Origin of the sequence: Lentzea albidocapillata subsp. violacea (assembly GCF_900100275.1) — a bacterium.
In the GTDB taxonomy this organism is placed as follows: domain Bacteria; phylum Actinomycetota; class Actinomycetes; order Mycobacteriales; family Pseudonocardiaceae; genus Lentzea; species Lentzea violacea.
Genome location: NZ_FNET01000002.1, coordinates 576,598 through 632,460 on the forward strand (window position 1 = coordinate 576,598; position 55,863 = coordinate 632,460).

Consider the following 55,863-nt stretch of genomic DNA (forward strand, 5'->3'; position numbering starts at 1 on the left):
CAACGCCTCCAGGAACTCGCGCAGCACGGTCTCCGGCGGCGTCGGCTCGGCGGACGGGTCGAAGCCGCGCAGGTTCACGTAGAGCTGGCCGTCCGGGAACTCGTCGAGGTGCCGATGCGCCCAGTGCAGAGCCAGCGCCGTCTTGCCGATGCCGCCTGTCCCGCCGATCGCGGTGATCACGACCGTGCCGGACGGCCCCAGCGCGGCGAGTTCGCCGGTGCGGCCGGTGAACCACGGGTGCGGCGCGGGCAGCTGACGTGGACCGGCGGCGCGTTCCTCCACGCTGCCGGCGAGGATCCGCTGGTGCACGTCCTGCAACGGCCTGCTCGGGTCGGCGCCGAGCTCGTCGGCCAGGCGGCGGCGCACGATCTCGTAGTGCCGCAACGCCTCCGCGTCGTTGCCCGACCGGTGCAGCGCCAGCATCAGTTGCGCGGCAAGGCGTTCGTCGTGCGGCAGCTCGTCGGCCCGCTGCCTCAACGAGGGCAGCAGCGCGGCGTGCCGGCCGTCCGCGAGCGCCACGTCGTTGCGGTCCAGTTCGGCGGCGACGCGTTCGGCGTGCAGGCTCTCGCGGACCGCGTCGAACCACGGCGAGTCGAGCCCGTCGAGCGCCTGCCCGCGCCATAGTCCAAGTGCGGCGTCGAGAGCGCCCTGCCGCACGAGTGCGCGGAAGCGGAACAGATCGACCTGCGACGGGTCCACCACGAGCCGATATCCGGCCGGCGAGCGTTCGATGTCCAGTCCGAGCAGTTTGCGGAGCTTCGACACGTACCCGTAGAGCGTCTCGCGCGCCCGCAGCGGCGCCCGCTCGCCCCAGACACGGTCGAGCAGCCGATCGACCGGAACCGGCCGTCCCTCCTCCACCAGCAGCGCGACCAGCACGGACCGTTGCCGGACGTGGCCGATCTCGACCAGCGCGCCCGCGTCCCGCACCTCCACGGCGCCGAGCAGCCCGAACTCCAAGATCACCCCTCAGCCAGTGGATTCAAGGTTCATCCTAGGTTCACCCTTGATCGAACGGGCAACGTCGGCACCGCAGGAAGGCCCCGGTCCGACCGGATCCGGCAGCCCAGCCACGGGGCCTTCCCCACCTTCGGCGCAACGAAAGATCACCCAAGCGGACCAGGGCGGACACGTTCCTCCACATGCGACCCTGGAGTGTGTGAGCACCACGCGAATCGGTTCGTTCAACGTGGAGAACATGTTCGAGCGCCCGAAAGTCATGGGCCGCAACGCGACCAGACACGCGGCCCCGATCCTGGCCGCCCACGCCCGTTTCAACGAACTCATCGCCGCCGAGACCTACCTGCCGGAAGTCAAGGAAGAGCTCAAGGAACACCTGGCGACGCTGGAGTTGCTCAGGAGCGACCGCAGCAAGTACGCGATCCTGCGGCGCATCCGCGGCCGTTTCCTCGCACGCCACCGCACCGGCGAAACCTCAGTCGTGGCAGGCGGTCGCGAGTCCTGGGTCGGCTGGGTCGAGCTCACCACCGAACCCATCAGCGAACTCGCCACCCGCCACACCGCACAGGTGATGCGCGACGTCGGCGCCCACGTCCTCGGCGTGGTCGAGGCCGAGTCGCGCGAACTGCTGCACATGTTCTCCACCAGCATGCTCAAGCACGTCGGCTGGACCCCCTACGAGGAGGTCCACCTCATCGACGGCAACGACGAGCGCGGCATCAACGTCGGACTGCTGACCCGGGACGAACATCAGGTCATCACGATCCGCACGCACGTGTACGCGAAGGACAGCTCGGGCGTCATCTTCTCCCGCGACTGCGCCGAATACCACGTCCGCACCCCGACCGGCCCCGAGGTCGTGCTCCTCGTGAACCACCTGAAGTCCAAGGGTTACGGCGCACCGGGCGACCCGATCGGCGCCCGCCGCCGGTTCCGCCAGTCGGTCCGCATCGCCCGCATCGTGAACCGGCTGCGCGACGAGGGCCACGAGTACATCGCGGTCGTCGGCGACCTCAACGACACCGCGGACAGTGAAGCGCTGCGCCCCCTGTTCCAGCGCACGGGCCTGCGGGACATCAGCGAGCACGAGAACTTCGACTGGGACCACCGCAGGGGCACGTACCGCGGCGTGAACGAGAAGGGCAAGATCGACTACGTCCTGCTCACCCCCGAACTGTTCGCGAAGGCCACCGGCGGCGGCATCTTCCGCAAGGGCGTGTGGCGCGGCCCGCGCACGAAGAACCGTTGGGACGTCTACGAAACCATGACGAACGAGGTGCACGCGGCCAGCGACCACGCCGCGATCTACGCCGACATCGACTGGACGCTCTAGACCAGCTCGACGGTCACCTCGACGACATCGCCCGGCTCGACCTCGTTCTTCCTGCGCACCGCCGCCTTGATCGGCAGCACGTAGCAGCCGGACTGCTTGTCCGGGAACACCGACGTCGACCAGGTGCTCACACCGACCCCGGCGCGCACCTTGACCGCGCCGAAGCCGGCGCCGGGCGTGGCGATGTCGCGGATCTGGTCCGAGACGTCCTCGGGCAGCGTCACGAAGGTCCACGTATCCGTGCGGCGGGCGTCCCAGATCCAGAGTTCCGCGTCGAAGACGAACATCGGCCCATTCTCACAGAGGCGCGCTGACGAAGTGCCTGTCGAACGACGTCACCGCCGGTCACCTCGCCTGCATCTCGATCACTCACCCATTGTGGTGACGAAGGCCACCGACCATTTCGGTCGGTAAACCTACCGAATCGGTCGGTGAACGCCGTAAAGTCGACCGCATGCCACGACAGCCCAGGACCGGGGTCGACGAGACCATCCTCGACGCCGCCGCCGCGCTCTTCGCGCGGCACGGGTTCGAGCAGACCTCGTTGAAGTCGCTCGCGGACGCTGTCGGCCTGTCCAAGGCCGGTCTCCTGCACCACTTCCCGAGCAAGGACGCTCTCTTCGAAGCTGCGTGGGAGCAGAGCCGCGTGCTCACGATGCACGTTCTCGACCTGGTCTCGCCGTTGCCCGCCGGGCCTGAGCGGGATCGGCGGGCGCTGGAGCTGCTGACCGACCACGCGCTGGACCGGCCGGGACTGGTCTCACTGCTGTTCCGGACGATGACGGCACCGGGTGAGGACCCGCAGCAGGCGCAGGACGAGCTGCTCCTCAACGAGATGTTCGTGATCGACCCCGAGAACGAACTGCCCCGCGCGATCCGGATCGTCGGCGCGCTGAGCGCCATGGCCGTGCTCACCCTTCTGGCCAACCAGGAGGGTGACAAGACGACCTGGCGTCCCTTGATCCTCGCTACCTGCTACGACGCACTCGGGCACCAGGAGGCCTGACCATCATGGCGAAACTGCTCTACAAACTGGGAATGGGCACCTACCGGCGCCGTCTCCCCGTCGTCCTGATCTGGCTGCTCGTGCTGATCGGCACCGGCGTCGGCGCGTTCACCCTCGGCGGTGAGACGTCCAACTCGATGTCCATCCCCGGCCAGGAGTCGACCACCGCCCTGGAGCGCATCCAGGAGAAGTTCGGCTCCGGTGAGACCGCGTCGGCCAGGGTCGTCGTGCAGGCTCCGGACGGTCAGAAGCTGCCGCAGCACATCAAGGCGATCACCGACCTGGTGGCCGACGAGTCCGCGCTGAAGGGGGTGCGGTCGGCGACGAACCCGCTCGACCCGGCGGCGCCGAGCGTCAACGCCGACGTCAACGTCGGGTACAGCACCGTCACCTACGACGTGAAGCCGGGTGAGGTCACCGACGAGCAGCGCGCCGAGCTGACCAAGGCCGTCGACAAGGCACGCGCCGCCGGCCTGACCGTCGAGGTCACCGGCACCGCGATGCAGGAGACGCCGCACGTCGGCGGGCCTGCCGAGGCCATCGGTGTCGTGCTGGCGCTGGTCGTGCTCGCGCTGACCTACGGCTCGCTCGTGACCGCGGGCATGAACCTGCTCAGCGCCGGTATCGGCGTCGGCATCGGCACGCTTGGCATCACGATCGCCAGCGGGTTCATGGACCTGCAGTCGACCACGCCGATCCTCGCGTCGATGCTGGGGCTCGCGGTCGGCATCGACTACGCGTTGTTCATCATCAACCGCTTCCGTCAGGAACTGCGCCGCGGCTCCGACGTGGGCCACGCCGTCGCGACCGCGGTCGGCACCGCCGGTTCCGCCGTCGTCACCGCCGGGCTCACCGTGGTGATCGCGCTCGTGGGCCTCGCGATCGCGGGCATCCCGTTCCTCACGCAGATGGGCGTCTCCGCCGCCGCCACGATCGTCGTCTCGGTGCTGATCGCCATCACGCTGGTGCCCGCGGTGCTGAGTCTGCTCGGCCGCCGCGTGCTGACCCGCAAGGAACGCGCGGCCGACGCCTCGGAGCCCAAGGACCGCGGTGTCATCCGCGCCTGGGGTGGTGCGATCACCCGCAACCGCGTCCTCGCGCTGCTGCTCTCGGTCGTCGCGCTCGGCATCGTCGCGATCCCGGTGGCGTCCATGGACACCACGCTGATCCAGAAGCCGCCGGCCGGTTCCACGCAGGAGCGCGCCGACCAGATCCTCGCGAAGGGCTTCGGCGAGGGCTTCAACGGCCCGATCATCGTCCTGTTCGAGGGTGAAGGCGCCGCCGCGACGGCCACCGAGGCGTCCAAGCCGATCGCGCAGCTGTCCGACGTCGCCCTGGTGACGCCGGCCCAGCCGAGCCAGGACGGCAAGTCCGCGCTCGTCACCGTGATCCCGAAGTCCGGCCCGGACACGGTCGAGACCGAGAAGCTCGTCGCCGACCTGCGCGCCGAACTGTCCGGTGTGGAGGGTGGCAGGGCCTACGTCACCGGTGCCACCGCGGTCAGCGTCGACGTGGCCACGTCCCTGGACAAGGCCCTGCCGATCTACCTCGCGGTCGTCGTCGGCCTCGCGCTCGTGCTGCTGATTCTGGTGTTCCGCTCGCTGCTCGTGCCGCTGGTCGGCGTGCTCGGCTTCCTGCTGACCATCGGCGCGTCGCTCGGTGCCACGGTGGCGGTGTTCCAGTGGGGCTGGCTCGCCGGCGCGGTCAACCTCGACAGCACCGGCCCGCTGATCAGCCTCACGCCGATCCTGGTGATCGGCATCCTGTTCGGCCTCGCCATGGACTACCAGATCTTCCTGGTGTCCCGGATGCACGAGGCGCACCACCGCGGCGCCAAGCCCATCGAGGCCATCACCACGGGCTTCCGCCAGGCCGCCCCGGTCGTCGTGGCCGCCGCGCTGATCATGTTCTCGGTGTTCGCGGGCTTCGTCCCCGCCGGCGAGGCGACCGTGAAGTCGATCGCCTTCGCCCTGGCCGTCGGCATCTTCGTGGACGCGTTCGTGGTCCGCATGGTGCTGGTGCCGGCCGCGCTCGCCCTGCTCGGTGAGCGCGCCTGGTGGCTGCCGAAGTTCCTGCGCTGGCTGCCGGAGCTCGACGTCGAGGGCACCGCGCTCGACGAGATCGAGAAGAAGGACAAGGTGGAGCCGGTCAGCGTCGGCTGATTCCGCTCGAAAAAGGTCCGTCACACCCGTGACGGACCTTTTTGCGTTTCAACGGTCAGGCCACCTGCCCGGCGCGCAACGATGAGTCGCTCTCGGTGAACTGGCGCCGCACCCAGCGGGCGACCGTGCGCGGCGGCGGGTCCACGGCTCCACCCAGGTGTGCCACCACGGTGAGTTCGGCACCGTCCTCGACGGCGATCGCCCACCCGTGGCACTCGGTCCACAGCAGTGCGACGTCGCGGTCGGGATGTCCGGGCAGCCGGCCGTCCACGGCGATGTACACCCGCAGCGGCTTGAGCTGGTCCACGCACGAGGACTCACCGCTCAAGCCCAGCTCCCGCGTGACCCTCAGCGCGTAGTCAAGCGCGATCACGTCGTCACCGCCCTCCATCCACCGGGGTAACAACGCCGACTGCTTGACGCAGGACGTGGTTACCCCGGTAGGAGGAACGCAAACGCGAACTCGGTTACTCGCCGCCGAAGTCGTCGAACGCGTCGTCCATCATCTCGCCGACCACCATGCCGCCGACGACACCGGCGGCACCGGCCGCGACGACCGTGCCCATGCCCATGCCGCCCCGGCCGTGGTGACCGCCGTGGTGACCGTGCTGGCCGTGGCCATGCATGCCGCCGCCACGCTGCGCCACCTGGGCCAGCCATCCGTTGATGGACGTCGCCCAGTCTGCGACCTGCGCCTCCTGGTGCGAGAGCCGGAAGTGACCGAACGCGTCACCGCCCGACGAGAACATCCCGCCGCGCCGGTCGGCCTCCAGGATCACGAACAGCTCGTGCGGCGACGCCACGAACGTCAGCTCGACCTGCTGGACGGCACCGGCGAACTGGGCCGGCGGGAAGAACTCGATCTCCTGGTAGAAACCGAGCTCCTGCGGAACGCCGTGCAGACGGCCGGCCTCGACGTCCGCGCTGCGGAACGAGAAACCGAGCTGCCCGAACGCGTTCAGCACCGCGTCCTGCGACGGCAGCGGGTGGACCAGCACGGGGTCGAGGTCGCCCTTGTCCGGCGCGCCCGCGATCACGAGCTCGGTCCGCACGCCCACGGTCATGCCGGGCAGCTGGCCGCCGCCGACCGCCGTGATGGGGGTCTCCCACGGGATCGGCAGCTGGAACGGGATCGCGACCAGCTGACCGGCCCCGACCCGCACGCCCTGCTGCACGACGACCCGCAGGAACTCCGAGACGCCGCCGTACTCGTGGTCACCGTGCTCGACCTCGACGCGGGTGACGAGCGACAGCACGACCTGGCCGATCTCGGCGTCCGCGCTGCCGCCCTGGATGCGCACCTGTCCGGTGACGAGCTGGCCGGGCGTGGCGTGCGGCGAGTCCAGCACGGTGTCGACCGACGGGCCGCCGACGCCGAAGGCGCTGAGCATCCGTTTGAACATGTGTGTTTCCTCCCTGGGAAACTCCGGTCAGCGGACGCCGGCCGGACGGGTGTCGGTTTCGTCCTCGAAGTCGCCGATCAGCTCTTCGAGGAGGTCTTCGAGTGCCGCGATGCCCAGAATCTCGCCATCGGCGACCAGGGCTAGCTGTGAGCGTTCCGCCCGCATCGCCGTCACGGCCTGGGCCACCGGCATCGACGCGGGCAGCGTCAGCACCGGACCCATCAGCTCGCGGGCCGACGGGTCCTCGCCGCGGGCCGTGGCGCGCATGGCCTCGCGGATGTGCACGAGTCCGACGTAGTCACCGCGCAGGCCGATGACCGGGAAGCGCGACCGTCCACACTGGAGGCTGCGCTGCTCGATCTCCCGCGCGGTGGTGCGCTCGGTGACCGTCGACGTCTCCGCGATCGGCACCATCACCTCGCTCACGGTCGTGCGCTGGACCTGCAGCATCCTCGTCAGCAACCGTTGCTGGGCCTCGGGGATCAGGCCGTGCTCGGCGGACTGGCGCAGCAGCATCCGCAGGTCGTCCGGCCGGTGCGCCTGCGCCAGCTCGTCCTGCGGCTCGACCTTCATCAGGCGCAGCAGCGAGTTCGTGACGCCGTTCAGTCCACTGAGGAGCCAGCGGACCGAGCGGGCGAACGCGCGGAACGGCAGCGCCAGGATCAGCGCGGACCGTTCGGGGTGCGAGATGGCCCACGACTTCGGGGCCATCTCGCCGACGACCATGTGCAGGAACACCACCAGCATCAGGCTGATCGCGAACGCGATGCCGTAGGCGAACGCCTCCGGCAGGCCGGTCAGGCGGAGCGCGGGTTCCAGCAGGTCCGCGACGGCCGGCTTGGCCAGCGCGCCGAGACCCAGGGTGCACAGCGTGATGCCGAGCTGGGCGCCCGCGAGCATCAGCGACAGCTCGCGGACACCCGCGACGGCGGCGCGCGCCGCGCGTGAGGTCTCGGCGGCCTGCTCCAGCCGGTGCCGCTTGGACGCGATCAACGCGAACTCGGCGGCCACGAAGAAGGCGTTCAACGCCAGCAGTACAACGGAAATGGCGATGCTCATCGGGACAACACCACCGAGTCGGGCACGTTGCGCGCCACCGTCGTGACCACCAGTCGCACGCCGTTCAGCTCGATCTCGTCGCCGGCCTCGGCGACCCGGCCCAGCTGGTGCAGCACCAGACCGGACACCGTGTCGTAGGCGTCGTCGGCCGGGAGTTCCACGCCGGTGGCGTCCTCGATCTCGTCCAGCCTCATGCGGCCGGGCACGCGCCAGGCGTCGCCGACCTTCTCGATCATCTCGGCCACCCGGTCGTCCTCGTCGTGGATCTCACCGACGAGCTCCTCGGCCAGGTCCTCCAGCGAGATCACGCCGGCGAACCCGCCGAACTCGTCGACCACGCAGGCGAGCTGCCGGCGTTCGGTGCGCAGCCTCTCCAGCACCGCGGGCAACGGCAGCGTCGCCGGGACGACGAGGGCGGGTGAGGCGATCTTCTTGATGGCCACGGACGCCCGCTGCTCGGGCGGCAGCGTCAGCACCTCGGCCAGGCCGACGACACCGCGCAGGTCGTCCAGGTCCTCGCCGACCACCGGGAAACGTGAGTTACCGGTCTCCAGCAAGGAGACCACGCGCGCGGCGGGTTCGTCGGACCGTACGGTGTGGACGTTCACGCGGGGCGTCATCGCCTGTTCCGCGACGAGTTCGCGGAATCCGATGCCGTGCTCCAGCAGGCGGGTCAGCTCGGGGTCGAGGTGTCCCTGTTCCCCGGCGTCCTCGACAATCTGCCGGAAGTCCTCGGGCGTCGCGCCCTGGGGCAGTTCCTCGACGGGCTCGATGCCGATCGCGCGCAGCAGCCGGTTCGCGGCCGCGTCGAACAACCGGATCACCGGGCCGGCGATCTTCAGGTAGACCAGGGTCGAGGAGCTCAGGGCCAGTGCCAGCGTCTCGGGCCGCGCGATCGCGAGGTTCTTCGGCAGGAGCTCACCGAGCACCATCTGCACGAAGGTCGCGAAGACCAGCGCGATCACCATCGAGCCCGGCACACCAAGGCCCGTGCCGAGCAACGGCTCGGCGACGTATCCCACGAGCAGCGCCGTCACCGTGATGCCGAACTGGGCACCGGACAGCATGAACGAGAGCTTCTGGGTCACGCGGTAGGCACGGTCGGCGGCCTTCGAGCCGCCCTCGGCCAGCTGCTGCAGGCGGCCGCGATCGACCGCCATGTACGCGAACTCCTGCGCGACGAAATAACCGGTGGCCACGGTGAGGGCCACGATGGCGAGCAAGCCGGATGCGATCAACAAGACGCACCCGGCCCAGTACTACAGCCGTCTACATCGGCTTCTTCGGACATGTACCAACAGTAGCACGTAGCACTGTATGGTTCATGGTGACGGGAGGTCACCGCCATGTCCGAAGCACTGCTGAAGATCGGCGAGCTCGCCGCCCGCGCCGGCGTGAGCATCCGCACCGTCGACTACTACACGACGCTGGGCCTGATCAGCCCCGCCCAGCGCACCGCGAGCAACTACCGCCTCTACCGCGGCGACGACGTGGAGCGCATCCACCTCGTACAACGCCTGGAGGTCCACGGTCTTCCCCTGGAGGACATCGCCCGCGCGTTCACGGCCGCTCCCGCCGACACCGCGGCGGTGCTCGGGCAGATCGACACGGACCTGCGCACGCTCCAGGAAGCCGCGGACGCCGCGTCCCCGGCGATGCACGGCCTGCTGTCGGTGATCGCGAACCGGGTCCACTCGCTGATCACCATCGCGCTGCAGCTGCCGCCCGACCTGCCGATGTAGTTATGGTCGGGGGCATACCTCGGGAGGCGCGGTGGGGCTACGCAGCGAGCACTGGTACGCAGGTCAGGACCGCAACGCCTATATCCACCGCGCCTGGATGCGGCGCGGCACCCCGGACGACGCCTTCGGCCGTCCGCAGATAGCCATCGCCAACACCGCCTCCGACCTCACGCCGTGCAACGCGCACCTGAACGAGGTCGCGAAGTCCGTCTCGAACGGCGTGTACGAGGCGGGTGGCATCCCGCTCAACCTGCCCGTGGTCTCGCTGGGCGAGACCAATGTCCGCCCCACCGCGATGCTGTGGCGCAACATGGCCGCGATGGCGGCCGAGGAGATGCTGCGCGCGAACCCCGTCGACGGCGTGGTGCTGCTGGGCGGGTGCGACAAGACGATTCCGGCACTGCTGATGGCCGCCGCGTCCGTCGACATCCCGGCGGTCGTGCTGCCGGGCGGGCCGATGCTGACCGGCACGTTCCGCGGCACTCCCCTGGGCTGCGGCACGGACGTCTGGCGGCTGTCCGAGGAGGTGCGCGCCGGCACGCTGTCGCAGGAGGCGTTCGCCCGCTCGGAGTCGGCGATGATCCGCAGCCGCGGCCACTGCAACACCATGGGCACCGCGTCGACGATGGCACTGGTCGCCGAGGCGCTGGGCACCGTCGTCCCCGGCGTCGCGGGCATCCCGGCGCCGGACAGCAGGCTGCTGGAGGCCTCGCACGGCACCGGCAGGCTGGTCGTGGAGCTGATCGAGCAGGACCGCCGGCCGAGCACGTTCCTGACCAGGGCGTCGTTCCACAACGCGATCGTGGCGCTGGCGGCGATCGGCGGCTCGACCAACGCCGTGGTGCACCTGCTCGCGATCGCGGGCCGGCTCGGTGTCGGCCTGACGCTGGACGACTTCGACCGGATCGGCTCGGGCGTGCCGTTGCTGGTGGACCTGCAACCGGCGGGCCGGTTCCTGATGGAGGACTTCCACCGCGCCGGCGGGCTGCTGGCCGTGCTGCGGGAAGTGCGCGACCTGCTCGACCCCGCCGGGCTCACGGTCACCGGCCGGCCGCTGGTCGACCACCTCGGTGACGCGCCGACCTGGGATCCCGAAGTGATCAGGAGCAGGTCCGCGCCGATCATCGCCGAGGGCGGGATCGCGGTGCTGCGCGGCAACCTGGCGCCGTCGGGAGCACTGATCAAACCGGCGGCGGCGTCGGCACACCTGTTGCGGCACCGCGGAAGGGCCGTGGTGTTCGACAGCATCGAGGACTTCCACGCCCGCGTCGACGACCCCGGCCTCGACGTGGACGCGGACTCCGTGCTGGTGCTGCGGGGCTGCGGCCCGCGCGGCTATCCGGGCATGCCGGAGGTGTCCAACATGCCGTTGCCGAAGAAGCTGCTGGAACAGGGCGTGCGCGACATGGTCCGGATCTGCGACGGGCGCATGAGCGGCACGGCCTACGGCACCGTCGTCCTGCACGTCGCACCGGAGGCGGCGGCGGGCGGGCCGCTCGGGCTGGTGCGCACCGGCGACGTCATCGTGCTGGACGTCGAGAACCGCAGGATCGACGTCGAGGCGCCGGGCTTCCTGTCCCGTACCCCGAACGCCGCTATGACATCGGCGTTCGCGTCACCGAGGCGAGGCTGGGAACGGCTCTACGTCGACCACGTCCTGGGCGCCGACACCGGAGCGGACCTGGACTTCCTGGTCGGTTCCAGCGGCAGCGAAGTCGCCCGCGAATCGCACTAGTGCGGGTGCTGGTGCTCCTCGACGTGACCCGCGTCGTGGACGTGCGCGTGTGAGTGCGTTTCGCCGCCGTGCGTGTGGGTGTGCTCATGCTCGACGTGATCGTGCGCGTGATCCCCATGCGGATGCGTGTGAGTCGTGTCTCCGTGGCTGTGCTCGTGAGTGTGCACTCCATTGGTCATGCCCTGATGCTGGCACGACTCCTCCTCAAGCGCGCAGGTGCAAGGTCTTGCCTATTGCAACTAGCTTGCTGTTAGCTGCCTCTGGCAACACGGACACTGGGGAGGAACTGGATGCGGCGCGCGCTTCTGCTGGCCGTCGTCCTGCTGGCGGGGTGCTCGTCACCCGACGGCTCGACGACCGGACCGGCGACGTCCATCGTGATCGGTGCGGGCAGTGAGCCGGAGAACCTCAACCCGGTGCTCGGCTACGCGCCGGACGGCGCCGCGAAGATCTTCGACGGACTCGTCTCGCGCGACGCCTCGCTGGCGCTGAAACCGGCGCTGGCGCAGGAGCTGCCGACGGCGTCGGCGGACGGCCTGACCTGGACGGCCAAGCTGCGCAAGGACATCACGTTCTCCGACGGCAGCCCGCTGACCGCGGACGACGTCGTGTTCACCTACAGGTCGGTGGTGGACAAGAAGGTGAACTCCACGATCGCCTCCCGGTTCGACGCGCTGGCCGGCGTCGTGGCGAAGGACCCGGCCACCGTCGAGTTCACGCTCTCCTACCCGTACGCCCCGTTCGCGCAGCAGCTCGCGCTCGGCATCGTGCCCGCCGCGAGGCTCACCGGCACGGACATCAACAGCGCGCCGTTCAACACGGCCCCGGTCGGCACCGGCCCGTACACGGTCGAGACGTGGCGCAAGGGCGACCGGATGGTGTTGAAGGCCAACGAGAAGTACTGGGGCGGCGCGCCCGCGATCAAGTCCGTGACCGTGGTCTTCGTGCCGGACGACAACGCCCGCGCGACCCGCATGGCCGCCGGTGAGTTCGACGGCACGGTGCTGCCGCCCAAGCTCGCGCAGACCTACCGCGACCGGTCCGGGTACAAGATCGTGCGGAACCCGTCGGCCGACTACCGCGGTCTCGGCATCCCGTCCGAACTGCCGTTCACCTCGTCCCCGCAGGTCCGGCGCGCGATCAACCTCGGCATCAACCGCCAGGCCATGATCGACGCCGTGCTCGCCGGCTCCGGCAAGCCCGCGTCCACGCCCATCTCGCCGTACCTCAAGGACTGGTACGACGAGAAGACCGCGTTCACCTTCGACGTCGCCGAGGCGGAGAAGCTGCTCGACGAGGCGGGCTGGCGCAAGGGTGCGGACGGCAAACGCGCCAAGGACGGCCAGGCCGCCAAGCTGCCCGTGCTCTATCCCGCTCCCGACGTGCTGCGCAAGGAACTCGCGCTCGCCGCGGCCTCGGACATCGCGAAGCTCGGCATCGACGCCCCGGTCGAGGCGACCACGTTCGACATCATGCTGCAGCGGCGCAAGGAAGCGGCATCGGTCTGGGGCGGCGGCGACCCGTACGACCCGGACACGGCCGCGTACACGTTGCTGCACAGCAAGTACGCGGGCCAGGACGGCTACGTGAACATGACGCTGTACAAGAACTCCACTGTGGACACCGCGCTCGACACCGCCCGCCGCAGCCTCGACCCGGCCACGCGCAAGCAGGCCTACCATGACTTCCAGGAGGCCTACGCCGCCGATCCCGGCTGGGCGTTCCTGGTGTTCCTCGACCACACCTACGTCGTGCGGGACAGGTGGAACGGCCAGGAGACCCAGGTCGAGCCGCACGACCACGGCCTCGTGCACGCGGTGTGGTGGAACCTCGAGCGCTGGACCCCGAAGCCGTGACGCGCGGGCAGGCGATAGGCAGGCTGGCGCTGCGCCGGCTCGCGTTCGCGGTCCCGGTGCTGCTCGTGGTCAGCTTCGCGTTGTTCGTGCTGGCCAAGGCATCGCCGTTCGACCCGATCGAACGCTACTTCGGCGTCCGGATCATCGGCGCCTCACCGGAACGCGTGGCCCAGCTGCGCGCGAACTGGGGCGTCGACGAACCCGTCGTGTCCCAGTACTGGGCCTGGCTGCGGCACGCGGTCACCGGTGACCTCGGCGACTCGCTGTCGTTGCAGCAACCCGTGTCGGCCGTGATCGGCGACCGTCTCGGGTGGACGGTGCTGCTGGTGTCGGTCGGTTTCACGCTGGCACTGGTGCTCGGACTGCTGCTGGGCACGCTCGCGGCGTGGCGGCAGGGGTCGTGGCTCGACCGGTCGATCACGGGCGGCTGTTACGCGCTGGAGGCCGCGCCGGTCTTCTGGGTGGGCCTCGCGGTGCTGTACGTGTTCGCGCTGCAGCTGCGATGGCTTCCCGGCGGCGGCGTGACGACCGGGTCCGAACCGGTGTCCGCCGGCGGCGTCGCGGCCCACCTGGTGCTGCCGGTGGCCGTGCTGGCGATCTCGCAGGCGCCGTGGTTCGTGCTGTTCGTGCGGCAGAACCTCCTGGAGTCCTTCACGCAGGACCACGTGATCGGTGCTCGGGCTCGCGGGCTGCCGGACCACCTGGTGGTGTCGGGGCACGCGTTGCGCACCTCGCTGCTGCCATTCCTGACCCTCCTCGGCGCACGGCTGCCCGAGCTGATCACCGGGGCGTTGCTGGTGGAGACGGTGTTCTCGTGGCCGGGCATCGCGCGGGCGACGGTGGAGGCGGCGCTGAACGTCGACTTCGCGTTGCTGGGCGCGCTGACCGTGATGGCGACGGGCGTGGTGCTGGTGGGCAACCTGCTGGCCGACGTCCTGTACGCGCTGGCCGACCCGAGGGTGGCGCTCGATGGCTGACCTGACCTGGCGTTCCGCTCCACGCAGCCGCCTCACCGCCGCGAGCCCGCCGCGATCACCGAAGTGGCGGCTCCTGCCGTCCGCGATCGTCCTGGGCGTCGTCGCGCTGGTCGTCCTGGTCGTGCCACTGTTCGCAGAACTCAACGAGCAGTACGTCGACCTCGCGATCGCCAACCAGCCGCCGTCCACCGCGCACCTGTTCGGGACCGACGAACTGGGCCGAGACGTGTTGTTGCGCTGCGTCTACGCCCTACGCGTGTCCCTCACGGTCGGTGTGGTCGCGGCCGTGATCTCCGCGGTCGCCGGCACGGCGGTCGGCGCGCTCGCGGGGTCGATCGGCGGCTGGTTCGACCGGATCCTGATGCGCGTGGTCGACGCGATCGCCTCGGTACCGCACCTGCTGCTGGGCATCGTGATCGTGGCGATCCTGCGGCCCAGCCTCTCCGCCGTGATCATCTCGATCGCGCTGACGCACTGGCTGACCGCCGCCCGGATCGTGCGGTCGGAGGTGCTGTCGCTGCGCACGAGGCCGTTCATCGACGCGGCGATCGCCGGCGGCGCGAGCCGGACGCAGGTGCTCACCCGGCACCTGCTGCCGAACGTCGCCCCGCAGGTGCTGCTCGCGACCACCCTGATGGTGCCGCACGCGGTGTGGCACGAGACGGCGTTGTCGTTCCTGGGTCTCGGTCTGCCGCCGCACGCGGCCAGCATCGGCAACATGATCAACGACGCCCAGCGCTCGTTGCTGATCGGCGGCTGGTGGATGTCGCTGGCACCCGGACTGCTGCTGATCATCACGACGCTGGCGGTGTCCGGGCTGAGCGGTGTGTGGCGGGACCGGCTGAACCCCAAGCGGCGCACGGAGTTGACGTGGTGAACCTGGAGATCGACCGGGTGTCGGTGCGGTTCGCGCTCAAGGGCGCGACCGTCGAGGCCGTGAACGACGTGTCGTTGCGGATCAGGCCCGGCGAGTGCGTGGCGCTGGTCGGCGAGAGCGGCTGCGGCAAGACGGTACTGGCCTCGGCCCTGCTCGGGTTCCTCCCTGGCAACGCGGAGACCTCGGGCAGCGCACGACTCGGCGAGATCGACCTGCTCGCCGCGACCGACCACGAGCTCGCGACCACGGTGCGCGGACGGCGGATCGGGCTCATCCCGCAGAGTCCGGCGAGCCACCTGACGCCGGTCCGCACCGCGCGGTCCCAGCTCGAGGAGGCCGCGCGAATCCTCGGCGGCGACGCCCGGCAGGCAGCCGAACGGGCCGGCCTGCTGCCCGAACACCTCGACCGCTACCCGCACGAGCTGTCCGGCGGCATGGCGCAGCGGGTCGCGAACGCGCTGGCGCTGGTCGGCAACCCGCCGCTGCTGATCGCCGACGAACCCACCACCGGGCTCGACCGCGATCTCGTGGACGGGCTGCTCGACGAGTTCCGCAGGCTGGTCGACGACGGTCACGCCGTCCTGCTGATCACCCACGACCTCGCGGCGGCGCACCGGGTCGCCGACCGGATCGCGGTGATGTACGCGGGCCGGATCGTCGAGGCCGGCCCGGCGCACGAGGTACTCGACGCCTCGAAGCACCCCTACAGCCGAGGGCTCGCGAACGCCCTGCCGGAACGGGACTTCCTCCCGATCCCCGGCCAGCCTCCCCTGCTCACCGACCTGCCGGCGGGGTGCGCGTTCGCCCCGCGCTGCGACCAGGCCACCGCGATCTGTGAGGACCGTCCCGTGCTCACCGACGACCCGCACGCCGTCGCGTGCCACCGCCCGTGCTGACCGGGCTCGGCATCACCGCCGGCTACCAGGCTCCGGTGATCACGGACGTCAGCCTGACCGTCCATCCCGGACAGACCGTGGGTCTCGCCGGGCCGAGCGGATCGGGCAAGTCCACTTTGGCGCGGGTGCTCGCGTTGCTGCACAAGCCTTTCGCGGGCACGGTGGAGATCGACGGCGAGACCGTCACCGGGTTCCGGTTCAGGGCCGCGCAACGCACCAGGATCGGTGTCCTGTTCCAGCAGCCGAGGTTGTCGGTCGACCCGCGGTTCACGCTCCGCCAGGCGATCGCGGAACCCGGCGGCGATCGCGTCGGCGAACTGGCCGACCTGGTGATGCTCACCGACGACCTGCTGGGCCGCCGCCCGCACGAGGTCAGCGACGGCCAGTTGCAACGCGCCTGCCTCGCCCGTGCGCTCGCGCTGAACCCGCGGTACCTGATCTGCGACGAGATGACGACGATGCTGGACGCCTCCACGACGGCGGCACTGGTCGGCGTGATCCGGGCGTACCAACGCGAGTCCGGCGCGGGCGTGCTCGCGATCTCGCACGACACCACGCTGCTCACTAGGTGGGCGGACGAGACCGTCAGACTTTCAGCACCGCTGCCACGATGACGTTGTTGCGGTAGCTGCCCGCGACCCGGTCGAAGTCGCCGCCACACGTGACGAGCCGCAGCTCGGACAACGGCGTCGGCCCGTACACCAGGGCGGTCGGGAAAGCGGACTTCTCCATCGTCTGGGTGCTGCTCACGACGAACGTGAGCTTGCTGCCGTCCTCGCGCTCCACCAGCACCTCGGCACCGGGCTGGAGCTCGGGCAGCCGGAAGAACACGCCGGGCCCGGTCTTCGAGTCGACGTGCCCGCCGATCACGGCCGGACCGGCGTCACCAGGCGCGATCCCCTTGGCGTACCACCCGGCCCGGTCCGCGCGGGTCGGCGGTTCCAGCGCCCCGGCGGAGTCGACCTTCAGCGCTTCGAGCGTGGTCTCGACGCCGATCGACGGGATCAGCACCGTCACCGGCTCCGGCACCTCGTCCGCGCCCGGCCCCTTGACGACGTAGATCAGCGTGACCAGCACCGCCGCCCCCATGAGGAGCTTGCCCCTGGCCATCAGCCGAACCGGAACAGCCGGCCGCGCACCGAGTACATCGCCACGCCCACGATGAGCGTGATCACCAGGGCGGTGAGCCAGTCCCAGCCGCCCGCCATGCCGCCGAACCCGGTCTCCTGCCCGCCTCCGGGCACGACCTCGGCGGCCTTGGCGTCGGTCCGCAGCTCGATCCGCCGCGCGCTGACCAGCAGGGTGTAGACGGCGCCGGGGTCGATCGTGGCTTCCAGCGTCGTGGAGTCCTTGCCGCGCGGCAGCACCTGCAGCCCGTCCGAGCCGGGTGCCAGCAGGACGTAGCCGGTCGCGGAGTTCGCCTGCACGCCTCGGTGCACAGGCGCGCCGCCGCGCACCAGGTCCATGTCGGCGTCACCGGCGTTGATCACGCGCAGCCGCGCCTGCCCGTCCGGGGGCAGGCTGATGTCGTCCTCCAGCACCCTCATCGAGGAGGCGATGTCGATGACCGTGTAGGCCTTCCCGGTCTCCGCCCGCAGCGACACCGACCGCAGCAACGGGCTCCCCGGCTCGGCCATCCGGAACTCGGCGACGTGCTCGCCCGGCTCGACGCGGCGGTAGTCGTAGAGCTGGGCGTAGTCGAGGGTGCCGAGCTTGACCCCGTCGAGCGTGCCGTCGACGCGCGCCTGGTCCATCGAGAAGTGCCCGAGGCGGATGTACGTGCCTGTCGCGGCGTGCGCGGGCGTGGCGGAGAGCAGCAGCAACAGCACTACGGCGAGCACTCGCACGCGGACCCCTCCCCTCACTGGACGTCTCCACGATAACGCGCCTGATCAGCGTGCAGTGAGGTTCGGCCGTCCCCCGGGATGCGTCACCGTGGCCCCCGACGCCTCGACCGCGAGCCGCGCCGCCTCCTCGGGGCCGTCTCCACGCGTGAGAGCGAACGCCAGCCCCGCCACGAACGCGTCACCGCCCCCGGTCGTGTCCACCACCTCCACGTCCCCCAGCGGCACCACCAGCTCTCCTCCGTCCCACACGAACACATTGCCCACACCGTCCACGGCGAACGCGACGAGCTCCTTCGGCATCAGCTCACGGGCCGCGGCCAGCGCGTCGTCCGCGTTCGTGATCTTCCGGCCGGTCAGCTGCTCGGCCTCGCGGTGGTCCGCGCGCACCACGTCCGCGCATGCCAGCAGTTCGTCTCGCAGCCGTTCGGGTGCGCCGTCGAGCACCACCCGCCCGGTTGCCGCCCGCGCCGCCTTGAGAGCCACCTCTGGCCGTTGCTGCAGCTGCACGACCACGGTGGCCGCACGCTCGATGACCTCGATCGGCAGGTCCTCCTCGCGCAGCAGCACGCCGTCCGGAACGTCCTCCAGGTACCGCCACCCGTCGGCGACCACGTCCACGAACAGCGCGGTGTCGCACTCGGGCCGCCGCACCACGCCCTCGGTGGCGATGCCGTCCGCCCCGGCCCGCGCGATCAGCCGGGCGCCCACGTCGTCGTCCCCGACCACACCGACGAGCGCGACCGGCGCCCCCAGCTGCGCCAGCCCGACCGCGATGTTCGCGCCCTTGCCGCCCAGCATCTCCCGGCGTTCCCGCACGGGTGTCGTGCCGCCGGCCTCCGGCACCTCGTCCACGACGAGGACCAGGTCCCGCCCCACCTGCCCGACCACCACGACGTCGTCCATGGTGGTGGACTACCCGGGATCAACTCCGCGGGAACCGGTCGGTGACGTCGAGCCCGTCCGGCAGCACCGCGAACAGGTCGACCGGCGTCCGCTGCGACACCATCTCGCCCCGGTGCAGCCGCTTGAGCCGGTCCCTGGCCACGACGACCTGCTCGCTGGGCGCGGAGAGCACGATGACCGGCACCGCGCCCTGGGCGACGTGCGCGCTCACCCGGTCCGCGGTCCCGCGCCCGAACTTGAGCACCGTCCCGTACCGCACGAGGTAGAGCAGACCCTCCTCGCCGCGCACGCGCCTGAGCTGCCGCACCTCCCCTGTCTCGTCGTCGCGGCCCCACGTGCCGTGCGACTTGGTCAGCCACCGGTACCCGGTCCACGGCAGCCCGTGCACGTCCGTCGCGAGCACCGTCAAGCCGGGCCGGAAGTACTTGGCGAGCCGGACCTTCACGGTCGTCGCGGCGATGAACTCCGAGTTCTCCCGCCAGGTGCCGTCGAGCTCCAGCCGGTGCGCGATCTTCTGCACCGCCGGGTCCGGCACGGACCTGTCGTCCAGGCACACCAGGCACCTCGTGCGCCAGCCGACGCCGCACGAGCGCGCGACACCGCACCAGCCGCACTGCTGGATCTGCACGGGCGCGCCACCGGGCCGGTCGTGCAGCACCTTCATCTGGTCGGACACGACCTGCAGGCACGGCGCGCACAAAGCGCACCACGCGACCTCGGTGACCTCCTTGCGCGGCAACCGGGTCATGCAGTTGATGCACTGCTTCACTTTGCCCTCCCCTGGCGGGAAAGCCTATTCCAGCGCCCTTCGCAGGCGCGAGGAGACGAGAGCGTGACGAGGATCGGTGACCGGGAGCCGCAGGTGCAGGCGTTCGAGCACCTCGGTGTCCTCGCCGTTGTCCGCGAACGACAGCAGCGCGTCGAGATCTCCCCGCTCCAGCACGCCCCTGCGCACCGCGGCGGCGAGGTCGGCCCGCTCCTCGCGGACCACCGGCGCGTCCGAACGGGGAAGCAGATCACCGTGGTAGTGCCGGGTCGCCTTGCCCGCGTCGCCGGACCTGAGCGCCGACCGCACGTCCAGGAAGTCGCCGCGCACCACGGCATCGAGCCGGTACGGCCTCGTCAGCAGGACACCACCGAGCTGCGCGCGCAGCCTGTGCAGCTCCGCGCGGACCGTGGTCGGGTTCCCACGTTCACCATAGAGCAACAACGCGAGTTGTTCCGCCGTCAGGCCCTTGGGGTGCAGGGCGAGCGCCGTCAGCACCTCCGCGTTGCGCAACGTGAGCGCCAGCGGCCGTCCGTCGAGGCCGGCGTGCAGGCCGCCGAGGAAGTTCAGCGTCAGCACGTGCTGGCGCGGCGCGAACCGCTGCAGGTGGTGCTCGGCCAGCCGCGCGGCCGCGGACACGAGTTGCGCGACGGCCGGGTGCATCGTCTTCAACGGCCCGCTGACGTCGACGACCCCCAGCAGTAACCCCGTGTGGGGGTCGTGGATCGGGCTCGCCGCGCACGTCCAGCCGTGGTAGGTGCGCACGAGGTGTTCGCGGGAGTGGACGGTGACGGACCTGCCGGTCGCCAGCGCGGTGCCCATCGCGTTCGTGCCTATGACGTCCTCGCTCCACCGCGACCCCTCGGTGAGGTGGACGCGTTCGGCCCGGTGCCGGACCTGGTTGTCGCCCTCGCACCACAGGATGTGGCCGCGGGTGTCGGTGACGATCATGATCGTGTCGTCCATCGACAGCGTGTGCGTGAGCAGCGGGACGGTCGCGGCCAGTGGGTGCGCGCCCCGCAGGTCCGCGACCTCGTCCGGCCCGTACACGACCGGCGCCTCGTGCCGGTCGGGATCGATGCGCGCGTCGAGCGACCTCCGCCACGACTCGAAGATCACCGGCCGGGCGGCACCCAGTTCGCCGGGGTCCATTGCTCCAGGATGCAGGGCCCGTTGCCACCGGAGCAAGCCCGCGGCTACTCCGTTCGGATGCAACGTGGGTGAAACGTCGGCGGTTCTACGTTCGCCACCGGTTCGCAACGACGCGGGAGGCCCAGATGGCGAAGTACGCGGCTCCAGGACAACCCGGCAGCGTGGTCACGTATCGCGACCGGTACGACCACTTCATCGGAGGCGAGTACGTGCCGCCCGCCAAGGGCCAGTACTTCGCCAACCCCACCCCGGTCACCGGTGAGAACTTCACCGAGATCGCCCGCGGCACCTCCGAGGACGTCGACCGCGCGCTGGACGCCGCCCACGGCGCCTCCCGCGCCTGGGGCAGGACGTCGGTCGCGGAACGCGCCAACGTGCTCAACAAGATCGCCGACCGCATCGAGGCCAACCTGGAGATGCTCGCGGTCGCGGAGACGTGGGACAACGGCAAGGCCGTCCGCGAGACCCTGGCCGCCGACCTGCCGCTCGCTGTCGACCACTTCCGCTACTTCGCGGGCGCGCTGCGCGCCCAGGAGGGCGGCATCTCGCAGATCGACGAGGACCTGGTCGCCTACCACCTGCACGAACCGCTCGGCGTCGTCGCGCAGATCATCCCGTGGAACTTCCCGATCCTGATGGCGGTCTGGAAGCTCGCACCCGCCCTGGCCGCGGGCAACGCGGTCGTGCTCAAGCCGGCCGAGCAGACGCCGGCGTCGATCCACGTCCTGATGGAACTGATCGCCGACCTCATCCCGCCGGGTGTCCTGAACATCGTCAACGGTTTCGGCGTCGAGGCGGGCAAGCCGCTCGCGTCCTCGCGGCGCATCGCGAAGGTGGCGTTCACCGGCGAGACGACCACCGGCCGGTTGATCATGCAGTACGCCAGCGAGAACATCATCCCCGTCACGCTGGAGCTCGGCGGCAAGTCGCCCAACGTGTTCTTCTCCGACGTGGCCTCGCAGCGGGATGCCTTCTACGACAAGGCACTCGAAGGCTTCACGATGTTCGCGCTGAACCAGGGCGAGGTCTGCACGTGCCCGTCGCGGGCGCTGATCCAGAGCGACATCTACGACGGCTTCATGGGTGACGCCGTCGAACGGACCCGCGCGATCAAGCAGGGCCACCCGCTCGACACCGAGACGATGATGGGCGCGCAGGCGTCCAACGACCAGCTCGAGAAGATCCTGTCCTACATCGACATCGGCAGGCAGGAAGGCGCCCGCGTGCTGACCGGCGGCGAGCGCGCCGACCTCGGCGGCGAACTGTCCGGCGGCTACTACGTGACGCCGACGATCTTCGAGGGCGACAACAAGATGCGGATCTTCCAGGAGGAGATCTTCGGCCCGGTCGTCTCGGTCACCCAGTTCTCCGACTACGACGACGCCATGAAGACCGCCAACGACACCCTGTACGGCCTGGGCGCCGGCGTGTGGTCACGCGACGGGTCCGTTGCCTATCGCGCCGGCCGCGACATCCAGGCGGGCCGGGTGTGGGTGAACAACTACCACGCCTACCCGGCGCACGCGGCGTTCGGCGGCTACAAGCAGTCCGGCATCGGCCGCGAGAACCACAAGATGATGCTCGACCACTACCAGCAGACCAAGAACCTGCTCGTCAGCTACTCCCCGAACGCCCTGGGCTTCTTCTGATGCCCCGCGTCGCACTGACGCCGGAGGCCGCGGACGTGCTCCGCGGCCTCCGGGCCGACCACGGCGACCTGATGTTCCACCAGTCCGGCGGCTGCTGCGACGGCTCGGCCCCGATGTGCTACCTGGCCGGGGAGTTCCGCACCGGTTCGTCCGACGTCCACCTCGGCGATCTCGCGGTGGACGAGTTCGTCATTCCTGTGTGGATGTCCGCGGCGCAGTTCGAGTACTGGAGCCACACGCACCTGACGATCGACGTGGTGCCCGGTCGTGGAAGCGGTTTCTCGCTGGAGGCACCACTGGGAGTACGTTTTCTGGTGCGCTCTCGACTGCTCACCGACGAGGAGCTCTAGCATATGGCCGCATGACCGTCCAATGCGGATGCTGCGGAGCCGAGATCACCTCTACGGACCGCATCGACTACAGGTTGAACCGTCCGGAGCAACTGCTCGGCGTGCCCGGCGAGCAACTCGGTGCCCCCACGGGCGGCCTGCTCGTCGGACCGGACGGTGACTCCTACATCCGTTGCCTGCTCCCGGTTCGGCTGACCGGCGGAACCGAGATCGTGTTCGGCGCGTGGACGCAGATCAGCAAGGTCGACGCGATGTACGCCCACGCCGTGTGGGACAACGACGAGCAGTACGCGAACCTGCGGATCACCGGCACGTTCGCGAACGTCATCAAACCGTGGGACGTGCTCGGCGTGCCTGTCGAGGCCACCGTGCTCAACGCCGACGAGCTGCCGTACTTCACCTCGCACCCGTTACTGGACCGCGAATGGGACCGGGACGAGGTGCTGTGCCGCATCCGGCACCCGTTGCCCGTGCCGGTCCGCGAGACCCTCGGCGAGGTCTGGACCATCGAACGCACCGAGGGCATGCGCTGCGTCGTCGACGGCCGCACGGTCAGGTTCACGAGCCCGGACCGCCGGGTGGCGCTCGACGTCTACGCCGACCTCACCGGCGGCAGCGTGAGCGACTTCCTCGGCGCGGTCCTCGACGGCTACCCCGCGAGCGCCGAGCACTCCGTCGAGCACGACGGCCCGGAATTGCGGCACGCGTTCTGGCTCAGCGAGGTGATCGACGGCCACGAGGAACAGGTGTTCCACGCGCACGTCGTCCGTCCCGGCACGATGATCTCCGTGCGCTGCGTGCACCGCTATCCGGTCGACAGGGCGTGGGCACAGCACGTGCTCAACAGCGTCCGGTACATCGGGTGACGGCCTGCGACTGCTGCGGCACCGAGCTCGACGATTCGGGCGCCATCGACCTGGACCTGGGCCTGCCGCCCGGCGTGCGCGCCCCCACGCTTTTGGCCGGCGGCAACGTGCTCCTGACCGGCGACGCCGCGTACGTCCGGTGCGTGCTGCTCGTCGAGCTGACCGGCGACCTGGAGCTGTGGTTCGGCGCCTGGATGCGGGTCGATCCGCAGGACGCCCGGCACGCGGCCGGCTCGTGGGACGGCCCCGGCTACGCCTCGCTGAAGTTCACCGGCACGTTCGCGCACGACATCAAGCCGTGGGACGGCCTGCGCGGCGTGGAGGTCGCCGCCGAGGTCCGCGAGCCCGAGGGCCTCCCCGAATACGTCCGGCACCCGTTGCTCGGCAAGGTCTGGGACCGCGACGAGGTGCTCAGCGGGTACCTGGTCGAGCTGCCGGTGTCGATCCAGCAGAAGCTGCCCGGTAGGTGGAGCGTCGAACGGACCGCCGGCCTCACCCCGCACGTGCTGGAGGAGGGCCTGCGGTTCGCCGGGCCCGGCCGCGCGGTGTTCGTCGACGTCCGCCGGGCCCAGGGCACGACGGCCGACCGGTTCCTGGAGCTTGCCCTGGAGGGCGCCCCGGACGTGCCGGAGGACCAGCGGTTCCAGGAGCGCGACGGCGTCGAGTTGCGGCACGCCCTGTGGCTCACCTCCGCCCCGGGCCAGCACGAGTTCCACGGCCACGTCGCGCGGTTCGGGGAGATGGTCGTCGTGACGTGCGTGCACGACGACCCGGCCGACCACGCGTGGGCACGCCACGTGCTGAACAGCGTCCGCTACCGCACCGGACCACGATCGTAACGTCAGGGAAATCCCAAGTTTGCGCGAGTGAGCTGGACCACTTGCCGAGCTGGACCCACGATTCCGGCCATGAACGTCCTGCTGGCATTCGCACTCACCGCGAGTCTCACGTCGCCGGTGCACCTGCCTCCCACAGCACCGTGCCCGGAGAACGTCCCCGCCGGCACCACCTGTTACGAAGGCCGGGACCCGAACGGCGCGTACTACACGATCGCCGTGCCGAAGAAGTGGAACAAGACGCTCGTCGTGCACTCGCACGGCGGCCCTGAACTCGGCGCCCCCACTCCGGAGCGCACGCGTGACGACCTGAACCGCTGGTCCGTCATGGTCAAGGAGGGCTACGCGTGGGCCGGCACCTCGTACCGGCGCGGCGGTTACGGCACGCGGATGGCAGCCGAGGACACCGACAACCTGCGCAGGATGGTCGTCAGGATGCTCAAGCCGCACAAGGTGTATCTGCACGGGCAGTCGTGGGGCGGCAACATCGCGGCGAAGACCATCGAGCTGTACCAGGGTTATGACGCGGCGCTGCTCACGAGCGGCGTCCTGGCCGGCGGTTCGCGCGGCTACGACTACCGCGTCGACCTGCGCGTGGTCTACCAGTACTACTGCGGCAACCACCCGCGGCCGTCCGAGGCGCAGTACCCGCTGTGGCAGGGCCTGCGTCCCGGCTCCACGATGACCACCGCCGGCCTGCGCGGCCGGATCGAGGAATGCCTTGGCGTGGCAGGCAGTCGCACGCCCGAGCAGCAGCAGAAGCTCACGGACATCCTCACGGTCACGAAGATTCCCGAGCAGACGCTGAACTCGCACCTGAACTTCGCGACGTTCACGTTCCGCGACATCGTGCACAACCGCCTGGGCGACCGGAACCCGTGGAGTAACACGGGTGTGGTGTACCAGGGTTCGCACGACGACAAGGCGCTGAACGCCGGCGTCGAACGCTTCGCCGCCGACCCGGCGGCCCGCGCCGAACTGGTCCACGACAGCGACCTCACCGGCAAAATCGACATCCCGGTCCTGTCGGTGCACGCGATCGGCGACCCCACCGCGTTCGTCGAGCACGAGTCGGCTTATCGCGACGTCGTGAGGAAGGCCGGCCGCTGGTACAACCTCGTGCAGACCTTCACGACCGAGGCGACGCACAGCGCGTTCAGCGACTCCGAGTACGCCGTGGCCATGCGGTCCCTGGCGGCCTGGGAGAAGTTCGGCGTGCGTGCCAACCCGTTCCTGATCTCGTACGCCTGCCCCAGCCACGATCAGAAGTACGGCACGGGCTGCTTCTACAACCCCTGGTACCAGCCGAACTCCTACGAGTCCCGGGTCGCGCCTCGCCAGTGATCCAGCGAACAACGGCTTGACCTCCAGCTTGGTCGAGGTACGACGATCTTGACCATGACCGACACCGCAGAGATCAAGAAGCTCGTCGCCACCGTCCAGCACTCGCAGCAGAACGAGCTGCCCGAGGAGTTCATCGGCCTCTTCCGCTCCGACGCGATCTGGACGACCGCGCACGGCAAGCGGCTCACCGGCCGCGACGAGATCGCCTCCTTCACCCGCCAGGTCCTGCCCGGCGCGGCGAAGGAGGCGACCGCCACGTACGAGGTGGCGCACGTGCTCTTCATCCGGCCCGACGTGGCGGCCGTCAAGATCCGCCAGCGTCCCGTCCGGCCCGACGGCACTCCGATCCCCGACCAGAACGAGGGTTCACCGCTCTACATCCTGTCCAAAGAGGACGGTGTCTGGCGGATCGCCGCGGGGCAGAACACCATCGTGCTCTAACGGCCCTGCAAGGACTTCACCTTGTCGCCGAAGGTCCAGTTCTTCGAGCCGTCCCAGTTGATGGACCAGGTCATGAGCCCCTTGAGCTGGCCGCCGAAGCTGTTCCAGGCCTGCCCGACCAGCGTGGGGTTCATGTAGCCGCCACCGGCACCCGGTTGCGCGGGCAGACCGGGAACCTGCTTGTCGTAGGGCACCTTGATCGTGGTGCCCTGCACGACCAGTCCCTTGTTCAGGCACTGCGTCTGCGCCACGAACCCCTGCACGGTCCCGGCCGAGTAGCTGTCGCCGGAGCACCCGAACATGGAACCGTTGTAGTACTGCATGTTCAGCCACCACAGACGGCCGTTGTCCGCGTACTTCTTGACGATCGGCAGATAGGCGCCCCAGATCGAGCCGTAGACGACACTGCCGCCCGTCACGTACGCGGTCTCCGGCGCCATGGTGAGCCCGAACCCGGCCGGCATGGCCGCCAGCACGCCGTCGATGATGCGCACGAGGTTCGCCTGCGACGCCGACAACTGGTTGATGTTGCCGCTGCCGACCAGACCGGTCTCGATGTCGATGTCGATCCCGTCGAAGTTGTACTTCTTCAGGATCGGCACGACAGTGGCGACGAACCGGTCGGCCACCGTGGCCGAACTCAGGTCGATGCCCGCCGTCGCGCCACCGATCGACAACAGGATCGTGGCCCCGGCCGCCTTCGCCGCACACATCTCGGCGGGCGTCGCGACCTTCACCCCGACATCCATGCCGTCCTCCCACAGCACGGTGCCGTCGGAGCGGATCACGGGGAACGCCGCGTTGATCACGTTGTACCCGTGTTGCTTGATACGGCTGTCGGTGATCGGGGTCCAGCCGAACGGCGGATGGACCCCGTTGGACGCGCCGTCCCAGTTCTCCCAGTACCCGTGCAGGACCTTGCCCGCGGGACGGGGTTTGAGCGCGCACGTGTCGGCCGCCTGGGCGGCGGACGGGACGAGCATCGTGCTCATGAGCAGAAGCAGGGCTGTCAGTGCCCTCGGCAACAAGCGGGCGGACATTCGCTCACCTTTCGCTTACAGGCGGCGACCCACCGTCATTGAAGCACGAAATGGTCCAGACCTCTACGGGGTCGACGCGGTCACCCCGAAGGCTTGGCCGCCGGGCTATATTTCGCTCGTGCCAGGACGCTCACGAGGTGCTTCGGACCTTTCGCCCAGCGGCAGACGGGCCATGCCATGACGAGCGTGGGAACACCTGAGGCCGAAGGCCCGGTGAGTCGCCCGCCGGTCTTCTTCGAGCAGCCGTTCTGGACCGCGCTCGGGCTTGCGGTCATGAGCGCCGGTCCCCTGGCCCTGGTGGCCGGCTTGGGCGGATACGTCCCCGGCGACGACAAGCTGGCCGTCGTCGTGACCGGCATTGTCCTGACCGCTGTCACCGTGGTCGTCACGATCATCGCCGTCGTCGGCACCGCGCGGGACCGGCGAGTGTGGCGCGACCTGGACACGGCAGGTGTGCGCGTCCTGGGGCAGGTCACGTCCGCCGAGCGCGTGTGGTGCGGCGAGGACCGCTGCACCAGGGTCCGGATGCTGGTCACTTTGCCGGGCCGGCCGCCGTTCACCACGAGCCACCTCGTCCACGGCGAGAAGATCGTCGAAGTCGGGGCGAGCTTCCCGGTGGACGTGCACCCGACGCGCAACGTCTTCCGCCTGGCCGACGACCTGTCCTTGGGTGAGACGTCCCGCTAGCGCCTTGGTCGGTGGGAAACCACTCTGAAGCCGCACACCGTTAGGCGGGCCTTTACCCGCATTCGGTAAGCCTGCTGGTCATGACCACGTTACGGAGACGCACCTTCATCGTGGGCGGCCTCGCGGGAGCGAGCGCCGGCGTACTGCTTCCCGCACTGGCCAACGCCATCGGCTACCCCTTCACCCTGGGAGTCGCGTCCGGCGAACCGGCGGCCGACGGGTTCGTGATCTGGACCCGCCTCGCCCCGAACCCGCTGAACGCCGACGGACTCGGCGGGATGCCCAACACCAGCACCGCCGTCGAATGGCAGGTCGCCACCGACGAGCGCTTCACCGCCGTCGCCCGCACCGGCACGGTCACCACCACCCAGGCAAGCGCTCACTCCGTGCACGTCACCCTCACCGGCCTGCAGCCGGGACGCGAGTACTGGTACCGCTTCCGCACCGGCGGCCACATCTCCCCCGCCGGCCGCGCCCTCACCGCACCGGCGGTCGGCACGCAACCCGAACTGACCATGCTCTTCGCCTCGTGCTCGCACTACGAAGAGGGCTACTTCACCGCCTACCGCCGGATGGCCGAGGAACACCCCGACCTGATCCTGCACCTCGGCGACTACATCTACGAAGGCGCCGCCACCACGACGAAGGTCCGCAGGTTCGCGCCCGCCACCGAGATCAGCACGCTCGCGAACTACCGCGTCCGTCACGCCCAGTACAAGACCGACCCGGACCTGCAGGCCGCGCACGCCATGGCGCCCTGGCTCGTCGTCTGGGACGACCACGAGGTCGAGAATAATTACGCCAATCTGATCCGCAACGACACGAACCCGGCCGGAGACTTCAGGGCCCGCCGCGCAGCCGCGTACAAGGCCTACTACGAACACATGCCGCTGCGATCCGCCCAGGCGCCGACGGCGGAGAACATGTTGCTGCACCGCCGGGTCCGCTGGGGCAGCCTCGCCACGTTCCATCTGCTCGACACCCGCCAGTACCGCCACGACCAGGCGTGCGGCGACGGCACGAAGGTCTGCCCGGCCGCCGACGATCCGGCACGCTCGCTCACCGGCACCTCGCAGGAGACGTGGCTGATCGACGGCCTGCGCCAGAAGCTCGGCACCTGGGACTTCCTGGGCCAGCAGGTGTTCTTCGCGCAACGGCTCGCCGCCGCGGACGGGTCCAAGAGCATGGACGCGTGGGACGGCTACACCGCCAACCGCACGCGGATCCAGAACGCCTGGGACACCAACGGCAACAAGGGCACGGTCGTGCTCACCGGCGACGTGCACCGCAGCTGGGGCGCGAACCTCATGCAGAACTACGGAACCCAGAACCGCATCATCGGCACCGAGCTCGTCACCACCTCCGTCACGTCCGGCGGTGACGGCAACGCGGCCGACAACAGCCTCAACCCGACGCTGAACCCGCACGTGAAGTACTTCAAGAACCTGCGCGGCTACGTCAAGACCCGCACCACGTCAGCCGAAATGCGCGTCGACTTCCGCGCCGTCGACAAGGTCACCGTGCGCGACTACCCGGTGAAGACGGTCGGCAGCTACGTCGTCGAGTCCACCAACCCCGGATTGCAGGCGCCGTGAAGACACTGCTGCTCGCGAGCCTGCTGCTCGCCCCGGTTCCGATGACGTGGTCCACGGTCAACAGCGCCGCGACCGGCGACCAGGACAACGCATCCGTCTCGGCCTCCCGCAACGGCTACACCGCCGTCGTCTGGGAGGACGACCGCGACAGCACCGCCCCTGAGAACCCGATCCACTCCGACGTCTGGATCCGCCTCTACAAAGAGGGAGCATCGGTCTACGAGAAGAAGCTCTCCACCGGCGGCACCGGCACGTGGCGGCACTGGCAGCCGGACGTCTCGGTGCGCGAGGACGGCAGCGCCGTCGTCGTCTGGTCGGAGGACCCGGACGGCAACGGCTACTACAACATCGCCGTGCGCTCCGTCAGCGCGACCGGAACCGTGTCGGGTTCCGGCAGGGCCAACGCGAACGCGGACGGCCAGCAGTACTTCCCCAGCGTCGCGGCGGATCCCGACAGCGGCGGCTTCGCCGTCACGTGGGAGGACAAGCAGGGCACCGCCGCGCCCACCGTGCGGGTGAGCATGTTCGCGTCGATCAGCTCGAAGTCCTACGAGGCGCGGGTCAGCAACGCCGGCGGCACCCACGCCAAACCGCAGGTCGCGATGGGCGCCGCGGGCAACGCGGTCGTGGTGTGGGAGGCGGACGCGAACGTCGCCCGCAAGATCGTCACCCCGGCCGGTGGCGTGAAACAGGCGCAGACCACGACGGGGCAGGGCAAACGCCCCGCCGTGGCGGCGAACTTCAACGGCGACTTCGCCGTCGCCTGGGAACAGTCGGGCGTCCGCGTCCAGTCCTTCACGGCGGCGGGAGCGGCGCGAGCCGGAACAGCTCAGACCACCGGCGCCGACCCGCAGATCGGCATCGACGACCAGCTCGGCGTCGCGGTGACCACGGCGGAGGCGCAGGACGTCCACACCGGCGTCTACAACCCCGACGGGACCACCACGGGCCGTCCCGCACGGCAGCTCACGGTCTCGAAGGCCACGGGCAGGCAGGACGAACCCGCCGTGGGCGTCGACCCGTGGGGCCGCGTCACCGTCGTCTACACCGACGACAACGACGGCAACGGGTACGACCAGGTCTACCTGGGCACCGGCCTGAGCACCCAGCAGTGGTGATGACTTAGCGTTGATCGAGCGGCCGGCGTCGCTGGTGGACCTCCAGCAGCGACGCCGGCTTCCAGAACCCGTGCACGTCGTAGGTGTCTGCACCGGGCGGCACGATCTCGTCGATCCGGTCCAGCACGTCGTCGGAGAGCACCAGCGAGGCACCCTCCAGCAACGACTCCAGCTGCTCCATCGTGCGCGGCCCGATGATCGCCGAGGTCACCGCCGGATGCGTCGTCGTGAACGCGATCGCCAGCGCGGGCAGCGGCACCCCCATCTCGTCGGCGAGCTTCGCGAACTGCTCGACGGCCTCGAACTTCGCCGCGTTGCCCGGCAGCGACTCGTCGAACCGCTCCGGGGTGAGCGTCGCCCGGAACGCCTCGGCCGACGCGCCCCGCCGGTGCCTGCCCGACAGGAACCCGCTGGCGAGCGGGCTCCACACCAGCACGCCCATGCCGAGGCGCTGGGCGGTCGGCAGCACCGACCGTTCGATCCCGCGCGCGAGCATCGAGTACGGGGGCTGCTCGGTCCGGAACCGCATCAGGCCCCGGCTCAGCGCCACGTGGTGCGCCTCGACGATCTCCTCGGCCGGGAACGTCGAGCACCCGAACGCCCGGATCTTCCCCTCCCGCACCAGGTCCGTCAGCACGGACAGCGTCTCCTCGACGTCGGTGCGGTAGTCCGGCCGGTGCACCTGGTAGACGTCGATCCAGTCGGTGTCCAGCCGCCGCAGGCTGTCCTCGACGGCGCGCACGACGTGGCGCCGCGAGTTGCCACTGCGGTTGCGCCCCTCCCCCAGCGGGAAGTGCACCTTCGTGGCCAGCACGACGTCGTCGCGGCGGTCCTTCAGTGCCTTCCCGACGATCTCCTCGGACTCCCCGGCCGAGTACATGTCGGCGGTGTCGACGAAGTTGATGCCCGCGTCGAGGGCGCGGTGGATGATCCGCACGCCCTCTTCGTGGTCGTTGTTGGCGACGGAGCCGAACATCATGGCACCGAGGCAGTGGTGGCTGACCTCGATGCCGGTTCCCCCGAGAACGCGATAGCGCATGTTCATGGCGAGAACCTACGAAGTAGAGCCGACTCTAGGTCAAGCCTATGCTCGGTGACATGGGGCTGAGCATCGGGCAGGTGGCCGAACGCACCGGACTGAGCGTGCACGCGCTGCGGTACTACGAGAAGGAGGGCATCCTCGCGCACCAGGTCCACAGAGGACCGGGAGGCCGCCGGGTGTACACGCAGCAGGACGTCGACTGGCTGCGGATGTGCATCATGCTGCGCATGTCCGGGATGCCGGTGCCGGAGATCCGCCGCTACACCGACCTGGTCCGCCAGGGCGACGGCAACGAGTCGCAGCGCCTGGACATCCTGAAGGAACACCAGGAACGCGTCCAGCAGCAGATGGTGCAGCTGCAGGAGTGCATGGACCTGATCACGTACAAGGTGGGCATCTACCAGGACTACGTCAATTCGATCGCCGCCAGGGCGGTCGGCCAATAGGCTCGGACCCATGCCTGTCGTGCTCTCGCTGAACGTCGCCCAGAAGACGGTCCCGGTCGACTACGCCCGTGCGGGCGCCACCGGCATCGGCAAACACCCGGTCGACGGGCCGCTGCGGGTCAGCCCGACCGGCGCCAAGGGATCGGCGGGCAGCGGCGTCGCCGGTGACTCGATCGCCGACTGGACCGTGCACGGCGGCGAGTACCAGGCCGTCTACGGCTACGCGCGCGAGGACCTCGACTGGTGGCAGTCCGAACTGGACGTCCCGCTGCACAACGGCCAGTTCGGCGAGAACCTGACCACGCAGGGCATCGACCACACGACCGCGCTGGTCGGCGAGCAGTGGCAGATCGGTTCGGCGCTGCTGGAGGTCACCGGGCCGCGCATCCCGTGCCGCACGTTCGCCGAGTTCCTCGGGCAGCGCGGCTGGGTGAAGCGGTTCACCCAGCAGGCCCGGCCCGGCGCCTACTTCCGCGTGCTCGAGGAGGGCCTGATCGGGCCGGGCGACGAGATCAGCGTCGTGCACCGGCCCGGCCACGACGTCACGGTCGAGCTGTTCTTCCGCGCCGTCACCACGGAGGCCGCGTTGCTGCCCAGGCTGCTCGAGGCCGGCGACTCGGTGCCGCCGGAGGTCGTCGACCTGGTGCACAAGCGCTCCGTGGTCGAGCTCGACTCCTAGTGGTGTGGCCCGGAACGTCGGCGAGGTAATCCACGCTCAGCAGGGCGCCTCGCGGCGCCGCCCCCACGCCCCCGTACAACCAGTACGAGGACGTGGGGGCGACACCACGATGCACCCGTCTGACCGCGAATTCCCCCGGCAACGTTCCGGGCCACACCACTAAGCGGGCGGGAAGTTCCTGACCCAGCGCTTCTGCCACGGCGTCTCGACGGCACGCGGGTGGTAGTTCGCACGCGTCCACGCCACGGCTTCGGCCGCCGGGACACCGGCGAGCACGGCCAGGCACGAGATCACCGTGCCCGTCCTGCCGATGCCGCCGCTGCAGGCCACCTCGACCTGCTCGCCGGAGAGCGCCCTGGCGTGCAGGGAGCGGATCAGCCTGATCGCGGCGTCGTGGTCACGCGGGAGGCGGAAGTCCGGCCAGTCGATCCAGTCGTGCGACCACGGCACGTCGACCGGCTTCGGCTGCAGGTACACCCCGTACTGGGGGTGTGGCTCCACGATCTTCCCGTCACGCAGGCCCCGCCCGGTGATCACCGCGCCGTCAGGTAGTTCGATCGTCTTCAAGGAATGCGCCCCCAGGCTCCTAAGCGAACAGCAACACTACCAGCGGCGGAATCCCTTCCGCCGCAACGCCTCCCCACGCCTGGTTGCGCGGGCGGCTCAGCTCCAGCTGGTCGGCCACGGCCAGCACGACGCTGCCCGCCAGCATGAACCACGACACGTAGAAGACGAGTGTGCGCCCCACCAACTCGTGCCCGCCGTGCAGCGCGATCAGCCCCGCGACCAGGCCGCACGCCAGGAACAGGTTGTAGAACCCCACCCCGAACGCCCACAGCCGGATCGCCGGCACGTCCCGCGCGGGCTGCCCGAACATCGACTGGTGGACGCGCCCGATCAGGAACGCCTCGCACACCCACACCACGAGGTGCACCAGGGCCGCGACCACGGCGGCGATCTGCGCGACGACGCTCATCGTGTCACCCCGTAGCGGCCCAACGCCTCCATGCCGTTCTCGGACAGGTCACGGAAGAACGCACCCATGACCTCCCCCACGGCGAACGCCAGGAACTGCACGGACGGCGTGTGCACGGTGAACGTGTGGGACGCGTTGGGCGGGATCGTGATGGCATCGCCCGGCGACAGGTCGAACAGCTCGCCGTCGAGGAACACCGCCATGCGTCCGTGCAGGACGTAGTAGGCCTTCGGCCACGGTGTGCGGTGCGGCGGCGCGGCCTCTCCTCGTGGCGCGTCCACCTCGAACAACTCATAGGCGCCGCCCGTGGACCTCCCCTGGATCCGGACGGTGATCGTCGCGTCGGGCACGGTCAGTACGTCGCCCTCGCCTGCGGTGGTCAGCATGCGCTGCAGCCTCCGCGCGCCGGACGGGCCTGGACATCCCGGAAAACTGGGATCCCGGACCGCCGGGAGCGGGCGCATACTGCCAACCATGTGGGAGGGTCGGGCGCTCGGCGTGCGACGCGACGTCACGGCACTGGCGAGCGCGGGGCTCGACGTCGCGCGACTGCACGAGGCCGCCATCGCCCTGGTCGACCGGGTGGTCCCGTGCGACCTCACCTGCTGGGCGTCGATGGACCCGGACTCGGGCGTGTTCAGCACCATGACCAGCGGTGTCAACCGCATCCCGCGGCAGTACGAACCGGTGCTCGCGACCTGCGAGTACACGCCCGGCGAACCGCACACCTTCGCCTCACTGGCGCAGCGCGGCGACACGGTGGCGAGACTCGAGGACAAGCGGTCGGCGCGGCTGAACGAGGTCTGGCGGCCGCTCGGGCTCAGTCACGAACTGCGGTCGTTGTTCCGCGCCGGCGACATCTGCTGGGGTGGCGCGGGAATGGTGCGCACCAACGACTTCAGCGAGCGCGAGCTGGAGTTCATGACGTGGGTGGCACCCGCGCTGGGGGCCGCCACCCAGGTCGCGGCACGCACCTCGGCCCGCCGGACCGGCGCACCGGCCATCGTCGTGGTCAGCCGTGACGGCACGATCCGGTCCTCGACCGCGTCCGCCGCACAGTGGCGCGACGAACTGGAGGACGTCGCGCCCGGCCGGTTCGCGGTGATGCTGCGGGCCGCGGCGGCCGGAGCGCGTTCGGGCACGTTCAGGGCGAGGCTCCGCGACGCGCACGGCGGCTGGATCCTGCTCGAAGCGAGCGAACTCGTGAGTGACGGGACCGGCGACAGCGAGGCGGCCGTGACGATCAGCCGGGCGTCGGCCGCGGACCTGCTGGGGTTGCGGCTCAAGGCGCACGGCGTGACCAGCCGCGAGGAGGACGTCTGCCACGAGGTGCTGGCCGGGCAGCCGACCTCGGAGATCGCGGCACGGCTGGCCATCTCGCCCTACACCGTGCAGGACCACCTCAAGTCGCTCTTCGCCAAGTTCGGGGTGCGCAGCCGGGCGGAACTGGCCGCGAAGCTGTCCTGACCGGCGGCGAAACACAGGACTCTCGGCGGGTCCCCCGGGAGGAACGCTCTGTCAGCATGGCCGCCATGTACTCCGACCGCGCCCTCGTCATCGGCGCCGGCTTCGCGGGACTGCTGGCGGCGAGGGTGTTGTCCGAGTCGTACGGCGACGTCGTGCTGGTCGAACGGGACACGATCACCGCCGACTCCGGCCACCGCGCGGGCATTCCCCAGGCCTGCCACCCGCACCCGCTGCCGGCGCGCGGAGCGCAGGCGCTGGAAGCGCTCTTCCCGCGGCTCGGCAGGGAGCTGGAGAACGCGGGAGCCGTCCGCGCCGACCTGGGCAGCGACTTCCTGAACCACTTCCCGGCCGGCCCGGCACCGCGCGACCACCTGGGTCTGAGCGTGCTCTCGGTGACGCGCGTGACGCTCGACCGGATCATCCGGCGCCGGGTGCTGCGCCTCGCCAACGTGTCCCTTGTGGACGGTGTGACGATCGAGGGCCTGCTGCACGACCGGGGCACGGTCACCGGAGTGCACGGCAGGCGCGGCGACCGTCCGTTCACCGACTACGCGGACCTCGTGGTGGACACGTCGGGCCGCGACAGCAAGCTGGTGTCGTGGCTCGCGGAACTCGGCGTGCACTGCCCCGCGCCGAGGATCGTCAACGGCCACCTCACCTGCGCCTCGCGTCTCTACGAGGTGAACCGCGACCTGGATCTCGGCTGGAAGAACGCCTGCGAGAGCACCCATGCGCCCGGCACGAGACGCGGCGGCGCAGTGTCCTCTGTGGACGGCTCGCGCTGGCTCGTGACGCTGTTCGGCGCGGACGGCGACACCGCGCCGGCCGACGACGACGGTTTCCTCGACCACGCCACGAGCCTGCGGTGCCAGGACGTCGCGGAGATCGTCAAGACGGCCACCCCGGCGTCGGCGATCCACCGCGCCGGCCACCTGCGCAACCGCTGGAACCGCTTCCACCAGGTCCCGGACTGGCCGCGTGGCCTGCTCGCGCTCGGCGACTCCGTGGTCTCGCTCGATCCCGTGCACGGACACGGCCTGACGGTCACCGCCCTGAACTGCGCGGACCTGCGCACGCTGCTGCGAGACCACGACCTGGCCGGCGAGCCGCTGATGTTCCAGCGCGCGGTCGCCAGAGCCGCACGGTTCCCGTGGACGTTCGCGACGACCGCCGATCTCGGCTGGAGCATGAGGAAACTCCCGCTTTCGGCACGCCTGCTGCGGTGGTACTCCGGCCGCGTGATCGCGGCGATCCCCGGCAACCGGCAGGTCTACCGCGCGTACGTCCGCGTCACGCAGCTGGCCGGCCACCCGGTGACTCTGCTCCGCCCGGCGGTGCTGTTCCGCGTGCTGGCAGGAAAGACGCTCAGCGGACGGCGCCCTCGGGCCACAGCACCGTGACCGGCACGCCCTTCGATCGCGCGTACGCCACCACGTCGGCCGTGCCACCAGGGCCACGTCCAGGCAGCCCGTCCCACACTGCGAGCAGGGCATCGGACTCGTCGACCATCCGCTCGCCCGCCTCCATGTAGGCGTGCGGGTCCGGCGTGACGTACTCCAGCTGCACGACCTTGCCCGCCCGCGCGAGCAGTCCGTCGTAGACGGGCCGGTAGGACTCGGGCAACGTGTCGCGGTACCGCGAGGCCGGCAGCACCGCGACCAGTGCCCCGCCCGCGTCCAGCACGGCCTGCGCGAACACCGCGTCCGCACCGTCCGCGAGGCACGACACACCCACCACGGAACCGTTCTCCGCCACGGCGGCGCGGATCATCCGGTCGATCTCGGCCTCCAGCGCCGCGGTGAGTCCACGATGTCCGGTGATGGCGAGCCGCGTCGTCATCACCGCAGGATATGCGGACGACGGACCGCGTCGTCATCACCGGAGGATTGCGGACGACAGACCGCGTCGCCCGCACCTCCGAGTGCCCGCGTCATCCTTCGCGGCGGCCGGCCTGGTTCCGCTCGGCGATGGCCAGGTAGTGGGTGTTGGTCATGACCCCGAGGATGTTGCCGAACGGGTCGACGACCGACGCCGTCACGAACCCCTCGCCGCGCACCCGGGGTTCGTCGTGGAACTTGGCGCCCAGCTCCAGCAACCTCGCCAGCGTCCCGTCGAGGTCGTCGACCGCCCAGTAGAGGATCTGGCCCGCCGGTCCGTCGGACGGCGTGACCTCGAAGCGGCGGTTCACCAAGCCGAGTTCGGCCTGGTAGTCGCCGATGCGGAACTCGACGTAGGCGAGCACTCCGTCCGGGGTGCTCCGCTCGAAGTACGCGTCGACGCCGAGGAACGACGCGTACCAGGCGCGGGCCTCGGTCAGGTCGTCGGCGAAGTAGGACACGGTCGACATGCCTCGCAACACAACTGCCTCCAGAAGGTCTCGTTCGGTGGTGTTCTCAGCTTCCGCCGTAAAGTGCTCATCCAATGAGCACTTTTAGCGGAAATCTGGAGACATGCGCGCAGACCGTCTAGTCGCCACGTTGCTGCTGATGCAGGCCCGCGGCCGGGTGACCGCCGCCGAACTGGCCGAAGAGCTCGAAGTCTCCAACGCCACCGCCAGGCGTGACCTCGAAGCGCTGTCCGCGGCGGGGGTACCCGTGTACCCCCAACCGGGGAGAGGCGGGGGCTGGTCGCTCGTCGGCGGCGCCCGCACCGACCTGAGCGGCCTGACCTCGGCGGAGGCCCAGGCGTTGTTCCTGGTCGCCGGACCGGCCGCGTCCGTCGCCCCGGAGATCAAGTCGGCGCTGCGGAAGCTGGTCCGCGCGCTGCCGCAGACGTTCCGCGCCGAGGCCGAGGCCGCCGCGGACGCGACGATCGTCGACACGGCGGCATGGGGCGAGGACACCAAGGACAGGTCGGCGCTGGCCACCACGCTGCAACAGGCCGTCGTCAAACAGGTGCGGGTGCGGCTGACCTACCAGAAACGGGGCGAGGCACCGACAGAGCGCGAGGTCGACCCGTGGGGACTCGTCGACAAGGACGGCACCTGGTACTTCATCGCCGGCACCGGCGACGGGCGGCGCACGTTCCGGCTCGATCGCATCCTGGGTGTCTCCCTGACCGGCACCCCGTCCTCCCGCCCCGCCGGCTTCGAGCTCGCCGGCGCCTGGGACGAGGTCGTCACGAGCATGGAGGCGAGACGGTCGGAGACGTCGGCGACCGTGCTCGTGCCCACGAGGTTCCTGAAGGTCTTCCAGCACCAGCACGGACGCCACTGCACGGTCGTCGAGGAGCAGGGCGAGCACACGAAGGTGGAGCTGACGGCGCCGCGACCGCTCGACATCGCCCGCAACGTGGCCGGGTGGGGCGGCCTGATCACCGTCGAGTCGCCCGAGGTGGAGGAACACCTGGCGCGCATCGGCGCCGAGCTCGTCAGCCGATACCCGCGTGCTGCTCCAGCCGCGCCAGCCGGGACATGATCATCTCCAGGACCTTCGCCGCGTCCGGGGCCGCCTTCTGCTGCTTCTTCAGATGGACAATGCCCGCGAGCGCGGTCTGAACGGCACGGCGCGTGCCCTTGATCTCCGCGCCCAGCTCGCGCAGCTCCTCGCCGCCCTTGCCGTTCGGTTCGGCCACGATGCCGAGCAGCAGGTGTTCGCAGCCCACGTAGTTGTGCCCGAGCGCGATGGACTCGGTGACGGCGAGTTCCAGCGCGGCGGCGCCGTCGTCGGCGAACCCGGGCTTCCTGCCGATGTCCGCGGGAATGAAGGAGGGAAGGCCGTCCGGCGTGATGTCGATCGCGCGGAGCACGTCCAGAGCCAGGTTCCCGCCTTCGCTGACGATGCCGTTCAGGAGGTGGGACGTACCGATCTTGGTGCCCTGGGAGCACTCCGCGGCGATCTGGAGCGCCTTCCACGCACGGTCGGTGAAGTGCGGGAAGCTGTCGCGCCTGAGGTCGTCGACGGTGAGCGCCCGGATCGCGATGATCCGCTTGACCGAGCCCTCGAGGGCTCTCTGACAGATCGCCGAGACGGGAATGTTCATGTCCTTCACGGACTCGGCGAGCTCGTCGGGGAGGTACACGTTGATTTTTGGCATAACCCCATGCATACCCCCAAGTAGGGTTATGGTCAACGGCTCACGCGGCAACCGTCACACTTGTGAGTGATCAGAGGGGACGGGAGCACCCGCGTGGAGGAGAGCAGCAGGCTGATCGGAAGCCGCTACCAGTTGAAGCAGAAGGTCGGCCAAGGGGCGATGGGAGTCGTCTGGCAGGCCTATGACGAGCAACTACACCGCGTGGTCGCGGCCAAGGAACTGCTCGCACTGGACGGCCTCGACGACGCCCGAGTGGACCGCGCGAAAGCCAGGGCCATGCGCGAGGCCCGCCTCGCCGCACGGCTGGAGCACCCGAACGCCATCCGCGTCTACGACGTCGTGGAGGAGGACGGCCGCCCCTGGCTGATCATGGAGTACCTCCCCTCCCGCAGCCTCGCCGCCGTGATCGCCGAGCAGGGCACGCTGCCGGCCCGCGAGGTGGCCCGCATCGGGTGCTACACCGCCGCCGCCCTGGCCGCCGCGCACCGCCACGGCATCCAGCACCGCGACGTGAAGCCCGGCAACGTCCTGATCGGCGACCAGGAAGTCAAGATCACGGACTTCGGCATCTCCCGTGCCACCGGCGACGACGGCACCGCCACCGCGACGGGCACCGTCGGCACCCCTGCCTTCTTCTCCCCCGAGGTGGCCCGCGGCGAGGACGCAGGCCTCCCCTCCGACGTCTTCTCACTCGGCGCCACGCTCTACAACGCCGTCGAGGGCGGCCCGCCGTTCGGCACCGCGGACAACAACCTCGTGATGCTGCACCGCGTCGCCGCCGGCTCGATCATGCCGCCGGCCAACGCGGGCCCCCTGCTCTCCCCCGTGCTGTTCCGGCTCCTCGCGACCGACCCCGCACGCCGCCCGACCATGCAGGAAGCGGTCCACCTGCTGGCCGCCGTCGTGAACGAGACGCCGCAGGTGTCCGAGGCGACCGTGGTCATCCCGGCGACGGTCAAGCTCCCGGTGGAGGCCCAGCCGGAGGAGAAGGCGAAGCAGGAGGCTGCGGCGGCCGCGGCGGGGCTGATCGCGGGTGCCGCCGCTGTGGAAGCCGCTGGTCTGACCGCGCGGCCCGCGGACCCCAAGGCCGAGCCGGACGCGAAGCCCGTGGCGGAACCCGAGGCAGAGCCGGAAGCCACACCGGAACCGGCGCCAGCGCCCGTGACGGAGCAGAAGGCTCCGGCAGCAGCGACTCCCGTGCTCCCGGAGCAGAAAGCGCCGGAAGCGGTCCCGGTCCGCGAGACCCCGGCGGCCGCTGTCACTCCCGTTCTCCCGGCTGTTGTGCCCCCGCCCGCACCCCCTGCGGAACCCGACGAGAACCGCCGCAAGTTCCCGCTGGTTCCCATCGCGATCGTTCTCCTCGTGCTGGCCGTCGGCGTCGGCTCGTTCCTGTTGTGGCCCAAGGGCAACCCGAACAACGCCCTGTCGCCGACCAACAGCCAGTCCAGCACCGGCACCCCCTCGAACCAGCAGTCGAACCAGCCGCCGGCGGGTCAGAGCCAGTCGCAGCAGCCCGCGGACAGCCAGACGCAGCCCCCGCCCAACACCGAGACGAACCCGCCGGCCAGCACTCCGAGCCAAGCCCCACCGCCCGCGGGACCGAAGAACGCCCAGGAGGCGATCACCGCCTACTACGCGCTGATCCCCGGCAACCTGGAAGCCGGCTACGCGTCGCTCACGGACCGGTTCAAGGCGGTGCGCACACCGACCTTCCAGATCTACCAGGGGTTCTGGGACGACTACACCGCGGTGCAGCTGTCGAACTTCGTGCCGCAGGGCGACAACGTCGTGACCGTGACCCTGCAGTACATGCAGGGTGCGAGCGTCTCCACGACCGAGACGCACACCTATACGTTCGTGCAGCAGAACGGCAAGTGGATGATCGACAATCAGGCATGATCGTCGTATGACTCGACGCGCTCTCGTCACCGGGGCATCGCGCGGCATCGGCGCCGCCGTCGCCCACGCGCTGGCCCAGCAAGGCCACCAGGTCGCCGTCCACTACCGCTCTGGAGCGGACGAGGCGCGCACCGTGGCCGGGAACCTCCCCGGCGACGGCCACGTCACCGTCCAGGGCGACCTCGGCGCGGACCAGGCCGGACAGGTCGTCGGAGAGACCGTCGAGAAGCTCGGCGGTCTCGACGTCCTGGTCAACAACGCGGGGACCTACTTCCACCACCCCATCGCCACGACGAGCTTCGAGGAGTGGCAGCAGGCCTGGCGCCGCACGATCGAGCTCAACCTGTACGGGCCGGCCGACCTCGCCTGGCACGCGGTCCGGCACATGACCCGCGGCGGTCGCATCGTCAACGTCGGTTCGCGGGGTGCCTACCGGGGTGAGCCCGATGCCCCCGCGTACGGCGCGGCGAAGGCGGGCCTGCACGCGATGACCCAGTCGCTCGCCCAGTCGCTGGCACCGCAGGGCATCGCGGTCGCGGGCGTCGCACCGGGTTTCGTCAGGACCGGCATGGTCACCGACCTCCTCGCGAGCCCCGAGGGTGAGCGGATCCGGGCGCAGAGCCCGTTCGGCCGCGTCGCCGAGCCCGAGGAGGTCGCCGCGGCCGTCGCATGGCTGACCACGGAGCACGCGGTGTGGGCCAGCGGCACGATCATCGACGTGAACGGCGCCTCCTACCTGCGGTGATTCGCCGAAAGCAGACCGGAACCAGTTCCGGTACCCAGTTGATCTTCCCGCAACCGGTCTAGACCACTAACGTCGCGGTGGGCGCTCGACGAAGTGGAAGGCCTCTCCCTGCAATGCGTTCATTCCGCTCACGCCTCGGTGCCGCCGGCCTAGCGCTGGCCGCCGCCGCGGCGACGTTGTCAGTCATGGCGCCTGCCGCGCAGGCCGCCTACCCGGCCGGGTTCAAGAGCGTCGGCTACATGCCGTCGTGGTCCGGCAACGTCAGCACGCTCCCGTACAACAAGCTGACGCACATCAACTACTCGTTCGTGCTGCCGAACTCCAACGGCACGCTCCAGGGCGTGCCGGATCCGGGCAAGCTGCAGCAGCTGGTGAGCCTCGGCCACCAGAACGGCGTCAAGGTCTCGATCGCGGTCGGTGGCTGGAACAACGGCAACGACGACAACTTCGAGATCCTCGCGGCCAGCGCCAACGGCCGCACGACGTTCGTCAACGCGCTGATCAACCTGGTCGGCCAGTACAACCTCGACGGCGTCGACATGGACTGGGAGTACCCGGATCCGGGCGTCGAGGGCGACAACTACACGCTGCTGATGCGCCAGCTGGGCGACCAGTTGCACAGCCGCGGCAAGCTGCTCACGGCCGCGGTCGTGAGTGAGGGCGGCACGGCGAACGGTGTGCAGCCCGCGGTGTTCGGCATCGTCGACTGGCTGAACATCATGGCCTACGACGGCGGCAGCCCGCACGCGAACTACGACTGGTCGATCGCGTCGGTCAACTTCTGGAAGAACCGCGGCCTTCCGGCCGGCAAGGCGGTTCTCGGCGTGCCGTTCTACAGCCGGCCGACCTACATCTCCTACCGCGACCTCGTCGCGCAGGACCCGGCCAACGCCAATCGCGACAGCTACAACGGCAACTCCTACAACGGTCTTCCGACGATCCGTCGCAAGACGCAGTGGGCGCTGACCAACGCGGGCGGCATCATGAACTGGGAGCTCTCCCAGGACACGACCGGCAGCACCAGCCTGCTCAACGCGATCTGGGAGACCGCCGGCGGCGGCAACCCCCAGCCTCCCACCGGCGGCACCATCACCGGTTTCGGCGGCAAGTGCGTCGACGTGGCCGGCGCGAACGCCACCAACGGCACGGCGGTGCAGGTCTACACCTGCAACGGCACCAACGCCCAGCAGTGGACTCGCGACGGCACCACGTTGCGCGCCTTGGGCAAGTGCCTCGACGCGTCCGGCACCGCCAACGGCGCGGTGACCCAGCTGTGGGACTGCACGGGTGCGGGCAACCAGCAGTGGACGGCCGAGGCCAACGGTCAGCTGCGCAACACGGCGTCAGGAAGATGTCTCGACGCCACCGGCAACAGTTCCGCCGACGGCACCAGGCTCCAGCTCTGGGACTGCGCCGGCACCGCCAACCAGCGGTGGACCATCAACGCCTGATTTCAGGAACTTCAGGCCGATGACGCAGGCGATGATCCCGGTGAGGAACACGATCTTCCACACGGAGACCGTCTCCTCGCCGGTGATCATCGCCCACGCCACGGTCAGGGCAGCACCGGTGCCGACCCACACGGCGTACGCGGTCCCGACCGGAATTCGTTTCATGCCAACGGAAAGCCCGACCATGCTCAACGTCGCGGCGATCACGAAGAGCACGTAGGACCCTTGGGACAACGCCGTCGCCCACACCGCTTCGAGCACGGCGCTGACCAGCAACACGGCCCAGTACATCAGCTCACCACCTTCAGGCCCGCGACGCAGCCGATCAACGCGACGAGCAGCAACGCCCTGGCCACCCCGAGCTTCTCCTCACCGCGCAGCACCGCGACGAGCACCGTGAGCACGGCTCCCACGCCGACCCACACCGCGTACGCCGTGCCGACCGGAATTCCCCGCATCGCCCACGCGAGCCCGACGACGCTCAGCGTCATCGACACGGCGAACACCACCACCGGCCACGGCCGGCGGAAACCCTTCGACGCCGCGAGCGCCGTGGCCCACACGGCCTCCAGCACCCCGGAGACCACCAGCACAACCCAGTACATTGGTACGACCGTACCAGAAAAGCATCGATCGGGCGGCTACGATCACGTGATGTGGCTCCCAGCCTGGAAAACCTGCTGGTCATAGGCGTCGCGTCCAGCGCCCTGTTCGACCTGACGGAGTCCGGCGCCGTCTTCACGGCCGAGGGCGAACAGGCCTACCGCGCCTACCAGGAAGCGCACCTCGACGAACCGTTCGCTCCGGGAGTCGCGTTCCCGTTCCTCCGCCGGCTGCTGCGACTCAACTCGCTGGGCCCGCTGGTCGAGGTGGTCGTGCTGTCGCGCAACTCCCCCGACACGGGCCTGCGCATCCTGAGGTCGGCAGCGCACCACGGCCTCGGGATCACCCGCGCGATCTTCACCGAGGGCCGCGCGGCGCACGAGTTCATGCCGGCCCTGAACATGTCACTCTTCTTGTCCGCCAACGAGAAGGACGTCCGCAGGGCGACGGCGGCCGGACTCCCCGCGGGCCAGGTGCTCAAGTCGTCGTTCCGCGACGACGACGATCCGGCGCTGCGGATCGCGTTCGACTTCGACGGCGTGCTCGCCGACGACGCGTCCGAACGGATCTACCAGAGCGGTGGCCTCGACCGGTTCCAGCAGCACGAGTCCACGAACGTGGTCACACCACTGGATCCCGGTCCACTGCGGAACTTCCTCGCGGGCGTGAACCGGATCCAGCGGCAGGCCGAGGACCGCATCCGGGTCTCGGTCGTGACCGCCCGGTCCGCCCCGGCGCACGAGCGCGCGATCAACAGCCTCAAGGCCTGGGGCCTGACGGTGAACGACGCGTTCTTCCTGGGAGGGTTGAAGAAGGCGCCGATCCTGGACGTGCTCCGGCCGCACATCTTCTTCGACGACCAGCGCGGGCACCTGATCGAGAGCGTGCCGTGCGTGCACGTGCCGTTCGGCGTCTCGAACGAGAAGAGCCCGGCCACCGAGTGACCGGGCTCCTCCTCCGAACAGGAACTACTTCGCGAGACCGTCCTCGATCGCCTTGATGATCGCCGGCCGCAACTGCGCCGCCGAGATGATCGCGTCGACCGCCCCGACCTCGACCGCGCGCTGCACGCTGTGCACCCGGTCGAACTCGGCGGCCATCTCGTTCAGCTTCTCGGTCCGCACCGACTGCCGCGTGGACGTCAGCTCGGCGGTCAGGGCCGACCGCTCGGCACCGGCGGCCTCGGCCACCGCGGACTCCAGCTTCTTCACGCGCGGGTCGTTGGCCGTGCGGCCGTCGACCTCGCGGGCGAACACCACGGCCGCGGCGGGCGCGCCACCGATGACCGAGGCGAACGAGCCTTCGACCGCGAGCACCGTCATGGACGGGTTCAGGGCCTTGGAGAAGACCACGAACGCGCCGCCGTGGTACCGCGAGATCACGGTGAACACGATCGGGCCGCGGAAGTTGACGATCGCGCGGCCGATCTCGGCGCCGTACTCCAGCTGCAGTTCGCGCATCGACTCCGGTGAGCCGTCGAAGCCGGACAGGTTCGCCAGCACGACGAGCGGCCGGTTGCCCGAGGCCGCGTTGATCGCGCGGGCCGCCTTCTTCGACGACTTCGGGAACAGCGTGCCGGCGGTGTAGGTGTCCGGGCCGTCGGTGGGCGGGAAACCGGTGCGGGCGACACCGCGCGACTCGACGCCGAGCAGCGTCACCGGGATGCCGCCGAGGTGCACGTCCTGGACGACGGCGGTGTCGGCGTCGGCCATGCCGGCCCAGCGCTCCAGCACCTCGTGGTCCTGGTCGGACAGGGCGCGCATGACCGTGCGGATGTCGAACGGCTTCTTGCGGTCCGGGTTCGACTCGACCGAGAAGATCTCGCCGACCGTCGTGAACGGACTGTCGCCGACGACGTGCGGGTAGGACGAGACGTCGCGCCCGGCCGGGTCCGAAGTGGACACCCGGCGCGGACCGGTCTCGCCCGGCGCGACGTAGCTGTGCTCGTAGTGCCCGAGCAGCACGTCGAACGCCGACCGCAGGTTCGGGGCCCAGTACTGCGCCTGGCCGTTCGGGCCCATGACGCGGTCGTAGCCGCCGATGCCGTAGTTGTCCTCGGCCGAGACGCCACCGGAGAAGTCGAGCGCCTGCTTGCCGGTCAGCACCATCGCCGAGTCCGGGGTCATGACCAGGATGCCCTTGGTGTGCATGAGCATCGTGGCCTCGGCGTTCCAGTACGGCTGGGCGCCGACGTTGATGCCGTTGACGACGACGTTGATCTCGCCACCGGCCTGCGTGAACTCGACGATCCGCTTCAGCGCCGCGGCCACCCAGTCCATGTTCTCGACACCGGAGCTCATCGAGATCTTCGCGCCGGACGAGAGCGAGAACCACTCCAGCGGAACGGAGAGCTCCTCGGCGAGGTCGAGGGCGTGGATCACCCGCGAGCACTCGGGCTCGGCCAGTGCGCCCAGGGACTTCGTCGGGTCGCCGAGCAGCACCACGCGCTTCATGCCCTCGGGGTACGCGGGCGTCGGCGTGGTCACGACACCGACGACGATGCAGGCCTTGTTGCCGCCGCGCGGGCGGTCGACCGGCACCAGCGCACCGTCGACCAGGTCGTGCTCCACAAAGGACCCGCCGTCGCCGACGAGCATGTCGACCAGCTCGTACGGGTAGATCGTGCCACGCGACTGGGCGCGCAGGACGTTCTGGCGGTAGTCGTCCAACGGCTGGATCGGGTCGGCCGGCGGCTGCACGAACGAGAACCGCACACCGGATCCGGCGTCGTTCGCGATCCGCACGCCGATGTCGGAGACGTCACCGGACACGGGGTCCCTGCGGCGCGCCAGGAACAGGACCTCCTCGAGGTCCAGGCCCGCGGTCGTCGGCAGGACGCGCTGACCGACCGCGTCCAGGTCCTTCGACCCGAGCTCGGTGGGCGGCCACGCGTAGAGCACCACGCGGTTCGTGGCCAGGCGGGTGCGGCCACCGGCCTGCGCACGAGCCCTGCGGATGCCGTCCAGGCAGGTCGCCAGGACGTCCTCGGCGGCGGGCAGGGCCACGATCCGGCCCTCGTCGTCGCGCAACGGCGTCAGGTCGCGGACCTGGCCGAGCGCGACGAGGCGCTCGTCGGACTTGTTCGCCTTGGCGACCGCGCGGAACAGGTAGACGTCCTCGTCCACAGAGGACAGCCGGGTGAGGTCGAACTCCCGCAGCCGCTCCAGCTGCATGCGTTCGGCGATGCGCGGGTGCAGCCCGCGCACCAGCCTCTCCTCCGCGAACCCGTGGGACGACGGGCGGAACGTGAAGTGGTGGTGCATCGACTCGCCGCGGCGGCCCGCCACCGTGGTGGTGATGCGCGTGATCGTCGGCGGCAGCTGGTGCGCGGCCAGGGCGGCACCCAGGCCGGCGGCCATCTCGTCCTGGTCGGACGGTCCGCCGGGCCAGTTGACGTAGAGGTCCGCGACGACCGCGCTTCCGTTGCCGTGCTTGACGACGTCACCGATGGCGTCGGTCAGCGACGGGAACTCCACCGCGGTCGAGATGAGACGGGTCTGCTCCGGCTCGTTCTCCGCGATGAAGAACGCGCCGTGCACGCGCGGGTTCTCCAGCGCCTTCTTGGTGTAGTAGCGGCGGGCGAGCACCTCCAGCAGCGGGGTGTTGTCCGCGCCGGGCTTGCCGATGCGCTGGCCGAGCAGGCGCACCAGCGGTTCGGCCGACGCCACCATCGCGACGATCCGCTCCTCGCGGTCCGCCGCGTGCGGCTGCGCGTCGAGGTGGATCAGGTGCTTGCGGACCTCGCTGTGCACGCGGGCGCGGTTGCGGCGCACCAGCGGCTGGGCGAACCAGGTGAACACGACGCTGCGGGCGAGGTCGGCCACCGCCGGGTAGCGGACCTGCGTGGCGGCGACGATGTGCTCCAGCACCAGGCCGATCCGGACCTGCTCCGACTCGACCGGCGGCGCCTCCTGCACCCACTGGCGCAGCAGGGTCGTCGCGACGGCCGCGTCGAACACGCCGCGGCGCAGCGCCACGAAGATCCGGAAGACGGCCTGCTCCAGCTCCGGCGTGCGGTCGAGCTCGGTGATGCCGTAGTGGCCGATCACGTTCTGCAGGCGGGCGCGGAAGCCCTCCGGCAGTGCCGCGCGGTCGGCGTCGAGCGTCTTCAGGTACGTGTGGAAGTGCTCGCGCGGAGAGTGGATGTGGTTCTCCGGCTTGGACTCCTCACCGGCGGGACGGTTGCGCGAGAGGTCGCACAGGTCGGCGAAGATGCCGAGCAGCTCGGCCTCCAGGACCAGCGGCCGCTCCGGCAGGTCGTGCCGCGCGTCCATGTAGTTCTTCAGCACCCGCTCGGTGTCGGCGGCGGTGGTGTCGAAGCCCAGCAACAGGTTGCGCAGGTCGTCGATGCCGCTCGCGACGAGCTCCTCCGGCCGGACGTCCGTGCGCGGCGCGGGCAGTTCCAGCTCGACCGCCGACTCGGACCGCTGCTCCTCGACGGCGCCGGCCTCGTCCTCGATCTCCTCGAGCTTGAGCAACGCGCCACCGGCGGGCACCTGGGTGCCGACGACGACGTTCAGTTCCCTGAGGCGGGCGCGGAACGGCGCGCGCAGCACCGTCTCCATCTTCATCGCCTCGAGCACCAGGACCGGGGCCCCGGCCTCGACCTCGGCACCGACCGCGAGCGGCGTGGCGACGACGAGCGCGGGCATCGGCGAGCGCAGGACACCGCCCTCGTCCCGGGTGACGCGGTGGGTGACCCCGTCTACCTCCACCTGGTGGACCGGGCCGTGCGTGCCGGTGACGACGCGGAACCGCGCGCCGTTGACGGTGATCTGGCCGACGTGGTGGTCGAACCGCTCGACGTCGACGTCACCGGTCAGCACGGTCTCGGAGTCCGCGGGGGCCACACCGACGCGGTAGCTCGCGGCGCCGACGCGGGCGACGGTCACGACGTACGGCTGGCCGCGCAGCACGAACTCCAGCTTGACCGCGCCCTCGTGGTTCGTGCGCGGCTGGCCGCCACGGGCGGACGCCAGCAGCGCGGTGCGGTTGATCTGCTCCTCGTCCTCGTACACCTCGATACCGGCGGCCGCCAGGGCGATCGCGGAGTGGCGGTGCGAGATCAGGCCGCCCTCGGCGCGGACGCGGTCGATCCACGAGGTGTCGGCGGAGCCGTCGATCACGGCGGGCTCGTCGAGCAGGTCGAGCACGAAGCTCTTGTTGGTCGTGCCGCCCTCGATGATGACGGTCGTCTCGGCCATGGCGCGGCGCAGCTTGCCCAGCGCCTCGTCGCGGTCGCGGCCGTACGCGATGATCTTCGCGATCATCGAGTCGAAGTCGGCGGGGATCTGCGAGCCCTCGGCCACGCCGGTGTCGACGCGGATGCCGGGGCCGGCGGGCAGCTCCAGCCGGACGATCCTGCCGGGGCACGGCGCGAAGTCGCGGTCCGGGTCCTCGGCGTTGAGGCGGGCCTCGACGGCGTGGCCGAGCTCGACCGGCTTCTCGCCTTCGAGCCTGCCGCCGCCCGCGACGTGCAGCTGGGCCTTGACCAGGTCGAAGTTGCAGGTGATCTCGGTGATCGGGTGCTCGACCTGCAGGCGGGTGTTGACCTCGAGGAACGCGAAGAGCTTCTCGCCGGGGTGGTAGAGGAACTCGACGGTGCACGCGCCGCGGTAGCCCACCGCGTTCGCGAGCCGCTCGGCCGACGTCTTCAGCTCGTCGACCTGGTGCTGTTCCAGCACGCAGGAGGCCGACTCCTCGATGATCTTCTGGTTGCGCCGCTGCACCGAGCAGTCGCGGACGCCGAGCGCCCACGCCGTGCCCTGGCCGTCGGCGATGACCTGCACCTCGACGTGCCGGGCGCCGGTGACCAGGCGCTCCAGGAACATCACGCCGGAGCCGAACGCGCGCTCGGCCTCCATGCTGGTGCGGTCGAAGTTCTCTTCCATCTCGGCGGGCGAGGTGATCTTGCGGATGCCGCGGCCGCCACCACCGGCGGTCGCCTTGAGCATCAGCGGGTAGGTGACCTCGTCGGCCACCTTCAGGGCGTGCTCGAGGTTCTCGACGGCACCGCGCGACCACGGCGCGACCGGGACCCCGACCTCCTCGGCGATCAGCTTCGAGCCGATCTTGTCGCCGAGCTTGCGCATGGCCTCGGCGGACGGGCCGACGAACGTGACGCCGACCTTCTCGCACAGTTCGGCGAACTCCGGGATCTCGGCGACGAAGCCCCAGCCGACCCACGCGGCGTCGGCCTTCGTCTCGACGAGCGCCCTCTCCAGCACCTGCAGGTTCAGGTACGGACGGTCCGCCGCCAGACCGAGGTTGTAGGCGAGGTCGGCTTCCCGGACGAACGGCGCGGACTTGTCGACATCGGTGTACAGGGCGACGGTCTCGATCCGTTCCCCTGACTCGGCGGCGAGTTCACGGACGGCGTGGATCAGCCGCATTGCGGCTTCCCCGCGGTTGACGATCGCTACACGACTGAACAACGACTTCTCTCCTCGCGGACAGACAACCTCAGCGGCAGTCGCCGCCCAATCGATGTACACACTCTCGTCTACTACCCGGTAACAAAACCGCTGGAGCGGAACGAGTTGAGCAGCGTGCTTTGTATGAAACCAACAAGGCACCAGGTCCTCGGCATAGCTTCACTTGAGCCCGTGTCCCAACTCACGACCAGGGGTGTCGGCGCCGTCACAGAGGTGTTCTGACGGAAAGAACGCGGGTCCTCCCCCCTTGTCCGCGTCGAGGGAGGACCCGCCGGGTTCAGGACTGCGGAATCCGGATCACGGTCCCGGGCGTGATCACGTTGGGGTCCGTGATGACGTCCGGGTTGGCCCGCACCAGGCGCGGATAGAGGTTGCCGGCGCCGTAGAACTGCGTCGCGATCCCCCACAGCGTGTCACCGGGCTTGATCTCGTACTCCTGGTAGACCCGGTAGCCGGGCACGATCAGCGGCCCGTACACGACCGGCACGATGATCTTGTCGAGCTCGGCGCCGTCCTTGGGCGACACCCAGAACACCTCGACGAAGAGCCGGTCGAGCGCGAACGACGCACCCGACACGTCGGCCTGCACCTGGAACTGGCCGTGCCCGCCGATCCCGTCCCCGGCCATGAACGCGCCCACGACCTCGTCGTGACCCTCGTGGATGCGGTAGTTGAACTGCGCCTCGAACGCGCCGCCCGCGGTACCGGCGATGTGCACGAGGCTCCCGACCAGGCCCTGCGGCCGGGGCTGCTGGATGTCGATGGACATGTTTCCCCTTCCTCCACCAGTTAGGTCGCGGGGAGGAAGGGGTGCGTTGCCGGGGTTCACCCCGGTGGCGCAACGGCCGGTGGTGGAGGTCGGAGTCGAACCGACTCTGCGCGGGGCTCCCGTTTTACAGACGGGCGGGGCTCCACAGCCCCATCTCCACCATTGTTCGAGCACTTTTCGAGCACACGAAAAAGCCGCCCTCACCCGTTCTCACGGTGAGGGCGGCTCTCGACGTCAGCGAGGCCTTACGGCGTCACGACGGAGAGCCTGAGCTGGGCGGATAGCTGCGATAGCGGCGCATGCGGGCTACCTTGCCGGAGCGTCCGCGCGACGGTCAACCATTTATCTCGGCATTCGCAGGAAACGGGGTCACGCGGCGGAGCGATATCCAGGCGTGAAGGTCGTGGGGCGTGCTCGTGACCGGCATGGAGGTGCCGCGGGAGTTCATCCCGGCCGTCACCGGGTAGCCACCTCGCATGCGACCAGTACAGACGGCGGCCTCGGTGGTCGGCGCGGCGTTCCTGCTCGTCGGTGTGCTCGGCTTCATCCCGGGCGTCACCACGCACTACGACGAGCTGAGCTTCGCCGGCCACTCGGGCGCCCTGTTGTTCGGCCTCTTCGCCGTGTCCGTGCTGCACAACCTCGTGCACCTGCTGTTCGGGATCCTCGGCCTGCTGGCGGCGAAGCGCACCCAGTTCGCCCGCGCGTTCCTGGTGGTGGGCGGAGGCGTCTACGTGCTGCTGTGGGTGTACGGCTCGGCCATCGGCGAACACACCCGCGCGAACTTCCTGCCCGTCAACACGGCCGACAACTGGCTGCACCTCGGCCTCGGCGCGGGCATGATCGGGCTCGGCATCGCGACGACCGCGATCGAACGCGCGCGCAGCGACTCGCCCGTCAACTGAGACCCGTGACGACTTCGGACCGTCCACAACGGACGGTCCGAAGTGGCCGCGCGACTACTTCCTCTTGCCGGTGAACAGGTCCTTGACCTGGTTGCCGCGGCGGCGCAGGCCCCACTTCGTCACGCGGATCAGTGCCTCGCGGACGATGTTGCCGCTCATCTTCGACTCGCCGAACTCGCGCTCGAGGAACGTGATCGGCACCTCGCGCACCCGGAAGCCCAGCTCCAGCGTCCGCCACAGCAGGTCGATCTGGAAGCAGTACCCGGCCGACGCGACCGAGGCGAGGTTCAGCTTGCGCAGGGTGTCCGCGCGGAACGCGCGGTAGCCACCCGTCATGTCGCGGATGTTCGCGCCCAGCGCGAGCCGCGAGTACAGCGAGCCGCCCAGCGACAGGAACTTGCGCTGCGCGGGCCAGTTCACGACCTCGCCGCCCGGCACCCAGCGCGAGCCCAGCACCAGGTCTGCCTTCGGCAGCGCGTCGAGCAGCCGGTGCAGCTGCTCCGGGGCGTGTGAGCCGTCGGCGTCCATCTCGCAGATGACGCCGTACTCGCGGTCGAGCGCCCACTGGAAACCCGCGACGTACGCGGCGCCCAGCCCGGCCTTCTCGGTGCGGTGCATCACGTGGACGCGGTCGTCGGCGGCCGCCATCTCGTCGGCGAGCTGGCCGGTGCCATCGGGGCTGCCGTCGTCGACCACCAGCACGTGCACGTCGGGCAGTGCCGTGTGCAGCCTCTTGACGATCTTTCCGATGTTGTCCCGCTCGTTGTACGTCGGGATCACCACCAGCACCTGCCCGAGTTCCTGGTCAGGCTGCTGCGCCATTCGAGTCCTTCCGTCGTCGGGTGAAGCCCAGCGCCAACGCCGCGAGGCCCGCAGCGGTCATCACCCACTCGGGCCAGGCTCCTAGCCAAGTCGCCAGAGTAGTCTGCGAGCGCAGCGGCAGTGTCGCGACCAGGGCACCAGGCTCGAAAAGCCCAGTCTTCCGAGTGACGGAACCATCGGGTTCGACGATCGCGCTGACCCCCGACGTGGCCGCCACGACCACGGCCCGGCCGTGCTCCACCGCCCGCAGTCTGGACATGGAAAGCTGCTGGTAGGTCATCTCCGTGTACCCGAACGTGGCGTTGTTCGTCGGGATCGCGATGATCGTCGCGCCGGCCGTCACGGAGTCGCGGACCACTGAGTCGAACGCCACTTCGTAACATGTGTCAAGTGCGACCTTCGCGGGCCCCATGACAAAACCCTCCGGGTCCGTGCCGGGCTGGAACACGCCCGCCCGATCCACCTCGGAGGCGAACAGCCGGAAGAACGACCGCATCGGCATCGTCTCGCCGAACGGCTGCAGCTTGCGCTTGGTGTAGGTGTCCGTGGGCCCCTTGCCGGGCTCCCACAGCACCACGGTGTTGCGCGGCAGCCCGTCGTTCTTGTCGAGGATCACGGCACCCACCGCGATCGGCGCCCTGATCGCGTCGGCGGCCGCGTCGAGCACCGCGGCGGCGTCCGGGTTGCGGAACGGGTCGATGTCCGACGAGTTCTCCGGCCAGATCACGATGTCGGGCTGTTTCTCCCGGCCCGCGGCGACGTCGGCGGCCAGTTGCAGGGTGCGCTTGGCGTGGTTGTCGAGCACGGCCCGGCGCTGCGCGTTGAAGTCGAGCCCGGCGCGCGGCACGTTGCCCTGGATCGCGGCGACGGTGACGGTCCCCGCGGAGGCATCTACCCCCACGGGTACCACCAGCCCTACCCCCAGCGGCACGACGACCAGCGGGGCGGCGAGCCTCCAGTTCTTCGTGAGCCAGAACAGCCCGAAGCCGGTCAGCACCACCGCGAACGTCACCAGCGGCGCGCCACCCAGCGACGCGAGCGGCAGGAACCAGCCCTCCGGCTGCCCGAACGCGATCTTGCCCCAGGTGAAGCCGCCGAACGGCACCACGCCACGCAGCGCCTCGTCCGCCACCCACAGGCACGCGGCCCAGAGCGGCCACCCCGGCACGCGCGAGGCGAACGCCATCGCGGCGGTGCCGATCGAGATCATCAGGGCGCACGCCAGCGCCAGCGGCAGCCAGGCGACCAGCCCGACGAACTCACCGGTCCACCGCAGCAGCGGCACCATGAACCCGAGCCCGAACAGCAGCCCGTACCCGAAGCCGGCCCGCGCACGCCGTTCGTAGATGACATACGCGAGGAGCGCGAAGCCGACCGGCGCGAGGAACCACAGCGGACGCGGCGGAAAGCTCAGGTAGACCAGCGCGCCGCCGGCGACGGCGAGTGCCATGCGCGACAACACCGGACGGCTCACTCTTCGCCTGCGCGCGGGCAGTTCCGGCGATTCCGGCGCGATGGGGGGTGCGACCACCCGGTCAGCGTACGAGCCCTGGATGTACACAGGCCGTATGACCTACGTCGATCTCGGGTGGAGCGGCCGGCCACGGACGGTTCGGCGGTGGACAGCCGAAGGGCCGAACCCGCGTTGAGCGGAACGGCCGATGGCTTGTGCAACACCGGCGAAGGCAGGTAACGATCCTTCACGCGTGGCCCCTTGACCGAGGCGGAAAAGGTCGGCAAGCGCAAGCTTCGTTCCCTGTTTCGGTAGGGTTCGGGCTAAATCAGGAGGTGACGGATGCCCCGTCCAAGCGTGGAAGCCGAACGCAAGGCGCAGATCCTCGCGTCCACCTGCAAGGTGATCGCGGCTGAGGGCTTCCGCCACCTCCGGGTGTCCGACGTGGCCAAGGACGCCGGCGTGTCCGGCGGCACGGTCCACTACTACTTCGAGACCAAGCGCGAACTCACCGACGCGGCCTTCGAGCACTGCTTCGAGGTCTCGGTGGCCCGCCGCCGCTGGATCCTCGAGTCCGACGAGCCGCCGCTCTCGCGCCTGCGCATGGTGGTCGAGTCGTACCTCCCCGAGGGGGCCGAGACCGTCGAGGCGTGGAAGGTCTGGGCCGAACTCTGGGTCGAGGCCATCCGCAACCCCGAGTTGCAGGAGCTCAACGAGCGCTTCTACGGCGAGTGGCGCGACATCGTGGCGAGCATCTTCCGCGACGGCCAGGCGTCCGGCGACATCCACCTGTCCGGCGACCCGCTCGAACTGGCGAACATGATGGTCAGCATGCTCGACGGCCTCGCGCTCCAGGTGCTCGCGGGCTCGCGGGCCATGACGGTAGACGCCATGCGCACCACCTGCCTCAGGTTCGTCGACCAGCTCTCGACCGCCAACGTCGGATAACCCCACGCTGTTGCAGTGCGGACCCCTGGCATCGCGTGACGTGCCTCATCCGGGTCAAACCAGGGTTCGTCCCGATGCGAGAGACCGCCGATAGTGGGCATCCTGGGTCTATGACCACGACAGTTGCTTTGAGCAGGCCCAGGACCAACCGGATGATCGCGGGTGTCTGCGCGGGGCTCGCCCAGCGCTGGGGAATGAAGGCACGCACCGTGCGCCTTCTGTTCCTGCTGTCCTGCCTTCTGCCCGGACCGCAGTTCGTCGTCTACCTCGTGCTCTGGGTGATGCTGCCCGACCGCGGCTACTGACCGGCGGCGATCAGCTCGCGGTAGCCGGGGATCGGGGCACCGCCCGCCTTCTCGAACAGGAGCGCCTCACTGAGGCCGACACGCGTGCCGTCGCCCAGGCTCCTGTTCGAGGTCCACAGGTTCGCGCGCAGTCCCTCGTTCTCGACGGACAGGATGTCCTCGCCGGACCGCAGAGGCTCGCCGCTGGCCCGCCGCCACTCGGCGACCGCCGTCCAGAACTCGTCGACCGCGTTCCACACGACGAGGCAGCGCGGCCCGAGCACCGCCCGGATCTCGTCCGCCGC

General features: G+C 69.9%; 57 protein-coding genes and 1 tRNA gene (2 of these 58 cut by a window edge). 31 read left to right on the forward strand and 27 right to left on the reverse strand.

The features are described from left to right. Positions 1-960: the 5' portion of an AfsR/SARP family transcriptional regulator gene (locus tag BLR21_RS07375; protein WP_420843858.1), read on the reverse strand. The gene continues 1,659 nt to the left of window position 1, outside the view; only the first 960 of its 2,619 coding nucleotides appear in the window; its start codon is at positions 958-960; its stop codon lies beyond the left edge, outside the window. Between the two features lie 199 nt (positions 961-1,159). Here BLR21_RS07375 and BLR21_RS07380 point away from each other — a divergent pair, with 199 nt between their 5' ends. Continuing rightward, on the forward strand, positions 1,160-2,293 hold the full coding sequence (locus BLR21_RS07380) for an endonuclease/exonuclease/phosphatase family protein (protein WP_218130783.1): 1,134 nt from the start codon (positions 1,160-1,162) through the stop codon (positions 2,291-2,293). Here the strand turns inward: BLR21_RS07380 and BLR21_RS07385 are convergent. After that, positions 2,290-2,580 (reverse strand): DUF1905 domain-containing protein, encoded by a 291-nt coding sequence (locus tag BLR21_RS07385; protein ID WP_090004912.1) that lies wholly within the window; start codon positions 2,578-2,580, stop codon positions 2,290-2,292. The genes BLR21_RS07380 and BLR21_RS07385 overlap by 4 nt on opposite strands. A 167-nt stretch (positions 2,581-2,747) precedes the next feature. Here BLR21_RS07385 and BLR21_RS07390 point away from each other — a divergent pair, with 167 nt between their 5' ends. Together BLR21_RS07390 and BLR21_RS07395 are read left to right on the forward strand one after the other, a co-directional pair. After that, positions 2,748-3,299, forward strand: coding sequence for a TetR/AcrR family transcriptional regulator (locus BLR21_RS07390; protein ID WP_090004913.1), 552 nt, complete (start codon positions 2,748-2,750; stop codon positions 3,297-3,299). Positions 3,300-3,304: 5 nt separating this feature from the next. Beyond that, positions 3,305-5,461: an MMPL family transporter gene (locus BLR21_RS07395; RefSeq protein WP_090004914.1), complete on the forward strand. Its 2,157-nt coding sequence runs from the start codon at positions 3,305-3,307 to the stop codon at positions 5,459-5,461. Positions 5,462-5,516: 55 nt separating this feature from the next. Here BLR21_RS07395 and BLR21_RS07400 read toward each other — a convergent pair whose 3' ends face one another. From BLR21_RS07400 to BLR21_RS07415, 4 genes are all read right to left on the reverse strand, one after another. Next, a complete protein-coding gene (locus tag BLR21_RS07400) occupies positions 5,517-5,834 on the reverse strand; it encodes a DUF6292 family protein (protein ID WP_143027639.1) in 318 nt (105 codons plus the stop codon). A 94-nt stretch (positions 5,835-5,928) separates the two neighbouring features. Next, positions 5,929-6,864 (reverse strand): sporulation protein, encoded by a 936-nt coding sequence (locus tag BLR21_RS07405; protein ID WP_090004916.1) that lies wholly within the window; start codon positions 6,862-6,864, stop codon positions 5,929-5,931. 27 nt (positions 6,865-6,891) lie between these two features. Then, positions 6,892-7,923 (reverse strand): hemolysin family protein, encoded by a 1,032-nt coding sequence (locus BLR21_RS07410; protein WP_090004917.1) that lies wholly within the window; start codon positions 7,921-7,923, stop codon positions 6,892-6,894. Further along, positions 7,920-9,161 (reverse strand): hemolysin family protein, encoded by a 1,242-nt coding sequence (locus BLR21_RS07415; protein ID WP_256334534.1) that lies wholly within the window; start codon positions 9,159-9,161, stop codon positions 7,920-7,922. The genes BLR21_RS07410 and BLR21_RS07415 overlap by 4 nt, the downstream gene beginning before the upstream one ends. Positions 9,162-9,269: 108 nt before the next feature. Here BLR21_RS07415 and BLR21_RS07420 point away from each other — a divergent pair, with 108 nt between their 5' ends. The 7 genes from BLR21_RS07420 (at position 9,270) to BLR21_RS07455 (ending at position 16,620) form a co-directional block, all read left to right on the forward strand. Further along, a complete protein-coding gene (locus BLR21_RS07420; RefSeq protein ID WP_090004919.1) occupies positions 9,270-9,665 on the forward strand; it encodes a helix-turn-helix domain-containing protein in 396 nt (131 codons plus the stop codon). 31 nt (positions 9,666-9,696) lie between these two features. Further along, entirely contained in the window at positions 9,697-11,400 is a 1,704-nt protein-coding gene (locus BLR21_RS07425; protein WP_090004920.1) for an IlvD/Edd family dehydratase, read from the forward strand. A 290-nt stretch (positions 11,401-11,690) separates the two neighbouring features. Next, positions 11,691-13,256, forward strand: a complete 1,566-nt coding sequence (locus BLR21_RS07435; protein ID WP_090004922.1) for an ABC transporter substrate-binding protein — start codon at positions 11,691-11,693, stop codon at positions 13,254-13,256. Then, positions 13,223-14,233, forward strand: a complete 1,011-nt coding sequence (locus BLR21_RS07440; RefSeq protein ID WP_256334535.1) for an ABC transporter permease — start codon at positions 13,223-13,225, stop codon at positions 14,231-14,233. The genes BLR21_RS07435 and BLR21_RS07440 overlap by 34 nt, the downstream gene beginning before the upstream one ends. Continuing rightward, on the forward strand, positions 14,226-15,110 hold the full coding sequence (locus BLR21_RS07445; RefSeq protein ID WP_090004923.1) for an ABC transporter permease: 885 nt from the start codon (positions 14,226-14,228) through the stop codon (positions 15,108-15,110). The genes BLR21_RS07440 and BLR21_RS07445 overlap by 8 nt, the downstream gene beginning before the upstream one ends. Further along, positions 15,104-16,006 (forward strand): ABC transporter ATP-binding protein, encoded by a 903-nt coding sequence (locus BLR21_RS07450; RefSeq protein WP_218130784.1) that lies wholly within the window; start codon positions 15,104-15,106, stop codon positions 16,004-16,006. The genes BLR21_RS07445 and BLR21_RS07450 overlap by 7 nt, the downstream gene beginning before the upstream one ends. Further along, a complete protein-coding gene (locus BLR21_RS07455; protein ID WP_256334536.1) occupies positions 15,988-16,620 on the forward strand; it encodes an ABC transporter ATP-binding protein in 633 nt (210 codons plus the stop codon). Before BLR21_RS07450 ends, BLR21_RS07455 begins: the two co-directional genes overlap by 19 nt. Here the strand turns inward: BLR21_RS07455 and BLR21_RS07460 are convergent. The 5 genes from BLR21_RS07460 to BLR21_RS07480 are packed head-to-tail and all read right to left on the reverse strand — an operon-like array spanning position 16,592 to position 20,674. After that, complete coding sequence (locus BLR21_RS07460; protein ID WP_256334537.1) at positions 16,592-17,116, reverse strand: class F sortase; 525 nt, start codon at positions 17,114-17,116, stop codon at positions 16,592-16,594. The two genes, BLR21_RS07455 and BLR21_RS07460, sit on opposite strands and share 29 nt — an antisense overlap. Next, positions 17,116-17,853 carry a DUF4397 domain-containing protein gene (locus BLR21_RS07465; protein ID WP_143027640.1) on the reverse strand — a complete coding sequence of 246 codons (738 nt, stop codon included), beginning with the start codon at positions 17,851-17,853 and terminating at the stop codon, positions 17,116-17,118. The genes BLR21_RS07460 and BLR21_RS07465 overlap by 1 nt, the downstream gene beginning before the upstream one ends. 45 nt (positions 17,854-17,898) lie before the next feature. Continuing rightward, the gene (locus BLR21_RS07470; RefSeq protein WP_090004926.1) at positions 17,899-18,756 is read right to left on the reverse strand and encodes a PfkB family carbohydrate kinase; all 858 of its coding nucleotides are present in this window, start codon (positions 18,754-18,756) and stop codon (positions 17,899-17,901) included. A gap of 19 nt (positions 18,757-18,775) precedes the next feature. Continuing rightward, positions 18,776-19,525: a hypothetical protein gene (locus BLR21_RS07475; RefSeq protein WP_090004927.1), complete on the reverse strand. Its 750-nt coding sequence runs from the start codon at positions 19,523-19,525 to the stop codon at positions 18,776-18,778. Between the two features lie 24 nt (positions 19,526-19,549). After that, complete coding sequence (locus BLR21_RS07480; protein WP_090004928.1) at positions 19,550-20,674, reverse strand: GAF domain-containing protein; 1,125 nt, start codon at positions 20,672-20,674, stop codon at positions 19,550-19,552. A gap of 125 nt (positions 20,675-20,799) precedes the next feature. On the opposite strand from BLR21_RS07480, the gene adh reads away from it, so the two are divergent. The 6 genes from adh to BLR21_RS07510 all read left to right on the forward strand — a co-directional run bounded on the left by adh (position 20,800) and on the right by BLR21_RS07510 (position 26,160). Beyond that, entirely contained in the window at positions 20,800-22,323 is a 1,524-nt protein-coding gene (gene adh / locus BLR21_RS07485) for an aldehyde dehydrogenase (protein WP_090004929.1), read from the forward strand. Beyond that, complete coding sequence (locus BLR21_RS07490) at positions 22,323-22,673, forward strand: DUF779 domain-containing protein (protein ID WP_176929522.1); 351 nt, start codon at positions 22,323-22,325, stop codon at positions 22,671-22,673. The genes adh and BLR21_RS07490 overlap by 1 nt, the downstream gene beginning before the upstream one ends. Before the next feature lie 11 nt (positions 22,674-22,684). Continuing rightward, positions 22,685-23,539 carry a DUF2199 domain-containing protein gene (locus BLR21_RS07495; RefSeq protein ID WP_090004930.1) on the forward strand — a complete coding sequence of 285 codons (855 nt, stop codon included), beginning with the start codon at positions 22,685-22,687 and terminating at the stop codon, positions 23,537-23,539. Next, complete coding sequence (locus tag BLR21_RS07500; protein WP_090004931.1) at positions 23,536-24,378, forward strand: hypothetical protein; 843 nt, start codon at positions 23,536-23,538, stop codon at positions 24,376-24,378. Before BLR21_RS07495 ends, BLR21_RS07500 begins: the two co-directional genes overlap by 4 nt. Before the next feature lie 69 nt (positions 24,379-24,447). Beyond that, complete coding sequence (locus tag BLR21_RS07505; protein WP_090004932.1) at positions 24,448-25,719, forward strand: alpha/beta hydrolase; 1,272 nt, start codon at positions 24,448-24,450, stop codon at positions 25,717-25,719. A gap of 54 nt (positions 25,720-25,773) precedes the next feature. Beyond that, positions 25,774-26,160, forward strand: a complete 387-nt coding sequence (locus tag BLR21_RS07510; RefSeq protein WP_090004933.1) for an SgcJ/EcaC family oxidoreductase — start codon at positions 25,774-25,776, stop codon at positions 26,158-26,160. Here the strand turns inward: BLR21_RS07510 and BLR21_RS07515 are convergent. After that, positions 26,157-27,200, reverse strand: a complete 1,044-nt coding sequence (locus tag BLR21_RS07515) for a chitinase (RefSeq protein WP_090004934.1) — start codon at positions 27,198-27,200, stop codon at positions 26,157-26,159. The two genes, BLR21_RS07510 and BLR21_RS07515, sit on opposite strands and share 4 nt — an antisense overlap. A 186-nt stretch (positions 27,201-27,386) precedes the next feature. Between BLR21_RS07515 and BLR21_RS07520 the strand changes: the two genes are divergently transcribed. The 3 genes from BLR21_RS07520 (at position 27,387) to BLR21_RS07530 (ending at position 30,600) form a co-directional block, all read left to right on the forward strand. Then, positions 27,387-27,887, forward strand: coding sequence for a hypothetical protein (locus BLR21_RS07520; protein ID WP_143027641.1), 501 nt, complete (start codon positions 27,387-27,389; stop codon positions 27,885-27,887). Positions 27,888-27,967: 80 nt separating this feature from the next. Further along, positions 27,968-29,482 carry an alkaline phosphatase D family protein gene (locus tag BLR21_RS07525; protein WP_090004936.1) on the forward strand — a complete coding sequence of 505 codons (1,515 nt, stop codon included), beginning with the start codon at positions 27,968-27,970 and terminating at the stop codon, positions 29,480-29,482. After that, positions 29,479-30,600 carry a hypothetical protein gene (locus BLR21_RS07530; RefSeq protein WP_218130785.1) on the forward strand — a complete coding sequence of 374 codons (1,122 nt, stop codon included), beginning with the start codon at positions 29,479-29,481 and terminating at the stop codon, positions 30,598-30,600. Before BLR21_RS07525 ends, BLR21_RS07530 begins: the two co-directional genes overlap by 4 nt. 4 nt (positions 30,601-30,604) lie before the next feature. Here BLR21_RS07530 and BLR21_RS07535 read toward each other — a convergent pair whose 3' ends face one another. Beyond that, a complete protein-coding gene (locus tag BLR21_RS07535; protein ID WP_090005138.1) occupies positions 30,605-31,639 on the reverse strand; it encodes an aldo/keto reductase in 1,035 nt (344 codons plus the stop codon). A gap of 59 nt (positions 31,640-31,698) precedes the next feature. Here BLR21_RS07535 and BLR21_RS07540 point away from each other — a divergent pair, with 59 nt between their 5' ends. Further along, on the forward strand, positions 31,699-32,088 hold the full coding sequence (locus tag BLR21_RS07540; RefSeq protein WP_218130786.1) for a MerR family transcriptional regulator: 390 nt from the start codon (positions 31,699-31,701) through the stop codon (positions 32,086-32,088). Positions 32,089-32,098: 10 nt separating this feature from the next. Continuing rightward, on the forward strand, positions 32,099-32,767 hold the full coding sequence (locus BLR21_RS07545) for an MOSC domain-containing protein (RefSeq protein WP_090004938.1): 669 nt from the start codon (positions 32,099-32,101) through the stop codon (positions 32,765-32,767). Positions 32,768-32,926: 159 nt separating this feature from the next. On the opposite strand, the gene BLR21_RS07550 is transcribed toward BLR21_RS07545, so the two are convergent. From BLR21_RS07550 to BLR21_RS07560, 3 genes are read right to left on the reverse strand one after another with little or no spacing between them, the layout of a single operon-like run. Beyond that, on the reverse strand, positions 32,927-33,325 hold the full coding sequence (locus tag BLR21_RS07550; protein WP_476737555.1) for a protein-tyrosine phosphatase family protein: 399 nt from the start codon (positions 33,323-33,325) through the stop codon (positions 32,927-32,929). Between the two features lie 28 nt (positions 33,326-33,353). Then, a complete protein-coding gene (locus BLR21_RS07555; protein WP_090004939.1) occupies positions 33,354-33,743 on the reverse strand; it encodes a DUF1304 family protein in 390 nt (129 codons plus the stop codon). Beyond that, positions 33,740-34,129: a cupin domain-containing protein gene (locus tag BLR21_RS07560; protein ID WP_090004940.1), complete on the reverse strand. Its 390-nt coding sequence runs from the start codon at positions 34,127-34,129 to the stop codon at positions 33,740-33,742. Before BLR21_RS07560 ends, BLR21_RS07555 begins: the two co-directional genes overlap by 4 nt. A gap of 88 nt (positions 34,130-34,217) precedes the next feature. Between BLR21_RS07560 and BLR21_RS07565 the strand changes: the two genes are divergently transcribed. Continuing rightward, on the forward strand, positions 34,218-35,210 hold the full coding sequence (locus BLR21_RS07565) for a response regulator transcription factor (protein ID WP_090004941.1): 993 nt from the start codon (positions 34,218-34,220) through the stop codon (positions 35,208-35,210). Between the two features lie 65 nt (positions 35,211-35,275). Next, entirely contained in the window at positions 35,276-36,610 is a 1,335-nt protein-coding gene (locus BLR21_RS07570) for an FAD-dependent oxidoreductase (protein WP_176929523.1), read from the forward strand. Here the strand turns inward: BLR21_RS07570 and BLR21_RS07575 are convergent. Together BLR21_RS07575 and BLR21_RS07580 are read right to left on the reverse strand one after the other, a co-directional pair. Next, entirely contained in the window at positions 36,576-37,049 is a 474-nt protein-coding gene (locus BLR21_RS07575; RefSeq protein WP_090004943.1) for a hypothetical protein, read from the reverse strand. The genes BLR21_RS07570 and BLR21_RS07575 overlap by 35 nt on opposite strands. Before the next feature lie 91 nt (positions 37,050-37,140). Beyond that, positions 37,141-37,557, reverse strand: a complete 417-nt coding sequence (locus tag BLR21_RS07580; RefSeq protein ID WP_176929524.1) for a VOC family protein — start codon at positions 37,555-37,557, stop codon at positions 37,141-37,143. 103 nt (positions 37,558-37,660) lie between these two features. Here BLR21_RS07580 and BLR21_RS07585 point away from each other — a divergent pair, with 103 nt between their 5' ends. Further along, positions 37,661-38,626, forward strand: coding sequence for a helix-turn-helix transcriptional regulator (locus tag BLR21_RS07585; RefSeq protein WP_090004945.1), 966 nt, complete (start codon positions 37,661-37,663; stop codon positions 38,624-38,626). On the opposite strand, the gene BLR21_RS07590 is transcribed toward BLR21_RS07585, so the two are convergent. Beyond that, positions 38,580-39,245 carry a Clp protease N-terminal domain-containing protein gene (locus BLR21_RS07590; protein WP_090004946.1) on the reverse strand — a complete coding sequence of 222 codons (666 nt, stop codon included), beginning with the start codon at positions 39,243-39,245 and terminating at the stop codon, positions 38,580-38,582. The two genes, BLR21_RS07585 and BLR21_RS07590, sit on opposite strands and share 47 nt — an antisense overlap. 93 nt (positions 39,246-39,338) lie before the next feature. Here BLR21_RS07590 and BLR21_RS43150 point away from each other — a divergent pair, with 93 nt between their 5' ends. The 3 genes from BLR21_RS43150 to BLR21_RS07605 all read left to right on the forward strand — a co-directional run bounded on the left by BLR21_RS43150 (position 39,339) and on the right by BLR21_RS07605 (position 43,340). Further along, positions 39,339-41,144 carry a serine/threonine-protein kinase gene (locus BLR21_RS43150; RefSeq protein WP_218130787.1) on the forward strand — a complete coding sequence of 602 codons (1,806 nt, stop codon included), beginning with the start codon at positions 39,339-39,341 and terminating at the stop codon, positions 41,142-41,144. Between the two features lie 7 nt (positions 41,145-41,151). Further along, on the forward strand, positions 41,152-41,889 hold the full coding sequence (locus BLR21_RS07600) for an SDR family NAD(P)-dependent oxidoreductase (RefSeq protein WP_090004947.1): 738 nt from the start codon (positions 41,152-41,154) through the stop codon (positions 41,887-41,889). Positions 41,890-42,002: 113 nt separating this feature from the next. Next, positions 42,003-43,340, forward strand: a complete 1,338-nt coding sequence (locus BLR21_RS07605; RefSeq protein WP_090004948.1) for a glycosyl hydrolase family 18 protein — start codon at positions 42,003-42,005, stop codon at positions 43,338-43,340. Here BLR21_RS07605 and BLR21_RS07610 read toward each other — a convergent pair. Both BLR21_RS07610 and BLR21_RS07615 read right to left on the reverse strand, forming a co-directional pair. Beyond that, positions 43,233-43,631: a DMT family transporter gene (locus BLR21_RS07610; protein ID WP_090004949.1), complete on the reverse strand. Its 399-nt coding sequence runs from the start codon at positions 43,629-43,631 to the stop codon at positions 43,233-43,235. The genes BLR21_RS07605 and BLR21_RS07610 overlap by 108 nt on opposite strands. Beyond that, a complete protein-coding gene (locus BLR21_RS07615) occupies positions 43,631-43,945 on the reverse strand; it encodes a DMT family transporter (protein ID WP_090004950.1) in 315 nt (104 codons plus the stop codon). Before BLR21_RS07615 ends, BLR21_RS07610 begins: the two co-directional genes overlap by 1 nt. Before the next feature lie 51 nt (positions 43,946-43,996). Between BLR21_RS07615 and BLR21_RS07620 the strand changes: the two genes are divergently transcribed. Continuing rightward, positions 43,997-44,887, forward strand: a complete 891-nt coding sequence (locus tag BLR21_RS07620) for a 5'-nucleotidase (RefSeq protein WP_090004951.1) — start codon at positions 43,997-43,999, stop codon at positions 44,885-44,887. Between the two features lie 24 nt (positions 44,888-44,911). Here the strand turns inward: BLR21_RS07620 and BLR21_RS07625 are convergent, their stop codons facing one another. From BLR21_RS07625 to BLR21_RS42345, 3 genes are all read right to left on the reverse strand, one after another. Continuing rightward, complete coding sequence (locus BLR21_RS07625) at positions 44,912-50,377, reverse strand: ATP-binding protein (RefSeq protein ID WP_090004952.1); 5,466 nt, start codon at positions 50,375-50,377, stop codon at positions 44,912-44,914. A 277-nt stretch (positions 50,378-50,654) separates the two neighbouring features. Then, positions 50,655-51,146, reverse strand: coding sequence for a Gmad2 immunoglobulin-like domain-containing protein (locus tag BLR21_RS07630; RefSeq protein ID WP_090004953.1), 492 nt, complete (start codon positions 51,144-51,146; stop codon positions 50,655-50,657). A gap of 80 nt (positions 51,147-51,226) precedes the next feature. Next, positions 51,227-51,307: transfer RNA gene (locus BLR21_RS42345), tRNA-Tyr, on the reverse strand. Between the two features lie 315 nt (positions 51,308-51,622). On the opposite strand from BLR21_RS42345, the gene BLR21_RS07635 reads away from it, so the two are divergent. Further along, positions 51,623-52,051, forward strand: a complete 429-nt coding sequence (locus BLR21_RS07635) for a DUF4383 domain-containing protein (protein WP_090004954.1) — start codon at positions 51,623-51,625, stop codon at positions 52,049-52,051. Positions 52,052-52,105: 54 nt separating this feature from the next. On the opposite strand, the gene BLR21_RS07640 is transcribed toward BLR21_RS07635, so the two are convergent. After that, entirely contained in the window at positions 52,106-52,873 is a 768-nt protein-coding gene (locus BLR21_RS07640; protein ID WP_030476103.1) for a polyprenol monophosphomannose synthase, read from the reverse strand. Further along, a complete protein-coding gene (gene lnt, locus BLR21_RS07645) occupies positions 52,857-54,404 on the reverse strand; it encodes an apolipoprotein N-acyltransferase (protein ID WP_256334539.1) in 1,548 nt (515 codons plus the stop codon). The genes BLR21_RS07640 and lnt overlap by 17 nt, the downstream gene beginning before the upstream one ends. A gap of 264 nt (positions 54,405-54,668) precedes the next feature. On the opposite strand from lnt, the gene BLR21_RS07650 reads away from it, so the two are divergent. Together BLR21_RS07650 and BLR21_RS07655 are read left to right on the forward strand one after the other, a co-directional pair. After that, positions 54,669-55,274 carry a TetR/AcrR family transcriptional regulator gene (locus BLR21_RS07650; RefSeq protein ID WP_030476105.1) on the forward strand — a complete coding sequence of 202 codons (606 nt, stop codon included), beginning with the start codon at positions 54,669-54,671 and terminating at the stop codon, positions 55,272-55,274. A gap of 110 nt (positions 55,275-55,384) precedes the next feature. After that, entirely contained in the window at positions 55,385-55,579 is a 195-nt protein-coding gene (locus BLR21_RS07655) for a PspC domain-containing protein (RefSeq protein ID WP_090004956.1), read from the forward strand. Here BLR21_RS07655 and BLR21_RS07660 read toward each other — a convergent pair. Further along, a protein-coding gene (locus BLR21_RS07660; RefSeq protein WP_090004957.1) for a hypothetical protein crosses the window boundary here: on the reverse strand, positions 55,573-55,863 show its 3' portion. The gene runs 261 nt beyond the window's last position; only the last 291 of its 552 coding nucleotides appear in the window; the start codon falls outside the window, past its right edge; its stop codon occupies positions 55,573-55,575. The two genes, BLR21_RS07655 and BLR21_RS07660, sit on opposite strands and share 7 nt — an antisense overlap.

Bases quoted from the DNA above. Each gene is read 5' to 3' on its own strand.
- BLR21_RS07385 (WP_090004912.1), bottom strand. From the start codon at position 2,580: ATGTTCGTCTTCGACGCGGAACTCTGGATCTGGGACGCCCGCCGCACG.
- BLR21_RS07390 (WP_090004913.1), top strand. From the start codon at position 2,748: ATGCCACGACAGCCCAGGACCGGGGTCGACGAGACCATCCTCGACGCC.
- BLR21_RS07395 (WP_090004914.1), top strand. From the start codon at position 3,305: ATGGCGAAACTGCTCTACAAACTGGGAATGGGCACCTACCGGCGCCGT.
- BLR21_RS07405 (WP_090004916.1), bottom strand. From the start codon at position 6,864: ATGTTCAAACGGATGCTCAGCGCCTTCGGCGTCGGCGGCCCGTCGGTC.
- BLR21_RS07410 (WP_090004917.1), bottom strand. From the start codon at position 7,923: ATGAGCATCGCCATTTCCGTTGTACTGCTGGCGTTGAACGCCTTCTTC.
- BLR21_RS07420 (WP_090004919.1), top strand. From the start codon at position 9,270: ATGTCCGAAGCACTGCTGAAGATCGGCGAGCTCGCCGCCCGCGCCGGC.
- BLR21_RS07435 (WP_090004922.1), top strand. From the start codon at position 11,691: ATGCGGCGCGCGCTTCTGCTGGCCGTCGTCCTGCTGGCGGGGTGCTCG.
- BLR21_RS07445 (WP_090004923.1), top strand. From the start codon at position 14,226: ATGGCTGACCTGACCTGGCGTTCCGCTCCACGCAGCCGCCTCACCGCC.
- BLR21_RS07460 (WP_256334537.1), bottom strand. From the start codon at position 17,116: ATGGCCAGGGGCAAGCTCCTCATGGGGGCGGCGGTGCTGGTCACGCTG.
- BLR21_RS07470 (WP_090004926.1), bottom strand. From the start codon at position 18,756: ATGGACGACGTCGTGGTGGTCGGGCAGGTGGGGCGGGACCTGGTCCTC.
- BLR21_RS07480 (WP_090004928.1), bottom strand. From the start codon at position 20,674: ATGGACCCCGGCGAACTGGGTGCCGCCCGGCCGGTGATCTTCGAGTCG.
- adh (WP_090004929.1), top strand. From the start codon at position 20,800: ATGGCGAAGTACGCGGCTCCAGGACAACCCGGCAGCGTGGTCACGTAT.
- BLR21_RS07490 (WP_176929522.1), top strand. From the start codon at position 22,323: ATGCCCCGCGTCGCACTGACGCCGGAGGCCGCGGACGTGCTCCGCGGC.
- BLR21_RS07495 (WP_090004930.1), top strand. From the start codon at position 22,685: ATGACCGTCCAATGCGGATGCTGCGGAGCCGAGATCACCTCTACGGAC.
- BLR21_RS07505 (WP_090004932.1), top strand. From the start codon at position 24,448: ATGAACGTCCTGCTGGCATTCGCACTCACCGCGAGTCTCACGTCGCCG.
- BLR21_RS07510 (WP_090004933.1), top strand. From the start codon at position 25,774: ATGACCGACACCGCAGAGATCAAGAAGCTCGTCGCCACCGTCCAGCAC.
- BLR21_RS07515 (WP_090004934.1), bottom strand. From the start codon at position 27,200: ATGTCCGCCCGCTTGTTGCCGAGGGCACTGACAGCCCTGCTTCTGCTC.
- BLR21_RS07525 (WP_090004936.1), top strand. From the start codon at position 27,968: ATGACCACGTTACGGAGACGCACCTTCATCGTGGGCGGCCTCGCGGGA.
- BLR21_RS07535 (WP_090005138.1), bottom strand. From the start codon at position 31,639: ATGCGCTATCGCGTTCTCGGGGGAACCGGCATCGAGGTCAGCCACCAC.
- BLR21_RS07540 (WP_218130786.1), top strand. From the start codon at position 31,699: ATGGGGCTGAGCATCGGGCAGGTGGCCGAACGCACCGGACTGAGCGTG.
- BLR21_RS07545 (WP_090004938.1), top strand. From the start codon at position 32,099: ATGCCTGTCGTGCTCTCGCTGAACGTCGCCCAGAAGACGGTCCCGGTC.
- BLR21_RS07555 (WP_090004939.1), bottom strand. From the start codon at position 33,743: ATGAGCGTCGTCGCGCAGATCGCCGCCGTGGTCGCGGCCCTGGTGCAC.
- BLR21_RS07560 (WP_090004940.1), bottom strand. From the start codon at position 34,129: ATGCTGACCACCGCAGGCGAGGGCGACGTACTGACCGTGCCCGACGCG.
- BLR21_RS07565 (WP_090004941.1), top strand. From the start codon at position 34,218: ATGTGGGAGGGTCGGGCGCTCGGCGTGCGACGCGACGTCACGGCACTG.
- BLR21_RS07570 (WP_176929523.1), top strand. From the start codon at position 35,276: ATGTACTCCGACCGCGCCCTCGTCATCGGCGCCGGCTTCGCGGGACTG.
- BLR21_RS07575 (WP_090004943.1), bottom strand. From the start codon at position 37,049: ATGACGACGCGGCTCGCCATCACCGGACATCGTGGACTCACCGCGGCG.
- BLR21_RS07580 (WP_176929524.1), bottom strand. From the start codon at position 37,557: ATGTCGACCGTGTCCTACTTCGCCGACGACCTGACCGAGGCCCGCGCC.
- BLR21_RS07585 (WP_090004945.1), top strand. From the start codon at position 37,661: ATGCGCGCAGACCGTCTAGTCGCCACGTTGCTGCTGATGCAGGCCCGC.
- BLR21_RS07590 (WP_090004946.1), bottom strand. From the start codon at position 39,245: ATGCCAAAAATCAACGTGTACCTCCCCGACGAGCTCGCCGAGTCCGTG.
- BLR21_RS07600 (WP_090004947.1), top strand. From the start codon at position 41,152: ATGACTCGACGCGCTCTCGTCACCGGGGCATCGCGCGGCATCGGCGCC.
- BLR21_RS07605 (WP_090004948.1), top strand. From the start codon at position 42,003: ATGCGTTCATTCCGCTCACGCCTCGGTGCCGCCGGCCTAGCGCTGGCC.
- BLR21_RS07610 (WP_090004949.1), bottom strand. From the start codon at position 43,631: ATGTACTGGGCCGTGTTGCTGGTCAGCGCCGTGCTCGAAGCGGTGTGG.
- BLR21_RS07615 (WP_090004950.1), bottom strand. From the start codon at position 43,945: ATGTACTGGGTTGTGCTGGTGGTCTCCGGGGTGCTGGAGGCCGTGTGG.
- BLR21_RS07630 (WP_090004953.1), bottom strand. From the start codon at position 51,146: ATGTCCATCGACATCCAGCAGCCCCGGCCGCAGGGCCTGGTCGGGAGC.
- BLR21_RS07635 (WP_090004954.1), top strand. From the start codon at position 51,623: ATGCGACCAGTACAGACGGCGGCCTCGGTGGTCGGCGCGGCGTTCCTG.
- BLR21_RS07640 (WP_030476103.1), bottom strand. From the start codon at position 52,873: ATGGCGCAGCAGCCTGACCAGGAACTCGGGCAGGTGCTGGTGGTGATC.
- BLR21_RS07650 (WP_030476105.1), top strand. From the start codon at position 54,669: ATGCCCCGTCCAAGCGTGGAAGCCGAACGCAAGGCGCAGATCCTCGCG.
- BLR21_RS07655 (WP_090004956.1), top strand. From the start codon at position 55,385: ATGACCACGACAGTTGCTTTGAGCAGGCCCAGGACCAACCGGATGATC.